General features: G+C 65.3%; 43 protein-coding genes, 1 other RNA gene and 2 pseudogenes. 27 read left to right on the forward strand and 19 right to left on the reverse strand.

Features of this window, described 5'->3' with window-relative positions; all coding sequences use genetic code 11:
• A pseudogene (locus tag F7R02_RS16205) lies at positions 1 to 118 on the forward strand (IS5-like element ISCARN85 family transposase); the annotation flags it as partial.
• Between the two features lie 143 nt (positions 119 to 261).
• Here the strand turns inward: F7R02_RS16205 and F7R02_RS16210 are convergent.
• The 6 genes from F7R02_RS16210 to F7R02_RS16235 all read right to left on the reverse strand — a co-directional run bounded on the left by F7R02_RS16210 (position 262) and on the right by F7R02_RS16235 (position 7,189).
• Positions 262 to 1,062, reverse strand: coding sequence for a dienelactone hydrolase family protein (locus F7R02_RS16210; protein ID WP_139371064.1), 801 nt, complete (start codon positions 1,060 to 1,062; stop codon positions 262 to 264).
• A gap of 200 nt (positions 1,063 to 1,262) precedes the next feature.
• Positions 1,263 to 1,336: non-coding RNA, sX9 sRNA (locus tag F7R02_RS16215), on the reverse strand.
• Positions 1,337 to 1,398: 62 nt separating this feature from the next.
• The gene (gene murD / locus F7R02_RS16220) at positions 1,399 to 2,805 is read right to left on the reverse strand and encodes a UDP-N-acetylmuramoyl-L-alanine--D-glutamate ligase (RefSeq protein WP_078590805.1); all 1,407 of its coding nucleotides are present in this window, start codon (positions 2,803 to 2,805) and stop codon (positions 1,399 to 1,401) included.
• The gene (murL, locus tag F7R02_RS16225; protein WP_005913270.1) at positions 2,786 to 4,141 is read right to left on the reverse strand and encodes a UDP-N-acetyl-alpha-D-muramoyl-L-alanyl-L-glutamate epimerase; all 1,356 of its coding nucleotides are present in this window, start codon (positions 4,139 to 4,141) and stop codon (positions 2,786 to 2,788) included. The genes murD and murL overlap by 20 nt, the downstream gene beginning before the upstream one ends.
• On the reverse strand, positions 4,138 to 4,596 hold the full coding sequence (locus F7R02_RS16230; protein WP_078590803.1) for a hypothetical protein: 459 nt from the start codon (positions 4,594 to 4,596) through the stop codon (positions 4,138 to 4,140). Before F7R02_RS16230 ends, murL begins: the two co-directional genes overlap by 4 nt.
• The gene (locus F7R02_RS16235; protein WP_078590801.1) at positions 4,580 to 7,189 is read right to left on the reverse strand and encodes a bifunctional aspartate kinase/diaminopimelate decarboxylase; all 2,610 of its coding nucleotides are present in this window, start codon (positions 7,187 to 7,189) and stop codon (positions 4,580 to 4,582) included. Before F7R02_RS16235 ends, F7R02_RS16230 begins: the two co-directional genes overlap by 17 nt.
• A 181-nt stretch (positions 7,190 to 7,370) precedes the next feature.
• On the opposite strand from F7R02_RS16235, the gene F7R02_RS16240 reads away from it, so the two are divergent.
• Both F7R02_RS16240 and F7R02_RS16245 read left to right on the forward strand, forming a co-directional pair.
• Positions 7,371 to 8,249 (forward strand): PhzF family phenazine biosynthesis protein, encoded by an 879-nt coding sequence (locus F7R02_RS16240; RefSeq protein WP_078590799.1) that lies wholly within the window; start codon positions 7,371 to 7,373, stop codon positions 8,247 to 8,249.
• Positions 8,250 to 8,280: 31 nt separating this feature from the next.
• Positions 8,281 to 9,162: a PhzF family phenazine biosynthesis protein gene (locus tag F7R02_RS16245; protein WP_078590798.1), complete on the forward strand. Its 882-nt coding sequence runs from the start codon at positions 8,281 to 8,283 to the stop codon at positions 9,160 to 9,162.
• 219 nt (positions 9,163 to 9,381) lie between these two features.
• Here F7R02_RS16245 and F7R02_RS26405 read toward each other — a convergent pair whose 3' ends face one another.
• From F7R02_RS26405 to F7R02_RS16270, 6 genes are all read right to left on the reverse strand, one after another.
• On the reverse strand, positions 9,382 to 9,531 hold the full coding sequence (locus F7R02_RS26405) for a hypothetical protein (RefSeq protein ID WP_167521046.1): 150 nt from the start codon (positions 9,529 to 9,531) through the stop codon (positions 9,382 to 9,384).
• 10 nt (positions 9,532 to 9,541) lie between these two features.
• Positions 9,542 to 10,141, reverse strand: coding sequence for a glycine zipper 2TM domain-containing protein (locus F7R02_RS16250; protein WP_015472432.1), 600 nt, complete (start codon positions 10,139 to 10,141; stop codon positions 9,542 to 9,544).
• A gap of 152 nt (positions 10,142 to 10,293) precedes the next feature.
• The gene (locus F7R02_RS16255) at positions 10,294 to 10,728 is read right to left on the reverse strand and encodes an OsmC family protein (protein WP_003489936.1); all 435 of its coding nucleotides are present in this window, start codon (positions 10,726 to 10,728) and stop codon (positions 10,294 to 10,296) included.
• A 304-nt stretch (positions 10,729 to 11,032) separates the two neighbouring features.
• Positions 11,033 to 11,980 (reverse strand): aspartate carbamoyltransferase catalytic subunit, encoded by a 948-nt coding sequence (locus F7R02_RS16260; protein WP_005913284.1) that lies wholly within the window; start codon positions 11,978 to 11,980, stop codon positions 11,033 to 11,035.
• Positions 11,981 to 11,993: 13 nt separating this feature from the next.
• On the reverse strand, positions 11,994 to 12,461 hold the full coding sequence (gene ruvX / locus F7R02_RS16265; RefSeq protein WP_003489932.1) for a Holliday junction resolvase RuvX: 468 nt from the start codon (positions 12,459 to 12,461) through the stop codon (positions 11,994 to 11,996).
• Entirely contained in the window at positions 12,454 to 13,020 is a 567-nt protein-coding gene (locus F7R02_RS16270; RefSeq protein ID WP_003489930.1) for a YqgE/AlgH family protein, read from the reverse strand. The genes ruvX and F7R02_RS16270 overlap by 8 nt, the downstream gene beginning before the upstream one ends.
• A gap of 288 nt (positions 13,021 to 13,308) precedes the next feature.
• On the opposite strand from F7R02_RS16270, the gene F7R02_RS16280 reads away from it, so the two are divergent.
• Complete coding sequence (locus tag F7R02_RS16280; RefSeq protein ID WP_039577750.1) at positions 13,309 to 13,881, forward strand: DNA-3-methyladenine glycosylase I; 573 nt, start codon at positions 13,309 to 13,311, stop codon at positions 13,879 to 13,881.
• Between the two features lie 7 nt (positions 13,882 to 13,888).
• Positions 13,889 to 14,815: a DUF72 domain-containing protein gene (locus tag F7R02_RS16285; RefSeq protein ID WP_172107359.1), complete on the forward strand. Its 927-nt coding sequence runs from the start codon at positions 13,889 to 13,891 to the stop codon at positions 14,813 to 14,815.
• A gap of 173 nt (positions 14,816 to 14,988) precedes the next feature.
• On the opposite strand, the gene F7R02_RS16290 is transcribed toward F7R02_RS16285, so the two are convergent.
• The 3 genes from F7R02_RS16290 to F7R02_RS16300 form a co-directional block, all read right to left on the reverse strand.
• Entirely contained in the window at positions 14,989 to 15,663 is a 675-nt protein-coding gene (locus F7R02_RS16290; RefSeq protein WP_016851096.1) for a YitT family protein, read from the reverse strand.
• A 493-nt stretch (positions 15,664 to 16,156) separates the two neighbouring features.
• Positions 16,157 to 17,287 (reverse strand): PilT/PilU family type 4a pilus ATPase, encoded by a 1,131-nt coding sequence (locus F7R02_RS16295; protein WP_003489921.1) that lies wholly within the window; start codon positions 17,285 to 17,287, stop codon positions 16,157 to 16,159.
• Between the two features lie 122 nt (positions 17,288 to 17,409).
• Positions 17,410 to 18,447 carry a type IV pilus twitching motility protein PilT gene (locus F7R02_RS16300; RefSeq protein ID WP_078590796.1) on the reverse strand — a complete coding sequence of 346 codons (1,038 nt, stop codon included), beginning with the start codon at positions 18,445 to 18,447 and terminating at the stop codon, positions 17,410 to 17,412.
• Between the two features lie 411 nt (positions 18,448 to 18,858).
• Between F7R02_RS16300 and F7R02_RS16305 the strand changes: the two genes are divergently transcribed.
• From F7R02_RS16305 to F7R02_RS16335, 7 genes are all read left to right on the forward strand, one after another.
• Positions 18,859 to 19,551 carry a YggS family pyridoxal phosphate-dependent enzyme gene (locus tag F7R02_RS16305; RefSeq protein WP_078590795.1) on the forward strand — a complete coding sequence of 231 codons (693 nt, stop codon included), beginning with the start codon at positions 18,859 to 18,861 and terminating at the stop codon, positions 19,549 to 19,551.
• 43 nt (positions 19,552 to 19,594) lie between these two features.
• Positions 19,595 to 20,449 carry a pyrroline-5-carboxylate reductase gene (gene proC / locus F7R02_RS16310; RefSeq protein WP_078590793.1) on the forward strand — a complete coding sequence of 285 codons (855 nt, stop codon included), beginning with the start codon at positions 19,595 to 19,597 and terminating at the stop codon, positions 20,447 to 20,449.
• Between the two features lie 558 nt (positions 20,450 to 21,007).
• Entirely contained in the window at positions 21,008 to 21,448 is a 441-nt protein-coding gene (locus F7R02_RS16315; protein ID WP_078590791.1) for an HU family DNA-binding protein, read from the forward strand.
• A 106-nt stretch (positions 21,449 to 21,554) separates the two neighbouring features.
• Complete coding sequence (locus F7R02_RS16320; RefSeq protein WP_033479080.1) at positions 21,555 to 22,196, forward strand: M23 family metallopeptidase; 642 nt, start codon at positions 21,555 to 21,557, stop codon at positions 22,194 to 22,196.
• A 57-nt stretch (positions 22,197 to 22,253) separates the two neighbouring features.
• Entirely contained in the window at positions 22,254 to 22,595 is a 342-nt protein-coding gene (locus F7R02_RS16325; protein WP_003489901.1) for a DUF3861 family protein, read from the forward strand.
• Positions 22,596 to 22,651: 56 nt separating this feature from the next.
• The gene (locus F7R02_RS27335) at positions 22,652 to 23,194 is read left to right on the forward strand and encodes a hypothetical protein (RefSeq protein ID WP_078590789.1); all 543 of its coding nucleotides are present in this window, start codon (positions 22,652 to 22,654) and stop codon (positions 23,192 to 23,194) included.
• 55 nt (positions 23,195 to 23,249) lie between these two features.
• Positions 23,250 to 23,846: a YceB family lipoprotein gene (locus F7R02_RS16335; protein WP_005919194.1), complete on the forward strand. Its 597-nt coding sequence runs from the start codon at positions 23,250 to 23,252 to the stop codon at positions 23,844 to 23,846.
• 112 nt (positions 23,847 to 23,958) lie between these two features.
• Here the strand turns inward: F7R02_RS16335 and F7R02_RS16340 are convergent, their stop codons facing one another.
• Entirely contained in the window at positions 23,959 to 24,501 is a 543-nt protein-coding gene (locus F7R02_RS16340) for a type 1 glutamine amidotransferase domain-containing protein (protein WP_078590788.1), read from the reverse strand.
• A gap of 102 nt (positions 24,502 to 24,603) precedes the next feature.
• Positions 24,604 to 25,071 carry an SET domain-containing protein gene (locus F7R02_RS16345; RefSeq protein WP_003487757.1) on the reverse strand — a complete coding sequence of 156 codons (468 nt, stop codon included), beginning with the start codon at positions 25,069 to 25,071 and terminating at the stop codon, positions 24,604 to 24,606.
• Positions 25,072 to 25,243: 172 nt separating this feature from the next.
• On the opposite strand from F7R02_RS16345, the gene F7R02_RS16350 reads away from it, so the two are divergent.
• The 15 genes from F7R02_RS16350 to F7R02_RS16420 all read left to right on the forward strand — a co-directional run bounded on the left by F7R02_RS16350 (position 25,244) and on the right by F7R02_RS16420 (position 40,717).
• Positions 25,244 to 25,702 carry an SUF system Fe-S cluster assembly regulator gene (locus tag F7R02_RS16350; protein ID WP_003487759.1) on the forward strand — a complete coding sequence of 153 codons (459 nt, stop codon included), beginning with the start codon at positions 25,244 to 25,246 and terminating at the stop codon, positions 25,700 to 25,702.
• 15 nt (positions 25,703 to 25,717) lie between these two features.
• Complete coding sequence (gene sufB, locus F7R02_RS16355; RefSeq protein WP_078587309.1) at positions 25,718 to 27,175, forward strand: Fe-S cluster assembly protein SufB; 1,458 nt, start codon at positions 25,718 to 25,720, stop codon at positions 27,173 to 27,175.
• A gap of 160 nt (positions 27,176 to 27,335) precedes the next feature.
• On the forward strand, positions 27,336 to 28,100 hold the full coding sequence (gene sufC / locus F7R02_RS16360; RefSeq protein ID WP_003487762.1) for a Fe-S cluster assembly ATPase SufC: 765 nt from the start codon (positions 27,336 to 27,338) through the stop codon (positions 28,098 to 28,100).
• The gene (sufD, locus tag F7R02_RS16365; RefSeq protein WP_033484265.1) at positions 28,100 to 29,362 is read left to right on the forward strand and encodes a Fe-S cluster assembly protein SufD; all 1,263 of its coding nucleotides are present in this window, start codon (positions 28,100 to 28,102) and stop codon (positions 29,360 to 29,362) included. Before sufC ends, sufD begins: the two co-directional genes overlap by 1 nt.
• A complete protein-coding gene (locus F7R02_RS16370; protein WP_003487766.1) occupies positions 29,359 to 30,603 on the forward strand; it encodes a cysteine desulfurase in 1,245 nt (414 codons plus the stop codon). The genes sufD and F7R02_RS16370 overlap by 4 nt, the downstream gene beginning before the upstream one ends.
• Before the next feature lie 141 nt (positions 30,604 to 30,744).
• Positions 30,745 to 31,284: a GNAT family N-acetyltransferase gene (locus tag F7R02_RS16375; RefSeq protein WP_005913319.1), complete on the forward strand. Its 540-nt coding sequence runs from the start codon at positions 30,745 to 30,747 to the stop codon at positions 31,282 to 31,284.
• A complete protein-coding gene (locus F7R02_RS16380; RefSeq protein ID WP_033484266.1) occupies positions 31,281 to 31,610 on the forward strand; it encodes a Rieske (2Fe-2S) protein in 330 nt (109 codons plus the stop codon). The genes F7R02_RS16375 and F7R02_RS16380 overlap by 4 nt, the downstream gene beginning before the upstream one ends.
• 343 nt (positions 31,611 to 31,953) lie before the next feature.
• A complete protein-coding gene (locus F7R02_RS16385; protein WP_078590786.1) occupies positions 31,954 to 34,272 on the forward strand; it encodes a TonB-dependent receptor in 2,319 nt (772 codons plus the stop codon).
• A gap of 47 nt (positions 34,273 to 34,319) precedes the next feature.
• Positions 34,320 to 35,006, forward strand: coding sequence for a Fe2+-dependent dioxygenase (locus F7R02_RS16390; protein ID WP_005913321.1), 687 nt, complete (start codon positions 34,320 to 34,322; stop codon positions 35,004 to 35,006).
• Positions 34,999 to 35,757: a tetratricopeptide repeat protein gene (locus F7R02_RS16395; RefSeq protein WP_003487777.1), complete on the forward strand. Its 759-nt coding sequence runs from the start codon at positions 34,999 to 35,001 to the stop codon at positions 35,755 to 35,757. The genes F7R02_RS16390 and F7R02_RS16395 overlap by 8 nt, the downstream gene beginning before the upstream one ends.
• Positions 35,758 to 35,764: 7 nt before the next feature.
• Positions 35,765 to 36,406, forward strand: coding sequence for a PepSY-associated TM helix domain-containing protein (locus F7R02_RS16400; protein ID WP_003487779.1), 642 nt, complete (start codon positions 35,765 to 35,767; stop codon positions 36,404 to 36,406).
• Between the two features lie 20 nt (positions 36,407 to 36,426).
• Positions 36,427 to 36,942 carry a DUF2271 domain-containing protein gene (locus F7R02_RS16405; protein WP_003487781.1) on the forward strand — a complete coding sequence of 172 codons (516 nt, stop codon included), beginning with the start codon at positions 36,427 to 36,429 and terminating at the stop codon, positions 36,940 to 36,942.
• Positions 36,943 to 37,132: 190 nt separating this feature from the next.
• Positions 37,133 to 37,936 carry a DUF4198 domain-containing protein gene (locus F7R02_RS16410; RefSeq protein ID WP_078590784.1) on the forward strand — a complete coding sequence of 268 codons (804 nt, stop codon included), beginning with the start codon at positions 37,133 to 37,135 and terminating at the stop codon, positions 37,934 to 37,936.
• Between the two features lie 67 nt (positions 37,937 to 38,003).
• Positions 38,004 to 38,978, forward strand: a complete 975-nt coding sequence (locus F7R02_RS16415; RefSeq protein ID WP_139371063.1) for an FAD:protein FMN transferase — start codon at positions 38,004 to 38,006, stop codon at positions 38,976 to 38,978.
• On the forward strand, positions 38,975 to 40,717 hold the full coding sequence (locus F7R02_RS16420) for a flavodoxin domain-containing protein (protein WP_078590782.1): 1,743 nt from the start codon (positions 38,975 to 38,977) through the stop codon (positions 40,715 to 40,717). Before F7R02_RS16415 ends, F7R02_RS16420 begins: the two co-directional genes overlap by 4 nt.
• A gap of 170 nt (positions 40,718 to 40,887) precedes the next feature.
• Here F7R02_RS16420 and xopAW read toward each other — a convergent pair whose 3' ends face one another.
• Together xopAW and F7R02_RS26930 are read right to left on the reverse strand one after the other, a co-directional pair.
• Positions 40,888 to 41,460, reverse strand: coding sequence for a XopAW family type III secretion system calcium-binding effector (gene xopAW / locus F7R02_RS16425; RefSeq protein ID WP_425478558.1), 573 nt, complete (start codon positions 41,458 to 41,460; stop codon positions 40,888 to 40,890).
• Positions 41,454 to 41,571, reverse strand: a pseudogene (locus tag F7R02_RS26930) (IS5-like element ISCARN85 family transposase); the annotation flags it as partial. The pseudogene F7R02_RS26930 and the gene xopAW, both read right to left, overlap by 7 nt.

The raw sequence follows: 41,571 nt of genomic DNA on the forward strand, positions 1-41,571 counted from the left end.
ACTGTTCCGTCGCTTGAAAGGCTACCGCCGGATTTTCTCGCGCTTCGAGAAGCTGGATGTCATGTTCCTTGGATTCCTCAGCTTCGTCCTAGTCGTTGATGGGCTTCGGATGTGTTAACAGGCCCTAGTTCGCGCGTTGACGAATCCCGCATCCGTTAGCCGAATGATTGGTCAGCGCCCTCCCCCGGAGCACAAACTCCGGGGGGTGATGCGTTGAAGCACGGGACCCGCGCTCTTGCGATCCCAAATCCCCAATCCCGGCTACTGACCAAACCGCTCTTCGAAGAAGTCGCCCAGCATGCGGTACGCACGCTTGGCCGCCCGCGGGTTGTACAGGCAGCCCGGCGGGCTGTTGGCGTCGGCCTCGGCAAAGCAATGCACCGCGCCGCTGAAATTGACGAATTGCCAATCCGCGCCGGCTGCATTCATTTCGGTTTCGAACGCGGCGATATCCGCCTTGCTCACGCTCTTGTCGTCGGCACCGTTGAGCACCAGCAGGGGCGTCTTGGCAGAGCCGGCCGCAGCCGGGCTGGGAGTCGCGATGCCGCCATGCAGGCTGACCACACCGGCCAGCTGCGCGCCTGAGCGCACCAGCTCCAGCACCGTCGTACCGCCGAAGCAGAAGCCCACCGCACCGATGCGCGCTGCGTCCAGCGGCGCCTTGCCGGCCTGCGCCTTGAGTACCTCTACCGCCTTGAGCGCGCGTGCGCGCAGCTCCGGCGGATCCTTCTTCAGGGCGCTGGCGAACTGTCCAGCCTCGCTGTCGTTGGCGGGGCGCTTGGCCTTGCCATACACGTCGGCCACCAGCACCACGTAATCGTCGCCGGCCAGTTGCTTGGCCTTGCTCACCGCCGAGTCGTTGACACCGCGCCAGTTGGGCACCATCACCAGGCCCGGGCGCTTGGCATCGCCGGCATCGTCATACACCAGCACGCCGCTGTAGGTGTCCTTGCCGATCTTCCATTCCAGCGGCTTGGCCTGCATCGCGGCCGCTGCGGGGAAGGCCAGCGAGGCCAGGACACCGATCAATCCAACGCCACGCCATGTCCATTGCTTGTGCATGTGCTTGCTCCCAGGATGGTGCGGCGAGTGTAGGCGCTGGCGCCGTGCAGGAGAGGTCATCGTCGCCGCTGCCGGCAACGGTGGCGGCAGGTCGTCGGTCCAACGCGCCTGCGCGTTTCGCATGCGCTGCGCGTGCGCGCTTTCGAGGCAATCGCGCCACCGCGGCGGCGCTGGCGTTAGCGCAGCGACCCAAGCGCGGCGACCAATAGGCAGCGAGCAGCCATCAGGTGGCCGGAGAACAGCGCGCAGGCACAGCGGTGTACGAGCGGCACATGCCAGTTCCGAGCACCTGCCATGCCCACCGGCTGATGAGCGCAGCCGGTGCGTTGGCCGCCTTCAGTGCACACCCAGTCCGTCAATCGCGCTGATTGCCGCCGGATCGAAGCCTGCCAGCTGTGCGAAGTGGCGGCCGCGCGCAACGTAATCGCTGTAGGCGCCGAAGCTGGGCGCCCCCGGCGAGAGCAGCACCACACCGCCCTGCTCGCCCAGCGCATTGCGCGCCAGTCCCATGGCGTGTTCGAGATCGTTGGCGGCATGCAGGCCGAAGTGTCCCGCTTCGGCCAGCGGCGCCAGCAATGCATGGATGCGTGGGCCATTGGCGCCCATGGTCACGATTTCCAGCGGCGCCTGCTGCGCCATCTGCTGGGCGAAATCGTGCCAATCCAGCCCGCGATCATGGCCACCGACCAGCAAGGCCACGCGTCGCCGCGCAAAGCACGCCAGTGCAGCCAGCGAGGCATGCGGCGTGGTGCTGATCGAATCGTTGACGTAGCTGATGCCGTCCACGCTGCCGAGCAACTGCAGGCGGTTGGGCAATGGACGAAAGCTCGCTGCCGCCGGCGCAAGTGCCGCCGCATCCAGGCCCAAGGCCTCTACCGCCGCCAGCACCGCGCACAGGTTGCGGCGGTTGTGCTCGCCCGGCAGCGGCACATCGGCGGTATCGAAAATGGCCTGTTCGCCGCGATAGACCACGTCGCCACGCAGATGCCAGCCGGCGGGCTGATTGAACCAACGCACCTGGCTATCGGGCAATTGCAAGCCGGCAAGCAGCGGGTCGGCAGCGTTGAGCAAGGCGATCCGCGGCCGGCCTTCGGTCACCAGCGACAGCTTGTCGCGCACATAGCGCGCCTCGTCGCCATGCCAGTCAAGATGCTCGGGAAACAGATTCAACACCAGTGCCAGCTGGGGACGCGCGCCGCTGCGCCCGACATCAGCGGTCTGATAGCTGGACAACTCGACCGCCCAATACGCCGGCGGCGGCTGCGGTGCCAGCACTTCCAGCAGGGGCTGGCCGATATTGCCGACCAAGGCGGTGCGATGCCCGGCTGCGCGCAGCACGTGCGCCAGCAGCGCAGTGGTGGTGCTCTTGCCCTTGGTGCCGGTGATGCAGACGACGCCAGGCACGCTGCCGTCCGCCTGCGCGTGTTCGGCAAACCACAGCGCGGTGCCGCCAATGAAATGCGTGCCCTGCGCAGCGGCAGCCAGTGCCTCGGCGCGATACGGGCTGATGCCGGGCGACTTCACGACGATCTCGAATCGTCCCAGCGCCTGCGCGCTGGCATCGGTTTCCACCTGCAAGGCCGCATCTGCCAGCGCAGCGATCTCACGCGCCTCTTCGGCGTTGCAGAACACCGTCAGCGCTTGAGTCGGCAGGCGCGCCCGCAGCGCACGATACGCCGCACGTCCTTCGCGCCCCCAGCCCCACAACGCAACAGTCTTGCCTTCAAGCTGCGAAATTCGCACGCACGCGCTCCCACAGCGCCGGCGGAATCCGGTGCTCGCCATCGATGGCCATGAGTGGCTCGACCTGCAGATCATTCGAGTCGAGCTGCGGCTGGATGTCGCGGATGAAGCGCTTCACCAACGCGTCCTCCTTCCACTCCGCGCGGCTGGCCAGCACGGCCATCGCCGCGCGCGATTCGCGGCCTTCGCCCACGCATTCGAACGGCTTGTGGTCCTGGAACTCCAGCAGCGCATCGTAGCCGCCGGCCTGGGTCGCATCGTCGAGCAGATTGCGCCCGAAGATGTTGACCAACCGCGTCTTGGGCATGAACGGCGCCAGCGCCAGGAACACGAAATGGCACTTCGGGCACACGCCGCACCAGCGATGCACCGGGCGCTCGCCCATGATGTGGAAGTTGCGGTTGCAGCTGGAAAAGTGCGCGTCGTAGTGATCTGTCTTGGCGAATTGCCGCGCCACCGCCAACTCGGAGAGCGGCCGCAGCAACGAGTAGTAGCGCAGATCGGCCGCCACCTGCCGCTGCACGTAATCGCCGAATGCCTGTTCGAACGCCCAGCCCTTGGACCACTGGTGATTGACCTCGCCGGTGCCGGGAATCTGGCTGCCGTAACTGGCCGAACGTTCGTTGGAGAACACCACCTGGTCGATCCCATTGAGCAGCGCCGCCAGCACCAGGATGGCCGAGTTCACCGCGGTCACCGGGATATGCCCGTTCCACGCGCCCTGGCGATTGAGTTCGAACAGTTCCGGGGCCAGCACGCGGCCGATGTTGAGTACCGGCAACCCGGTGCGTTCTGCACAGGCACGGATGAGTTGCGAACCGCCGATCCAGCTGACGGTCTGCGCCACGCCGGCCTGGCGCAGGGCCTCGATGCTGACCAGCGAATCCTTACCGCCACCGATCGCAACCAGCGCATGCTCGCGCAACCCCACTGCCGGCGCAGCATCAGACGCTTGCGCGGCGACCGGAAAATGAATCTTGCCGTGCAGGTTCAAGCCATTGCGATAGGCAAATTCGCCCAGGCCGTGCAGGTACACGCTTTCCACCAGCGCAGCGGTTTCGGCATCGATGCTGTAGCTGTCGATGGCGATGTTCGGCGGCACCGCAGCTTTGAAATAACTGACTCCTGCAATGAGATGCAGCAGCCGCAGCGCCTGTTGCACGGCAGTCGCCTGCGCGCCCTCAAGCACGAACGGTGCGCCCGGCACCGCAACGGTCTCGACCAGCTCCGGCCCTTGATCGAAGGCATACACCAACGTCGCCACGCCGGTCTGCACGTCGAGTGCGCAACGCACGAAACGGAAGGTGGACATCTGATGTTTGTCGAAAGCGCTCATGGACTACCTGCAGAAACACGTACACGACGCAGATAGCGTCGGCACAGGAGATATTCAATCATGGAAAACGGCACCGCCGCCCATAGCAGCGGCAGGCAACCGATCACGAACAACAGCAGCATCACTTCCGAGCGAATCACCTTTGCATCGCCGGTGATCGCCAACGCGACCAGCAGATACAGCAGCAATGCGGGCAAATAGCCAAGCGCGCTGAGCACCACGGTGCGCAGCGCCATGCCACCGGCACGCTGCGCCAGCGCTCGCTCGGCGCGCCGTGCTTGCCAGAACGCTGCGCTCCAGGCACCGACGCCGGCAGCAATCAACCCTGGCAGCACCCACCGCAGGCTGTCGGTCCACGGCACCCGTTGCCCGGCCATGTCGATGGCGGTGGAGAACACCATCGCCACGCCACCGGCCAGCGTGCTGAGTACGATGAACTCAGCCAGTGGGCGCATCGATCACCTCTTCGCGCGGCAATTCGCGCTGGTTGTAGGTGCTGGCCATCGAGTAGCCATAGGCGCCGGTGTCGGCGACCAGCACCACGTCGCCTGGTGCGGTGGCCGCAGGCAGGCGGCGGCGCTTGCCGAACACGTCCGACGATTCGCAGATCGGCCCGACGATATCGAACGTGCCATCGGCCGGCGCGTCGAGTTGGCTGAGGTTTTCGATGTCGTGCCAGGCGTCGTACAACGCCGGGCGAATCAGGGTATTCATCCCCGCATCCAGGCCCACGCGGTGCACGCCGTCCTTCTCGATCACTTGCGTGACGCCGGCGAGCAATACGCCGGCTTCGGCCACCAGATAGCGGCCCGGCTCGATCGCCAGGCGGTAGCCCGGATGCACGGCCTTGACCTCGGCCAGGCCCTTGGCCCACACCTCCAGATCGAATGGCTCGTCTTCGGCGCTGTACGGAATCGGCAGGCCGCCACCGATGTCGATGGTCTCCGCCGTGCCGATACGGCGCGCGAAGCCGGCCAACTCGTCGTACATCATCCGCCAGTGCTCGCCGGTCTCCACGCCACTGCCCAGGTGCGCATGCACGCCGGTGATGGTGACCTCGAGCGTGCGCGCCACCTCGACAAATTCATCCACCCGCGTGGACGACAGGCCGAACTTGGAAGCCTTGCCGCCAGTGTTGACCTTCTCGTGATGGCCGTCGCCGTGCCCCAGGTCGATGCGCAGCCACACATTGCGGCCACGGAACACCTCGGGCCAGTTGCGCAGCGCCTCGACGTTGTCCACGGTCACCGTCACGCCCAGCGCGAAGGCCGCTTCGTATTCGGCCTTGGGCGCAAAGCTCGGCGTGAACAGCACGCGCCGTGGCGACAGCTCCGGCAGCGCCTGGAATACGCGGCGCAATTCGCCGTGCGAGACGCATTCCAGCCCGAAGCCGGCCTGCTCCAGCGCCATCAGGATGGCCGGATGCGCATTGGCCTTGATCGCGTAATAGCGCTGATCCACCGCGGCTATCTGCGCCAGCGCATGCGCACGCTCACGCACCGTGGGCAGGTGGTATGCGTAACGCGGCGTCCCGGCCTTGGACAGCGACAGCAGATGCGCGCGCTCGGCATGCCACCACGGCGTGGGTCGCGGACGTACCGAGCCGATGATCTGCCGCCAGCGCGGCCCGAACACCTCGCCCTCGCTGACCGGCATCGCACCGCTGTCGATCAGTTCCGCGTGCAGGATCGGCAGCAAACCGTCGGCATCGGCTTCGTCGATGACGAAGGTCAGGTTCAAGTCGTTGGACGACTGCGAAATCATGTGCACGCGTTCCTGCCCGAACGTGGCCCACACGTCGGAGAGCTTGTGCAGCAGCGAACGCATGCCGCGTCCGACCAAGGTGATGGCCGCGCAAGGAACGATGATCTTGACCTTGCAGATCTGCGACAGATCGGCCGACAACGCCGCCAGCACATCGGTGTTGACCAGGTTTTCCGAAGGATCCAGCGACACGGTGACGTTGGTCTCGGCCGAACCGATCAAGTCCACCGACAGGCCGTGCTTCTTGAACAGCGTGAACACGTCGGCCAGGAAGCCGACCTGCTGCCACATGCCGATGCCTTCCATCGACACCAGCACGATGCCATTGCGGCGGCTGATCGCCTTGACGCCCAGCACCGGCTCGGCATTGCCGTCGATGCTGGTACCCGGCAGATCCGGGCGCTCGGTGTCCAGGATCGCCATCGGCACGCCGGAATCGCGGCACGGCTTGATCGAGCGCGGATGCAGCACCTTGGCGCCGGTGGTGGCGATTTCCTGCGCTTCGTAATAGTCCAGCCGGGTCAGCAGCCGCGCATCCGGCACTTCTTTCGGGTTGGCGCTGAACATGCCAGGCACGTCGGTCCAGATTTCCACCCGGCTGGCGCCGAGCAGCGCGCCGAAGTACGCCGCCGAGGTATCCGAACCGCCACGGCCCAGAATCGCGGTGCCACCATCGGCATGACGCGAAATGAAGCCTTGCGTGATCAGAAAGCGTGTCGGTTGCGCGGCGAAACGCGTGCGCCAACCGGCATCGGACTGCCATTGGCACGAGACCGACAGCCGCTTGGACCATTCGCTCTGATTGGGCTGCGGCGGCAGTGCGGACAGCCACTGGCGCGCATCCAGCCACCCCATGTCCAGGCCGCTGGCATGCAGATACGCCGCGCCGATGGTGGACGACAGCAACTCGCCCTGCCCCAGCACCTCGGCTTGCCAATCCAGCGTGCGCGTTGCAGCGCGCGCATCGCCCAGCAATGCGTGCAGTGCGGCCAGGCGCTCGCCCAGCACTGCATCGGCGTCCAGTTCGAGCTCGGCCAGAAACTCGCGATGGCGTTGGTCCAGTGCCGCCACGCGCTGCGCGCTATCGGCGGCGCCGTCGGCAATGGCAGTGAGCTCGTTGGTCACGCCCGACAATGCAGACACCACCACCAGCACGCGGCCGCCGGTTTCGTTCGCCCGTTTGCTCGCCAGTTTTCCAATCGTGTCCCAGCGATGACGACGCGACACCGAAGTGCCGCCGAACTTGAGGACGATCCAACGATCGGTAGAGTGGGGAGCTGACATTGAGATAGGCGTTTAGGATGGGGGGAAGATGCCCGGGATGCCGAGCGGAACCTCCGATTCTACTGCCAATGCCGCTCGCATGACCCCGCGTCCGATCACTGCGTGCCGTCGCACCTCCACTGCCGTGTCGGTTTGCCCTGCAACCATCGCCGCGCCCTCCTTCGATCGAGATTTCCCCACGATGAGCAAGCACCGCTATCTGCAACTGGATGTTTTCGCCGGCCGGGCCGGCAGCGGCAACCCACTGGGCGTGGTCTTCAATGCAGAGACGTTGTCGTCTGCGCAAATGCAGCAGATTGCCGCGTGGCTGAATCTGTCCGAGACGGTCTTCTTCCTGCCGGTCAGCGTGCCCGATGCCGATTACCACATCCGCATCTTCACCCCGCGTACCGAGCTACCGTTTGCCGGCCACCCCAGCGTCGGCGCAGCGTGGGCGGCGGTGACCCACGGCGTGACCGCCTATAAGCCCGACGGCCGGCTGCGCCAGCAATGCGCAGCCGGCGTGCTGCCGGTGGACGTGTTCGACCGATACGGCGCCTTGCTGGTGCGGCTGCGCGCGCCGCGCGCACGCGCCATCGACACGGGCGACACGTACGCCGACGCGCTGCGCGCCGCCTGCGCTGGCCTGGGCGCGAGCGCGCAGCCGGCCGCGCTCTGGAACAACGGCCCGAACTGGTGGCTGCTGGAATTGGCCGACGCGCAGGCGGTACGGCAGGCAGCCCCGGACCTTGCCGCCATTGCGCGCCTGACTCAGGCCAGTGCCGCTTGCGGACTGGCCATCTATGCGCCCATGCATGACCACGACGCAGGCCTGGTCGTCCGTGCCTTCTGCCCAGGCGATGGCATTCCGGAAGACCCGGTGACCGGCAGCGCCAATGCCTGTATTGCCGCACGCCTGCATGGCGAAGACCGCCTGCCCGGGGCGCAGTCGCGCTACGTCGCCAGTCAGGGCCGCGAAGTTGGCCGCGATGGCCGCGTCCATGTGGACGTGGACGCGGAAGGCGCAGTCTGGATTGGCGGAGCGACGCTGCAGGTGATCGACGGCCGCATCGATTGGTAAGCTGCCGCGCCCTCACTGCGGATCGACGCCCATGACCACTCGCCGTTTCCTGCAATTGGATGTGTTCTCCGCCCGCCCCGGCAGCGGCAATCCGCTGGCGGTGGTGCTGGATGCCCAAGGTCTGGACGATGCGGCGATGCAGGCCATCGCACGCTGGACCAAACTGCCGGAGACCACCTTCGTCGTCCCCGTCGAAAACGTGCACAGCAGCTACCGGCTGCGTATGTTTTCGCCGCAAAAAGAGGTGCCGTTTGCCGGCCACCCCAGCGTGGGCACTGCACATGCCGTGCTCGAGGCCGGCCTGGCCGCACCACAGGACGGCGTCCTGGTGCAGGACGGCATCGCTGGTCAGTTGCCGCTGCGCGTTGAGCAGCGCGGCGGCCACCGCAGCATCGCGATCCGCACGCCACGCGCACGCGTGGCCGAGCAGGTGAGCGCCGACGATCCGCGCCTGCGCGATGCCTTGCGGGGCTGGCCGCTGGGGACGCTACCGCCTGCGCTGATGGACGGCGGCCGCACGTGGTGGGTGGTGGAACTGGACAGCGAAGCCGCGCTGCGCGGCCTGCAGCCGGACTGGGACGCGATCGCCGGGTTGGCAGAATCTACCGGCAGCATGGGCGTGTTTGCGTATGCACGCGCCGGCGCACCGGGCGCCTACGATCTGGCAGTACGTGCCTTCGTCGGCAATGGCCGGCGCTTCGAAGATGCGGCGTCCGGCGCGGCCAATGCGGTCCTCGCCGCATGGCTGGACAGCCGTGACGCATTGCCCGGCACCGACCGTCGCTATGTGGTCAGCCAGGGCCGCGAAATCGGCTTCGATGCCTTGCTGGAACTGCACATCGATGCCGACGGCGACGTGTGGTCGGGTGGCCAGGTGCAGACGGTGATTCGCGGCACGCTGGACTGGGCTTAGTCGGCGCGCCACAGGGCGCTTCCCGGAGGGTTGGCCGTCAGCGGAGCGCGCGCCGCGCGGCTTGCCTTGGCGCCAGCCAAGCCGGCGCCACGCAACACCCGCTCCGCTGGCGGCCAACGCATCTCATCTCCACGTGCATCACACGTTCTAGGGCGGTAGCAACGCTGCTGCGCAGGATCCCACGCAGCGAGGTGGCCTGCAGCTGCAGCCAATTTCTGATCACGGCCCGTGCACCGCGCATCGGCGCTTGTGTGAAACAGCAAGGTGCATCGCATCGATCACCGCCCAAGCCTTGTTGACGCGCCATTGCAGCCGCAATCGCTCCGCAAAACGCAAGAACGCTGCCGCAACCAGCGGCACCGCATCCATCCGGCACTGATCAGTCAGGGCGCACGTCGACGCGCACGCGGATACGGTCGCCCGGGTTGTAATCGCTACGCGTGTGGTATGTACGGCCAGCGTATTCGTAGGTAACGTCGTAGCCATCCACGCGGTCGCGTTCGCGGCGGTAGGACACCGGCTCGCAGACCCTCACGTTGCCCTGGTACGTGCGGTGATTGGCCTCGTAGATCGAGCGGCCCGCCGCTACGCCTGCCATGGTGCCAACGGCGGTACCGACCAGACGACCATTGCCGCCGCCGACCTGGCTGCCGAGCACGGCGCCCGCGATGCCACCAATGACACTGGCCACGCCGCGATCGGACACACCGGCCTGGGCGTAGCCGCCATCGCGGTAGTACCCGTCATTACTGGTGTAGTAACCGTCGGCGGGACGATCGTAGCAACGTTCGCTGGTGCGTTCGTTGTACGAGTCGGCAACGATGATCGGATCCACGCGCACGACGCGCGCATATTCGTAACGGCCATCCTCATAGCCGCTGCGGCCGTAATCGCGGTAGCCGCTGTCATAGCGCTGCGCCGTGGCATTGCCCGCCACGACCAGACCCATCACCAGAGCACCAAGCACGAGAGTTTTCATTGCGGCAGCTTCATAGGGAGGACACGCTGCCGATGCTCGGCCTGCGCCAGTGAAACCGCACTGAACCAAACCAGCCGCAAAAAGCCCTATTCAGGTTGCCGCCAGCTGCGCGCGCCGGGCGTTTGCGCCGACGCGTCGCAGCGGTATTGGCATTAGCTGGAAAACTCGGTTTCCAGGCTGATCGGCACGGCGCTCAGTGCCTTGGACACCGGGCAATTCTTCTTGGCGGTGTCTGCCAGCTCGCGGAACTTGGCCTCATCGATGCCCGGCACCACAGCCTTGAGCTTGAGGCGAATCTGCGACAACTGCGGGCCGCCTTCCATCGACAGATCCACATCGGCGCGCGTGTCCAGCGAGGCCGGCGGAAAACCGGCTTCGGTCAACTGTGCAGACAACGCCATGGTGAAACAGCCGGCATGCGCGGCGGCGATGAGTTCTTCCGGATTGGTGCCCTTCTCGTCGCCGAAGCGGCTGCTGAAGGCATAACGGGTGTTGTCCATCAGGCCGCTCTGCGGCGTGCTGAGCTGGCCCTTGCCGGTCTTGAGGTCGCCTTCCCAGTGAGCGGTAGCGTGACGTGAAATACCCATTGCGATCTCCTGCGCTGAAAGGAGCGCTCACGATAGGTGAGTGGGTGTTAGCTGGTAGTGCTCGGAATCGGGAATCGGGAATCGCAAGCGCAGATCGCCGGGCACGTCAGGCAGCAAGCGACTGTTTGTCTGCTCTCATGCAGTTGCGCGTCGAACGCCACCGCGCGACGGACCACGGTGTACGTTCGGCAAAAGCGACCGCCTCTTCGCAATCGACAACCACACATCAGACACGACCGCGCGCGTTGGTTGCGCGGTCGCGTTGCCGCTCCTGGGCCGCTAACGAAACGAGGCGCAGCCACGCTCAGCCGAGCAGGGTTTCCAGCACGGCCATGCGCACGGCGACGCCGTTGGCGACCTGCCGTAACACGCAGGATTGCGCGCCGTCGGCCACTTCATCGGTGATTTCCACGCCGCGGTTGATCGGGCCCGGGTGCAGCACCGCGGCGTCACGACCGGCACGCGCCAGGCGCTCGCAGGTCAGACCATATTCGGTGTGGTACTGCTCCAGCGAGGGCACCAGGCCTTCTTCCATGCGCTCGCGCTGCAGGCGCAGCATCATCAGCGCGTCGGCGCCTTCGAGCATGGCATCGAAATCCTGACCGACCACGCAGCCCTCCAGCATGCCGTCGTCAGGCAGCAGGCTGGCCGGGCCGCAGACGCGGATTTCGCCAGCGCCCAACGTGCGCAAGGCATGCAGGTCCGAGCGCGCCACGCGCGAGTGCTTCACGTCGCCGACGATAACGACCTTGAGCTTGGAAAAATCGGTGCCCTTGGCCTGGCGCAGGGTGAGCATGTCGAGCAAGCCCTGGGTGGGATGCGCGCTACGTCCGTCGCCGGCATTGATCAACGCGGTGCCCTCGCCCGCGGCAGCCGCCAGCGCTTCCACCGCGCCGTCGTCGGGGTGACGCACCACGAAGCCGCGCACGCCCATCGCTTCGAGATTCTTCAGAGTATCGCGCGCGGTTTCGCCCTTGCGGGTGGATGAGGTGGATGCATCGAAATTGAGCACGTCCGCGCCGAGCCGCTGCGCCGCCAGATGGAAGGAGCTGCGCGTGCGCGTGGAGGGCTCGAAGAACAGCGTGCACACTGCAGTGCCCGCCAGCACGCTGCGCTTGCCCACGCGCCCGACCGCTGCATCGCGGATCTGGCCGGCGCGGTCGAGCAATTGCAGCAGCGTGGTGCGCGGAAGTCCTTCCAGGGTGAGCAGGTGGCGCAAGCGTCCGTCCGAATCGAGTTGCATGGTGGTCATCGCAGGTCGGGAGTCAAGGAAGAAGGGTGGCTTGGTCGGGTGCGGCCAACCAGCGTTCGACGATCACTGCGGCGGCCATCGCATCGAGCGCTTCGGCATCGCGGCGGCGCTTGCGCCCATCGGCACGCTCGCGCGCGAAACGCTGCGCAGCCTCAACCGAACTGGAGCGCTCATCGATCAGGACAACCGGCAGCGCATAGCGCTCGCGCAGCTGGCGGGCGAACGCGTGCGCGCGCTTGCGTGCGGGCTGGTCTTTGTCGTCCAGCGTGAGCGGATCGCCGATCACCAGGCCGTCCGGGCGCCATTGCTTGTACACGCGGTCCAACGCACCCCAATCCGGGCCGTTGGCATGCACATTGATAACGGCCACCGCGCGCGCGCCGGCGCCAAGCGCGCTTCCGACCGCCACACCGATCCGGCGCGACCCCACATCGAAGCCCAGCACCGTGCCATCGGGGCGGATCGCGCCCGCCTCAGGCATGCCCGGAATAATCCGTGAGCCGGAACAGATCCACGCCGATACGCCCGGCAGCGGTCTGCCAGCGATCTTCCAGCGCGGTCGCAAACAGCACATTGGCATCCGACGGCGCGGTGAGCCAGCTGTTTTCGCCCAGTTCGAATTCCAGCTGGCCGGCGCCCCAACCGGCGCAGCCCAACGCGACCAGCGCATTGCGCGGGCCGTTGCCGGCCGCCATCGCCTCGAGGATGTCGCGCGAGGTGGTCAGGAACACACCCTGTCCCACTTCCAGGCTGGAATCCCATTCGCGCGCATCGTCATGGATCACAAAACCGCGCTCAGGGTGCACCGGACCGCCGCTGAGCACCACCTGCTCGCGCAGCGGCTCATCGTCGGTGTCGATACCCATCTGCGACAACACTTCGCCCAGGGTGTATTCGGAGGGCCGGTTGACCAGCACGCCCATGGCGCCGTTCTCATCGTGCTGGCAGATCAGCGCGACGCTGCGCGAAAAGGTGGGGTCGGACAGCGCCGGAAGCGCAATCAGCAGTTGGTTGGCCAGAGGCGTGGGCAAAACAGACATGGCCGCATTCTAGCCGTTCGCTTCGCCGCGCGCAGAGCCGCTGCCATACTGGGCCTTGCCGGCGCCGGGACTGCGCGATGCCGCCGATGCGGCTGCCTTCGCGGTGGCCCATCTGCGGCGCCTGACCGACACGTTCAGCTTGATCGCAACGCGTGCGACTTGCAGCGCCGCCGAAGCGGTGCAGCCGCGAAAACGGCATCCCGGCCTCTGCGCCAACTGCTGCTCGCCCGCCGTGGCAGCGACTGGCGCGCGACTGGCAAGCCTCGCCCCACAACCACAGGCATCCACATGAGCGGTTATTGCAGCATCGCCCCAGGCCATCCGGTCCATGGCCACTACCACGATCACGAGTACGGCTTTCCGCAGCGCCACGAACGCGAGTTGTTCGAGCGGCTGGTCCTGGAGATCAACCAGGCCGGACTGAGCTGGGAAACCATCCTGCGCAAGCGCGTCAATTTCCAGCAGGCTTACGACGGCTTCGACGTGGACACCGTTGCTGCGTATGGCGAACAGGACATCAGCAGGTTGATGGGCGATGCCGGCATCATCCGCAATCGCCTCAAGGTGCTGGCGGCAATCCACAACGCGCACGTCATCCGGACGCTGCGCGCCACGCATGGCGGCTTCGCGCAATGGCTGGACGCCCACCACCCGCTCGACAAACCGGCCTGGGTCAAGCTGTTCAAGAAAACCTTTCGTTTCACCGGCGGCGAAATCACCGGCGAGTTCCTGATGAGCCTGGGCTATCTGCCCGGCGCGCACCATGCCCAGTGCCCGGTGTTTGCGCAGATCCGGGCACTGGCGCCGCCCTGGTTGCAGGCGCAGAAGCCGGCAAAGGCGCGCACGGTCCAGCGCGGCTAGACACCTTTTGCACGCCGCACGCGAAATGCTCGGGGTTATGGCTATTTGCATCGGCATTTCCGGCTGGCGTTACGCACGCTGGCGCGGCACGTTTTACCCGGCCGGCCTGGCCCAACGGCGCGAGCTCGAATACGCCGCGGGCTGCTTTCCCAGCGTGGAAATCAATGGCTCCTTCTATTCGCTGCAGCGCCCGGAAAGCTTCCAGCGCTGGCATGACGAAACGCCTGAGGATTTCGTCTTTTCGGTCAAGGGTCCTCGCTTCATCACCCATATGAAGCGCTTGCGCGATTGCGAGCAGGCGCTGGCCAACTTCTTCGCTTCCGGGGTGTTGCGGCTGGGCGCCAAACTGGGTCCGATCCTGTGGCAGCTACCGCCGACCCTACAGTTCGATGCCGAGCTGCTGGACGCATTTCTCGGCAGCCTGCCGCGCGATAGCGAGGCCGCGTTGGCGAGGGCGCGCAAACGCGACACCGCGCTGATGCAGGGCCGCAGCGCGCTGGCGATCGATCGCCGGCGACCGATCCGTCACGCATTGGAAGTGCGTCACGACAGCTTCTGCGATCCGGCCTGCATGCGGCTGCTGCGGCGTCACAATGTCGCGGTGGTGGTCGCCGACACCGCAGGGAAATTCCCGTATCTGGAGGACGTCAGCGCAGATTTCGTCTATGTGCGTCTGCATGGCGATGCGCAGTTGTACGCCAGCGGCTACAGCGACACCGCACTGGATCGCTGGGCAGCACGCATCGCCGCGTGGGCCGGCGGAGCCGAACCGGACGATGCAGCCCGCGTCGGCGCACGCGCCCGCAAACGCGCAATGCGCGATGTGTACTGTTATTTCGACAACGACATGAAGGTGCATGCGCCGTTCGATGCGCGCGGGTTGATGCAACGGCTGCAGTTGCCTACCAACTGCCCGGCACGCGAAAACACCTAGAACTGCTGACAAAACGACGGTGCTAACGCCAGGCGGGCCTTGCCGGCGCACGGAAAGCGGCATGCATCGCTGGCACGCTGCGGTCCTGGGCGCGCAGCCGCGCCCGCTGACAGCTACACGCGACGATGGTTGGCCGCTGCCGGACGCGCCATGCGGGCGATCTTCGGCACGCATCACACGCCCATATACCGGTGCGGGCGGTGATTGAACATCAGCACCAGACTCAGCATCAAGGCGCCGATGGCCGAATACAGCACCTTGTCCGGGGTCAGCACGAAGAAGGCGACCAGCATGAGCATCGCGTCGAAGCTCATTTGCACCTTGCCCGCGCTCCAGCCACGCTCGCGCTGCAGGTACACCGCCAGGATGCCGATGCCGCCCAGGCTGCCGCGGTGGCGAATGAAGAACAAGATACCCAGGCCAGACAGCGCCCCGCCGACGATTGCCGAAAAGGCCGTGCTCATGTGCGCGTAGTCGGCCCAGCGCGGCAGCAGGTTGGTCAGCACGCCGCACGCGCCGACTGCCGCGAAGGTCTTCAGGGTGAACTCCCACCCCATCCGGCGCACGCTCAGCCAGTAGAACGGCAGATTGACCAGTACGAACACCAGGCCGAAGTTCCAGTGCAGCGCGTAGTGCAACAGGAAGGCCACGCCGGCCATGCCGCCGATCATCAGCCCGCCCTTGGCGAAGATGGCCAGGCCGAGCGATGCGACCAGAGTCGCCAGCACCATGCCTTGCGCATCCTCAGCCACCGAATGATGGAAGGCGTGGTCGTCGGCGGCAGTCCCGGCCGAATCCGGCGGAGGAGTGAGCGGGCCGGCGGTGACCACGGCACCATCGTCGGGCAAGGGTTCTTGCTCCGGTCGCAGATCGGAATCGGGAAGGCTCACGGGCTTGCGCACTGCAGTGGGGTGCGGTATTAGACACTATCGACCCACCCGGTTACATCTAAAACCGGGCTGGCCTCGCCAGGTCGGTGTGTGACCGGGGCGCCTCGATCGGCCGTCGACCGCCGCCCTCCTCCGCAGCAGCCGGGCATGCCGGAGCGGCGCGGCAAGGGATGGCCGAGCTCCTCGATGATGCGCGGACGATTCGAGCCGGACCGTCGTTTTCCTTGGCGCGCTCAGGCGCTCCCTCCACGCGGCGGCCAGGACCGCGTCGGCGGTGCGATCCTGGCGCAGCACCGGCCGCCACGCCGGGCACGAAATGGCGGCAACGCGCAGACAGGCGGCGTCACCGTGGCGGCAGCAGCTCAGCTCCGTGCATGGCTGGTCCGATCCCCGCGCTTGTTACCCGTCGGCACTGGCACCCCGTGCACGCGGGCACCGAGGCGCGCAGCACTCAGCGCACTTCGGAAATTTCCACGCCGTCCAGGCCCTGCGACAAGGTCTTGGCATCGCCGCCCTGCGAGAGCTTGATGCGCAGGCGCACCTCGTTCTGCGAGTCGGCGTAGCGCAACGCGTCTTCGTAACTGATTTCGCCGGCCTGGTAGAGCTCGAACAGGCTCTGGTCGAAGGTGCGCATGCCCAGGTTGGTGGACTCCTTCATGATCTCCTTGAGCTTGTGGATCTCGCCGTCGCGTATGTAGTCCTGCACCAGCGGCGTGCCCAACATGATTTCCATCGCCACGCGACGGCTGCGGCCGTCCGGGGTCGGAATCAGCTGCTGCGCGACCACGCCCTTGAGGTTGAGCGACAGGTCCATCAACAGCTGGTTGCGGCGATCTTCGGGGAAGAAGTTGATGATGCGGTCCATCGCCTGGTTGGCGTTGTTGGCGTGCAGCGTGCACAGCACCAGATGGCCGGTTTCGGCGAATGCGATCGCATGGTCCATGCCTTCGCGGGTGCGCACCTCGCCGATCATGATCACGTCCGGCGCCTGGCGCAGGGTGTTCTTCAGCGCGTTCTCCCAGCTGTCGGTGTCGATGCCGACCTCGCGCTGGGTGATGATGCAACCCTCGTGCTTGTGCACGAATTCGATCGGATCTTCGATGGTGATGATGTGCCCGGTCGAGTTCTGGTTGCGGTAGCCGATCATCGCCGCCAGCGAGGTCGACTTACCGGTCCCGGTGGCGCCGACGAAGATGATGATGCCGCGCTTGGTCATCGACAGCGTCTTGATCACCGGCGGCAGGCTCAGCTCGTCCACGGTGGGGATGCGCGTTTCGATCCGGCGCAGCACCATGCCCACCTGATTACGCTGGTAGAAGCAGCTGACACGAAAACGCCCGACCCCGGACACGCCGATGGCGAAATTGCACTCGTGGGTCTTTTCGAATTCCTCGCGCTGCGACGGCGTCATCACGTTCAACACCAGATCGCGACTCTGCTGCGCGGTCAGCGGGGTCTGGGTAATCGGGCTGATCTTGCCGTGCACCTTGATCGCCGGCGGCATCCCCGAGGTGATGAACAGGTCCGACGCCTTCTGATGCGCCATCAGCTTGAGGAAGGAGGTGAAGTCGATGGTGCTCATGGGGTGCTCCCTCGGAGCCGGGAATGGTGAATCGAGAAACGGGAATTGGAGAAGCCGGGCAACGGACTCGGTGACGGGAACGCGCTTTTGCGATTCCCCATTCCCGATTCGCTATTCCCGTATCACTCGAATATCCGCTTGTCCTTGGCGTACTCGCGAGCCTGGTTGCGCGTGATCAGGCTGCGCTTGACCAGGTCCTGCAGATGCTGGTCCAGCGTCTGCATGCCGTATTGCTGGCCGGTCTGGATCGAGGAATACATCTGCGCCACCTTGTCCTCGCGGATCAGGTTGCGGATGGCCGGGGTGCCGACCATGATTTCCCATGCTGCGGTACGGCCGCCGCCGACCTTCTTCAACAGCGCCTGCGAAATCACAGCGCGCAGCGATTCGGACAGCATCGAGCGCACCATCGGCTTTTCGCCGGCCGGGAACACGTCGATGATGCGGTCGATGGTCTTGGCGGCCGAGCTGGTGTGCAGGGTGCCGAACACCAAGTGACCGGTTTCCGCAGCGGTGAGCGCCAGGCGAATGGTTTCCAGGTCGCGCAATTCGCCGACCAGGATGATGTCAGGGTCTTCGCGCAGTGCCGAGCGCAGCGCTTCGTTGAAGCCGTGCGTATCGCGGTGCACCTCGCGCTGGTTGATCAGGCACTTCTGCGAGGTGTGGACGAATTCGATCGGGTCCTCGACGGTGAGGATGTGCCCGTACTCATTCTTGTTGATGTAGTCGATCATGCCGGCCAGCGTGGTCGACTTGCCCGAGCCGGTCGGGCCGGTCACCAGGATCAGGCCCTGCGGCTGATCGATCAGCTGACGGAAGATCGGCGGGCAGCCAAGGTCTTCCAGCGTCAGCACTTCGGACGGAATGGTACGGAACACCGCAGCGGCGCCGCGGTTCTGGTTGAACGCATTGACGCGGAAACGCGCCAGCGACGGAATTTCGAACGAAAAGTCGACTTCGAGGAATTCCTCGTAATCGCGCCGCTGCTTGTCCGACATGATGTCGTACACCAGCGCGTGCACCTGCTTGTGGTCCAACGCCGGAATATTGATGCGGCGGACATCGCCATCGACACGGATCATCGGCGGCAGCCCTGCAGACAGGTGCAGGTCCGATGCCTTGTTCTTGACAGAAAACGCCAATAGTTCAGCGATATCCATGCGCTGCTTTTCCCCTAGGCTGCGATTGGAAGGTACTCCCCGGCCGGCAGTATAGCGTTCTGGCTGCCGGCGGGAAGCGGCCTGTCGCCGGTTCAGGTCGGGTGCGACGCGCCTGGCTGAAACCGTTGCCTGCGCCCGGCTGCGGAACGGCCCAAGGCCGAACGGCTGGTGCGCGGTGGCATCAAGGACTTGCTGGCGAGCGCAGCGCTTGCCCGAGCGTAGCGGGCCGCACTGCCAGTCCGTCGCCCCGGGCCTTAGTCGGACTTGGGGACGGTCGCCCACCTTGCGTCCAGACACTCCTCTTAAATGTGCGCAGCACCGGCGCATCGATGCAGGCGTCCGGCAGCCCCCAACTGGATGGAAGCGTCTGCGGGCGGCACTATAGCGCTCCCGCCTTCTCCGGAATGCCACGTGCCGGCTTCGTCGCTGCAGCAGATTCTCGATGCCATCCACGCCGCAGCGGTCGCACACGCGCGTGCCGACGTGCGGCTGCTGGCGGTCTCCAAGACCAAGCCAGCCGACGCCGTTGCCGCCCTGGCCGCGCAGGGCCAGCGCGCCTTTGGCGAAAACTACGTGCAGGAAGCCGACGCCAAGATCGCCCAGTTGCGTACGTTGGACCTGGAATGGCATTTGATCGGCCACCTGCAATCCAACAAGGCCGAACTGGCGAGCCAGTGCTTCGATTGGGTGCAGACGGTGGACCGCGCCAAATTGATTGCGCTGCTGGCGCGTCACCGCCCGGACGACCGCGCACCGTTGAATGTATTGATCCAGGTCAACATCGACGACGAGGACAGCAAGCATGGATGCGCGCCCGACGCGATCGACAGCCTGGCCGAAGCGATCGCCCTGCAACCGCGTTTGCAGCTACGCGGACTCATGGCGATCCCTGCCCCGTTCCCGGATCAGGCACGACGCCAGGCTGCGTTTTCGCGCATGCAGGCACTGTTCCAGCAGCTGCAAGCCCGTCATCGGCAGGTGGACACCTTGTCGATGGGCATGAGCTCGGATTTCGCCGAAGCGATCGCGGCCGGCGCCACCATGGTGCGGGTGGGCACGGCGTTGTTCGGCGCGCGCGGTCAAGCGCCGGACGCCGCTGCCTGATCGCATCGCCTCCCACATCGACTCGTCTTATCAAGGTGCTGCAATGAACACACCGGCTTCGTCCTCGCCCTCGTCTTCCGCTACGACGTCCATCGCCTTCGTCGGCGGCGGCAACATGGCGCGTAGCTTGATCGCCGGGCTGATCCGGCAGGGTACGCCGGCTGCCAGCATCCGCGTGGCCGAGCCGGTGGCCGATCTGCGCGCAGCCTTGGCGCGCGACTTCGGCGTGCAGGTGGTCGAGGATGCGCGCGCCGCTGTCGACGCGACGACGACCTGGGTCTTGGCGGTCAAGCCTCAGGTCCTGCCAATAGTGTGCGCGCAACTGGCCGATCTCGCGCAGGCCCAACAACCGCTGCTGGTTTCCATCGCAGCCGGCATCACCGCCACGCAGCTGCAGCGCTGGTCTGGCGGAGATATCGCCGTGGTTCGTGCCATGCCCAACACCCCCGCCCTGCTCGGCGCCGGTGTCACCGGGCTGTACGCCAACGCGCGCGTGTCCGCAGCGCAACGCCAACAGGCGACCCAACTACTGGACAGCGCCGGCGTCACCGTCTGGATCGACGACGAAGCGCAGATGGATGCGGTGACCGCCGTCTCCGGCAGCGGACCGGCCTATGTCTTTCTCTTGGCCGAAGCGATGGAAGCTGCTGCGCAAGCGCAGGGCCTGCCCGCCGCAACCGCGCGTACGTTGGTGCTGCAAACGCTGCTCGGCGCCGCACGCATGCTCACCGAATCGGGCGAAGCACCGGAGGTCCTGCGTCGCCGCGTGACCTCGCCCAACGGCACGACCCATGCCGCCATCGAGACGCTCCAGGCCGGCGGCTTTGAGGCCCTCACCGCCCAGGCCATTGCCGCAGCGACCGAACGCGGCCGCAGTTTGTCGGCCGCCAACGACTGATTGAAACGCGGCGGGTCTGCATGTCGCGCATCGCGCAGCCCCTTCGCGCGGTGCGGATGGCAAGACGAAAACGATTCGAACATCTGCGCAAACCGCCGCGCCAGCGCCTTGATCACCGCACGGTGGATGCAGGGCAGTACAAAGCCAAAGGCTGCATACCGTCCCGAAACCGCTCCATTCCCGTACATGGAGCGTGCGCCCACGTTTGCAATCGATGGCAGCCATCTCGACGGCGCGTGGTTCTGTTCCATGCATCCCCGAAAAGGTTGGCCTTATCGGCTCGTTGCGTCGCCCCACGGATGCGCGGTGCGGTCGCTGCCCGCGCAAACGATCTGCTGCTATGCGTCAGACCTGCAGCGAACGTGCGCATGGCGCGGGCAAGCCGATGCGTTTTGTACGTTTTTTCTGCCGCTGGTGAACGAATCCCCGTCGAAAGATGCTTTTTTCGTGCTGTTTCATCGTTTACCTATTGGCGACGCGCAGCAGTTGCCCTACATTTCGCGTTGCCGACTGGGTCGGCAGACCCAACACCACCAACGAATACGGAACACATCACTCATGGCAAAAACCGCCGCTAAGAAGGCTGCCCCCAAGAAGGCAGTGAAAAAGGTCGCCGCGACCAAGACCGCAAAGCCGGCCAAGGCCGCTGCTGCCAAGGCCGCTGCTGCCAAGTCCGCTGCGCCCAAGCCGATCAAGGAAGCACTGAGCAAGACCGGCCTGGTCGCGCACATTGCCGAAAGCACCCAGTTGGCTCCGAAGGACGTCCGCGCCGTGCTGGCGTCGCTGGAAGCCACCGCACACGCCTCGCTGAGCAAGAAGGGCGTCGGCACCTTCACCATCCCGGGCATGCTCAAGCTGACCACCGTGCACGTGCCGGCCAAGCCGAAGCGCAAGGGCATCAACCCGTTCACCAAGGAAGAGCAGATCTTCGCCGCCAAGCCGGCGACCACCAAGCTCAAGTCCCGCATGATGAAGAGGTTGAAGGACGCGGCGCTCTAATCCAGCACGTCTCCGGTGTCACGAAGACGGCCCTCGGGCCGTCTTTTTTTTGCCATCGCGCCGCGATGTGCAGCACATACCGCTCATCGGCACTGCCCTACCCTGCATGCTGATTCGCCATCTGCAGGTGCCTGTGACCGGTCCGTCGAACACCCCGCCATCGCCACCACACCGAGTCTCCACACCTAGCCGCGCGCGTCGGCTGCGCAGCACTGTTGTCTCCATTGCACTGTTGTGCGTGCTGGCGGTGGCCGCGCGCTGGGCCTGGCAGCTGCCGATCGCCCATCAGCTCCGTACCAGCTGGGAGCTGTCGCAAATGCCGCCGCCTGCGCAGTTGCATGTGCCGGTGGAAGGCGTGCGTGCGCGACAGATTGCCGACACCTTTGGCGCACCCCGTGGCCGCGACCGCACGCACGCGGGCGTGGATATCTTCGCGCCACGCGGTACATCGGTGGTGGCGGCAACGCGCGGCGTGGTCAGCGCCATCCGCGACCAGGGCCTGGGCGGAAAACAGGTCTGGCTCCTGGGTCCGGCGATGGAACGGCATTACTACGCGCATCTTGACGACTGGGCTGCCGGCCTAGCAGTAGGCGATGTGGTCGAGCCCGGCACCCTGCTTGGCAAGGTCGGCACCACCGGCAATGCGCGCGGCACGCCGCCACACCTGCACTATGGTGTCTATGGACGCAACGGTGCGTACGATCCGCTGCCGCTTCTGCGCAAACCCGCCGCACAGCCAGCAAACTAAGTACGTTGGAACACTGCGTCATGGGCCACCCTATCGAGACGGTTGCGTCCTGCGCCTATGGTGAGCACAGCCCAGAACGACGCGACCCATATGTCCCGCAAACGCTATCGCATCACGGTCACGCCTATCGAAAACGACGGCCGCCCTTGTGACGACCGTTGCACCATCGAATTCGAACAACGTTCGCGCGCCGACTGGATGCGGCTGCTCGAAGAACTACACCTGCGCCGCGATCTGAGCAGCGACGAATGCGCGGCACTGACCGTAGGCTCGCAATTGCTGGAAGACCTGGCGGCCCGCCCACGCGCCCAGCCCAGCGATGCACTGGACGCATTGCGTCCCAAACTGCAGCTGCTGCTGGAACGCCTGCAGCGCGTGCACCCCGCCACCGGCGCCTGAAGACGCATCGCCGCACGTACCCGCTACACTGCGCACCTCGGGGATGGGGACGCGCCATGCGCTGGATGGGAATGCTCGTTGTCGCAGCCGCACTTTCTGGTTGCAGCTGTCATCGCACTGGCGATCCGCAGGCAAACGACGCGCCGGCGACGCATGCTGCGAGCGCATCGCGCCCGCTCGATAAGGGCACTGCCGGCACCACGACCGCAGCACCGGCCCCTGCATCCGATCCCACCGATGCTCTTGCGCTGGCCAGCTACGCCCAAGCAAGCGCCACCGTTCAACGTTACCTCGGCGCGTTGCCGGGAGCGGCGCGCGCGCAGGCCGATGCCTTATGGACCGGCGGCCGCCCTGCCCCGGTGCCGGACGACGCTGCCTTGCGTGCCATCGCCAACATCCAATCGATGCGCATCAACAACGACCCGCCCATTGCGCTGGATCAGGCGCAGCCGCCACAGCGTATCGAAGTGCCGGTGCAATTGACGGTACGCACCACCGCCGGCACGCAACGCCTGGTGGGCGCATACCGGCTGCAACCCCGCGCCGGTAGCGATGGCTGGGAAATCTATTCGGCCACGCTGCGACCGGTGTTGCGCTAACCCGTGGTTCACCGGCGCCGACTAAGGTGATGTCACCTGTCGCCGGAGTCACCCGATGAAACTGCGTTCGCTTGCCGGATCCATGCTCGCCCTCGCCTTGGCAATGCCCATCACCAGCGCCTGGGCCGCACCGCAGATCCAGGGAAAACAGATCAGCGTGCAGGCCAGCGACCTGCAGCAGTATCTGGGTGGCCGCTTCCCGCAGACACACGACACGCTGGGCGGGCTGATCGCAATGACGGTCAGCAACCCGGCGCTATCGTTGCCGCCAGGCGATCGGCTCAAGATGGCGTTCGATCTTGCCGTGGCGACCGCGGGCGGCGCTCCTGCACCGGTCGGCAATGTGACCTTGACGAGCGCACTGCGCTACGACGTGGCCAAGCAGGGCTTCTATCTCGACCAACCCAGCATCGACGACTTCCGCCCCGCCCACGCGGGCGCAAAGCTCGACCACAGCACGCGGCAGCTGCTCAATACCTGGCTGGCCGACTACGCGCGCAAGGAACCGATCTACCGGATCGATCCGGCGATTGCGTCCGTGATGGGTGCGGTGCAGGTGGAATCGGTCGGCATCCAGAACGGGCGGGTGGCGGTCAACTTCAACCAGAACATCGAGCAGATGGTGCCCGCGGCAGCGCTGTCCGGGAAGTAGGCCCGCCTGGGTTGGCGTCGATGGCGTAACCCACGCACCACTCCAGATGGAAAGGCCCGACGCACCTGCGCCGGGCCTTCTTGTTTCGAGCTGACACTGGCCAGTGAAGAGCCTATGCAGCCAAGGCCTTGGCCACTGCCGCGGCGAATGCAGGAATGTCGTCCGGTTTGCGGCTGGTAATCAGCTGGCCATCGACCACCACTTCGGCATCCTGCCAGCGCGCGCCGGCATTGATCAGGTCCGTCTTGACCGACGGCCATGAGGTGACCTCGCGGTCGCGGACCAAGTCGCTTTCGAGCAACAGCCACGGCCCATGGCAAATCGCCGCCACCGGTTTTTGTGCGGTCGAAAACGCGCGAATGAACGCGATTGCCTGCTTATCGGTGCGCAGCGTATCGGGATTGAGCACCCCGCCAGGCAATACCAGTGCGTCGTAGGATTCGGCTGTTGCCTGTTCCAGCTGCCGATCGACCGCTACCGAATCGCCCCAATCTGTGTGATTCCAGGCGCGAATCTGTGCGCTGTCGCCTGGCGCGATCACCTCGACCTTGACACCCCAACTTTCCAGCAGGCGCTTGGGCTCGGTCAGTTCGGATTGCTCGAAGCCATCGGTGGCCAGCACGGCAACCGTCTTGCCTGTAAGCGAATAAGACATGCGGGGCTCCTCTTAAAAAGAAGCCCAAACCTAGAAAGCGCGCCGTTGCGCACCCGTGAACCGATGTGTGCGTGGCGTCAGCGCCTGACGCCACCTTCATGCTCAGCGCTTGGGCTGCAGCATCGTTCCGGTGCAATTCTTCGAGCCGCAGCGGCATTCCCAAATTTTCTTCAGGCGTGGCGTGTGACGCTCGGCAAGGGTGATGCCGTAGTTATAGGTGAGCTCTTCGCCGGGTTTGATATCGCGCTTGGCCTCGATGAAGATCTTGTCCTTGCGGCGGTCGTCGCCCTCGGCTTCTTCGATCACCGCTTCGCAATTGGGATCGCAACTATGGTTGATCCAGCGTGCGACATTGCCTTCGTAGTTGGCATCCAGCACGTAGTCGTCGCTGAGCGTAAACAAAAAGGTATGCCCGCTCTCCACGTCGCCAGTGTCGTCGGCATCCACTTCGGCATGCGTGCGCAGCCGCCCCTTGTACTGAATGATGCGCTCGCCCTTGCGTAGCGGGGCGAGGGCGAACATGCCATTGCCGTGGATACGAGACTTGCGGGCGGCAACTTTGCGCGACATGTAGGGGTCCAGTGATGGGGCCGCTCATTGTGACCGCAGCGCGCCAATGCGCCAAGCACAAGCGCAGCATGCACCGCAACGGGCCACGCTTGCCGGCGGCTGAACCGCGCCGTTGGCCCTGCCTTACTGGAAAGAGTACAATTTCGGTCCGCTTTCGGATTTCGTCTTCCCCATGTTGCGCGTCACCAAACTCACCGATTACGCCACCGTCGTGCTGACCGTCCTGGCGGCGCGCTGCGATCAGGTGCTCAGCGCAAGCGAGCTGGCCGAACAGGCCGGTCTGGAAGCGCCGACTGTCAGCAAGATTCTCAAGCCGTTGTCGCAGGCAGGCCTGGTTGAAGGCTTGCGCGGCGTGCACGGCGGCTACCGACTTGCGCGCGCCGCCAGCGACATCACCCTGGTGGAGATCGTCGAAGCGATGGAAGGTCCGTTGGCGATCACCGAATGCAGCCAGGACCACAGCCAGTGCGGTATCGCGCAGCGCTGTGGCGTGCGTTCGAACTGGCGCCTGATCAACGACGTGGTCGGCGATGCCTTGCGTCGCGTCACGCTCGCGCAGATGTTGCAGCCCCTTTCTCTCCCTGGCGACACCCGTCGGCGTTCCATCGCCGCACGCGTCGCGACCACCTGACCTGTAGGCAGCCCAATGGCCACCGAACTTGCTCCTCCACAGAACGCGCAGATCCTCGAACGGTTGGGTCGACGTTACGACGCCGGCTTCATCACCGAAATCGAATCGGACTCGCTCCCGCCCGGCCTGGACGAAGACGTCATCCGCGCGTTGTCGGCCAAGAAAGACGAGCCGCAATGGATGACCGACTGGCGCCTTGAGGCCTATCGCCATTGGCTGAAGATGCCGATGCCGGAGTGGGCGAAACTGCAGATCTCGCCGATCAACTTCCAGGCGCTGAGCTATTACTCCGCGCCCAAGGGCCCGAAATACGCCTCGCTGGACGAAGTGCCCAAGGAATTGCTGGACACCTACGACAAGCTGGGCGTGCCGTTGCACGAGCGCGCCAAGCTGGCCGGCGTCGCCGTCGATGCAGTGTTCGATTCGGTCTCGGTCGGCACCACCTTCCGCAAGGAACTGGCCGAAAAAGGCGTGATCTTCTGTTCGATGTCCGAGGCCATCAAGGAACACCCGGAAATCGTCAGGCAGTACCTAGGCAGCGTGGTGCCGGTGGGCGACAACTATTTCGCTGCGCTCAACTCGGCCGTGTTCTCCGACGGCAGTTTCGTGTTCATCCCCAAGGGCGTGCGTTGCCCGATGGAATTGAGCACTTATTTCCGCATCAATGCCGGCCATACAGGCCAGTTCGAGCGCACCTTGATCGTGTGCGAAGACAAGGCCTACGTCTCGTATCTGGAAGGCTGCACGGCGCCCATGCGCGACGAGAACCAGCTGCATGCGGCGGTCGTCGAGCTGGTGACGCTGGAAGATGCAGAAATCAAGTACTCGACCGTGCAGAACTGGTACCCGGGCGATGAGGAAGGCCGCGGCGGCATCTACAACTTCGTCACCAAGCGTGCCGAATGCCGTGGCGCGCGTAGCAAGGTGACCTGGACCCAGGTCGAAACCGGCTCTGCGATCACCTGGAAGTACCCGTCGTGCGTGCTGATTGGCGACGATTCGGTGGGCGAATTCCATTCGGTCGCGCTGACCCACCATCGTCAGCAGGCCGACACCGGCACCAAGATGATCCACATCGGCAAGCGCACCAAGAGCAAGATCGTCAGCAAGGGCATCAGCGCCGGGCGTGGCCAAAATACCTATCGCGGCCAGGTAAAGGTGGACCGCAATGCCGATGGTGCACGCAACTACACGCAATGCGATTCGCTGTTGATCGGCAAGCAGTGCGGCGCTCACACCTTTCCCTATATCGAGGTGAAGAACCCGGGCGCCACCGTCGAACACGAGGCCACCACCTCCAAGATCAGCGACGACCAGCTCTTCTATTGCCGCGCGCGTGGCATCAGCCAGGAAGATGCGGTGTCGTTGATCGTCGACGGCTTCTGCAAGCAGGTGTTCCGCGAACTGCCGATGGAGTTCGCAGTGGAAGCCAAGAAGCTGCTGGAAGTCTCGCTGGAAGGCTCGGTCGGCTGACGCGCCGACCCTTCTCCCTCCGGGAGAAGGGGGGCGCAGCGCCGGATGAGGGTACGAGCGAAGCCTCGCGTACCCAAGTCCATGAGAGGCTTCGCGCCGACCCTCACCCCAACCCCTCTCCCGGTAGGAGAGGGGCTAAAAGAATCTGATGGAAAATCCCATGCTCACAATCAACAACCTCCACGCCAGCATCGCCGGCAAAGACATCCTCAAGGGCCTGTCGCTGGACATCCAGCCCGGCCAGGTACACGCCATCATGGGTCCCAATGGCGCGGGTAAGTCCACGCTGGGCAATGTACTGGCCGGTCGAGACGGCTATGAGGTCAGCGCAGGCAGCGTGCAGTTCGACGGCAAGGATCTTCTCGACCTGCCGCCGGAAGAACGCGCCGCCGCTGGCTTGTTCCTGGCCTTTCAGTACCCGGTGGAAATTCCCGGCGTCAACAACACCTATTTCCTGCGCGCCGCGCTGAACGCGCAGCGCAAGGCGCGTGGCGAAGACGAGCTGGATTCGATGCAGTTCCTCAAGCTGGTGCGGCAGAAGCTGGCCGTGCTGCATCTGAAGGACGAGCTGCTGCATCGCGGCGTCAACGAAGGGTTCTCTGGCGGGGAAAAGAAGCGCAACGAGATCTTCCAGCTGGCCGTGCTCGAGCCCAAGCTCGCCATTCTGGACGAGACCGATTCCGGCCTGGATATCGATGCGCTCAAGAGCGTGGCCGACGGCGTCAACGCGCTGCGTTCGCCCGAGCGGTCGTTCCTGGTCATCACCCACTATCAGCGCTTGCTCGACTACATCAAGCCGGACGTGGTGCATGTGCTGGCCGAGGGCCGCATCGTACAGAGCGGCGGCCCGGAACTGGCGCTGGAATTGGAAAAGCACGGTTATCACTTCCTGAAAGACCGCGTCGTGCCCGAGGTTGCCGCCTGATGAGTGCCCTGCTTGACTCCCTGGCGCGCGGGTTCAGCGGCAGTGATGCACGCCGCGCCGAGCTCGATGCCGCCCTGCAGACCGGCCTGCCCGGCCCACGTGCCGAGGCCTGGAAATACACCTCGTTGCGGCAGCTGGAACGGCGCAGCTTTCAGCCCGCCCCGTTGGTCCCGACGCTGGTGGATGCGGCCGCGCTGGACGATATCCCATCGCCGCGCCTGGTCTTGGTCAATGGCCGCCCGTCCGAAGCGCTCAGCGATCTGTCCATGTTGCCGGAAGGCGTGCAGTTGGACACGCTGTCTGCATCGTTGGCCGCAAGCGACCAGGCGCAGCAGTTACTGGGCCGCCGCTTCGACGGCAGCGACGAGGTCTTTGCGCGCCTGAATGCCGCGCTTGCCGACGAAGGCGTGCTGGTGCGCGTGCATGCCGGCGCGCAGATCGAGCTGCCACTGCATTTGGTGTTCGTCGGCGTGGCCGGCGAGCAGGATCTGTCGTGGCATCACCGCCATCTGATCGAATTGCGTGCCGGCGCTGCGCTGCAGGTAATCGAGCATCACCTGCATGTCGGCGACGCCGCCCATCTGGAGAACAGCGTGATGCACGTGCATCTGGCACAGGGCGCATCGCTGTCGCACGCGCGCGTGCAGGCCGGCAGCGCACATGCGACGTCGCTGCTGCGCACCGACGCGGTGCTGGCGCGCGACGCGCGCTACCAGCGCGTGGACCTGGAGCTGGGTGCCGGCCTGTCGCGGCACGAGCTCAACGTGCGCCTGGAAGGCAACAACGCCCAGCTCACCGCCAATGGCGTGCTGCTCGGCAACGGCCGCCGGCATGTGGACACGCGGCTGGGCATCGAGCACATCGCGCGCGACACCGCCTGCGAACTGGTATGGCGCGGTGTGGGCGCGGACCGCAGCCGCGTGGTCTTCCATGGTGGCATCCGCATCCGCGCAGGCGCCGACGGCACCGATGCACGGCTGTCCAACAAGAATCTGCTGCTGTCGTCCAATGCCGAAATCGACACCCAGCCGGTGCTGGTGATCGATGCCGACGAGGTACAAGCCGCGCATGGCGCCACGGTGGGCCAGCTCGACGACAACGCCTTGTTCTACCTGCGCTCGCGCGGCTTGCCGCAGGAACAGGCGCAACGCCTGCTGAGTGCCGCGTTCTGTCACGAACCCTTGCGCGTGCTGCCGCCCGCCTTGAGCGCCGTGCTGGCGCTGCAACTGGACCGTGCGTTGAATTCGGCGGGCGTGGCATGAACGTGTCCGCCGTTCCGCCCAGCGCAACGCCCGACTGGGACCGCGTGCGCCTGGATTTCCCGCTGCTGATGCGGCAGGTGCATGGCAAGCCGCTGATCTATTTCGACAACGCGAACACCGGCCAGAAGCCGCTGCAGGTGATTGCCGCCACCGACGAGTTCTACCGCCGCCAGAACGCCAACGTAAGCCGTGCCGTGCATGCGCTCGGCAGCGAGGCGACCGACGCGTTCGAGGGAGCGCGCAACAAACTGGCGCGTTTTCTCAACGTCCGCGCCGATGAGCTGGTGCTATGCAGCGGCACCACCTTCGCGATCAATCTGGTGGCGTATTCGTGGGCATTGCCGCGGCTGGGCGCCGGCGATGTGATCCTGATTTCGCGCATGGAGCACCATGCCAACATCGTGCCGTGGCAGTTGGTGGCCCAGCGTACCGGCGCCACCATCCGCGTGGCCGAAATCACGCCCGATGGCGCGTTGGATCTGGATGGCTTGCGCAAGGCGATGACACCTGACGTCAAACTGCTGGCGATCACCCACGTGTCCAACGTGCTGGGCACGGTCAACCCGGTACGCGAGATCTGCCGCGAAGCGCGTAAGCGCGGCATCGTCACCATGGTGGACGGCTCGCAGGCGGCACCGCATCGGCGCATCGACGTGGCCAGCATCGGCTGCGATTTCTACGCCATCACCGGGCACAAGATGTGCGGCCCTACCGGCACCGGCGCACTGTGGGCACGTCGCGAGCATCTGCAGGCGATGCCGCCGTTTCTGGGCGGCGGCGAGATGATCAAGGAAGTCAGCTTCGAGAACACCGTCTTCAATGATGCGCCGCATAAGTTCGAAGCCGGCACGCCCAACATCGCCGGTTTCGTCGGCCTGGGTGCGGCAGTGGATTACCTGGAATCGATCGGCCTGGCGCACGTGGAAGCACGCGAAGCCGAACTGCTCGCCCACTTCACCGAAGAACTGCAACGCATCGATGGCCTGCGCATCTTCGGCACCACGCCCGACAAGGCCGCGGTGGTGTCGTTCCTGATCGACGGTGCGCACGCGCACGACCTGGCCACCCTGCTCGACCTGGAAGGCGTCGCGGTGCGCTCGGGCCAACACTGCGCGCATCCGCTGCTGCAGTACTACGGTGTCGCCGCCACCTGCCGCGCGTCACTGGCGTTCTACAACACGCACGACGAAATCGAGCGCTTCGTCGCCGCGTTGGTGAAGGTGCGTCGACTGTTGGGCTGATGGGAATCGGGAATGGAGAATCGAAAGAGCGGTTCTCCCGAACGCCGGTGACATGCGATGTATGGAACACGGCTCATCGAGCAGCGCAGCGCTTCCCCCATTCCGCATTCCCCATTCCCCATTCCCGATTAAACTGTCTCCATGCAGACCACCACTTTCCGCACCGCTACCGTCGCTGACATCGACGCTCTCGTCCTGCTGGTGACTTCGGCCTATCGCGGCGACAGCAGCCGCATGGGCTGGACCACCGAGGCCGATATTCTCGAGGGTGCGCGTATCGATCCGGCCGTGCTGCGCGACGATATCCTGCGCGAACGCAGCCTGGTGCTGGTGGTCGAACAGGATGAGCGTCTGGTGGCCTGTGCGCATATTGCCGATGACCGCGGCGCAGGGTACTTCGGGATGTTTGCGGTGGATCCTTCGTTGCAGGGCAGCGGGCTCGGCAAGACGCTGTTGGCCGAAGCCGAGCGCCTTGTACATCGCCAATGGCAGCTGCCGGTGCTACGCATGACCGTCATCGATGTGCGCGATGAACTCATCGCCTTCTACGAACGGCGCGGGTATCGTCGCACCGGCATCGTCAAACCCTTCCCGTATGGCGACGAGCGCTTCGGCATTCCGCTGCGCCAGGATCTGCGTTTTGAAGTGCTGGAAAAGCAGTTGAACGGGCCAACCCCGTGAGCGACACCTGGACCTTTGTCTGTGCCAGCGATGCGCTGCTGCCCGGTGAAATGCAGACCGTCTGGGACGAGGTCACCGATACGCAGATCGTGGTGTTCAACCTCGATGGCGCCTTGTACGCACTGGAAGACCGCTGCAGCCACGAAGACTACGAGCTGTCGCCTGGCAGCTTCGATCCGGTAGCCGGCACCATCGAATGTCAGTTGCATAGCGCGCGCTTCGATATCCGCGACGGCCGCCCTTTGTGCGCGCCTGCCTATACGGCCGTGCCCAAGTTCCCGGTCAAGCGCGAACACGACGGCATCTGGACCCGCGACGATCGTTGAAGCGGGTGCGTTGCAGCGACGGTGCCGCTGCACGGCGCCACACATCGCAGCGTCCGCCACCGACTGGCAGATATTGCAAAGAAGAATGATTTGCATTTAAGATCGTATCCTTAAGGCCTTCTTAACAACTGGCCTGCCTGCGATCCCATGCACCCAGCCCTGCTCGACGCCTGCCCCGCTCGTTCGCCTCGCCTGCGCGCCCTTGCGCAGCGCCTCGGCTTGCCTGGCTCGGACGACTGTCGGCGCAGCGCTTCGGGTTAGCCGGCGCAGCACCCACGCATTCCATCCCGCATCCGCCAAGCCATCGCCAGGTGGGAGCCTCGCATCCTCCTTGAGACTTTCCATGACGCCTAGCATTTCCCCGCTCGCTTCGGCCGTGTTGCTGACGCTGTCCGCTCCCGCTTTCGCCCAGCCCGACGATGTGTCGGCGCCCCCAGGGGCGGTGGATCTGGATGCGATCCGGGTGCAGCAGGAACGTGCGCAGAAGCCGTCTTCGCCCAAGTACACAGAAGCCCTGCGCGACACGCCGCAGACCATCACCGTGGTCACCAAGCAGACCATGGACCAGCAGAATCTGCTGTCGCTGCGCGATGTGCTCAGCACCCTACCCGGCATCACCTTCGGCGCGGGCGAAGGCGGTGGCGGCTACGGCGACAGCATCAACCTGCGCGGCTTCACCGCTAGCAGCGACATCACCACCGACGGCGTGCGCGACAGCGCGCAGTACAGCCGCAGCGACACCTTCAACCTCGAATCCGTCGAGCTCATCAACGGTGCCAACTCGGCGATGTCCGGCGCAGGCTCGGTCGGCGGCAACATCAACCTGGTCACCAAGAGCGCCGGCCAGGGCAACTTCACCAACGTCATGATCGGCGGCGGCAGCGACCGTTACGGCCGCCTCACGGCCGATAGCAATTACGACTTCGAAAACGGCACCGCCGTGCGCTTGAATGCGATGGGCCACACCCAAGACGTGCCGGGCCGCGACGAAGAATTCCGTCACCGTTGGGGCGTTGCGCCGTCGGTGGCCTTCGGCCTGGGTTCGGACACGCGCTTTACGCTGAGCTACTTGCACCAGCACGACAACAACCTGCCGCAATACGGCGTGCCGTTCGCGCTCAGCCCGTTCAACGATGGCCCGTTGCCGGGCGTGGACCGCGAAACCTATTACGGCTATCGCAATGTGTCGCGTCAGGAGATCGACGTGGACATGCTCACCGGCGTGCTGGAAATGGACTTCGACGACAACGTCAAACTGCGCAGCCTGGCGCGCTTGCAGCGCGTGGATCAGAGCACCACCGCCACCGCACCTGAGGGCACCTGGTGCCTGCCCAACAACACCAACGCCTACACCGGCCGCGCGTGCGTGGGCCAGCCGCCGTCGACCTGGAACCCCAACAGCGGGCCACGCGGACTGGTGCGCGACACCGAAAACTTCATCGCACATAGCCAAACCGATCTGACCGCCACGCTGCACACCGGTGCAATCGAACATCGCGTGGTCGCCGGCGTCGCCTTCAGCAAGGAAGACTTCGAACTCGATAGCGGTTCGCTCTTCCGCAACGCCGACGGCTCCACTACCGGCATCACCTATCCGCTGCAGTCGTTCGATAACCCGTACAACATCTGGACCGGTCCGCAGCACTATTTCCGCACCGGCCGCAGCAAGGGCAGCCTGACCAACCAGGCGGTGTACCTGTTCGACACGCTGCAGTTCAACGAGCACTGGATGCTCAACCTGGGCGGCCGCTACGAGCACAACGAAGGCGACACCACCACCTATACCGTCAACGCCACCGGCGGCATCACCGGCGTGGCCGCAGGCTTCCCGGCCGGCAGCAAGGACGATCTGTTTTCCTATCGCGCCGGACTGGTGTTCAAGCCGGTCGACAACGCCAGCCTGTATCTGTCCTATGCAAATGCGAAGACGCCATCGAAGGCCTCGGTCAACGGCTCGTGCACGCCGATTGCCACCTCCACCGTGGGTGCCAACTGCAATGTCGAACCGGAAACCGCGGTCAATCTCGAACTGGGCGGCAAGTGGGATGTGTTGGACGAGCGCCTGGCGTTGACCGCCGCGGTGTTCCGCAACGAACGCGAGAACTACAAGGTCAACAGCGGCGACCCGCTGGTCCCCGAGCAGGTACTGGACGGCAAGGCACGTGTGGACGGCATTGCGCTGGGCGCGGCCGGCTACCTGACCGAGCGCTGGTCCATCTTCGCCAACTACACCTTCCTGGACAGCGAAGTGCTGCAGAGCGTGTCCAATCGCACCGCCAGCCTGACAGGCGACCCCATCGCCGGGCGCGAACTGGTGCAGACACCGCGTAACGCAGGCAATCTCTGGACCACCTACCAGCTCAACCAATGGACCTTCGGCTACGGCGTCAACTATCAGGGCAGCTTCTATCCGAACAACACCTCGACCGCGGTCTACCGCAAGACCGACGCCTATTGGGTGCATCGCGCCATGGTCGGCCTGCGCGTCAATGCGTGGCTCAGCCTGCAGTTGAACGTCAACAACCTGTTCGACAAGGAGTACTACACCAGCATCCGCAACAACCTCACCGTCAACGCCGCAGGAACCGTCACGGCGGGCAGCGGTTGGGCGTTGCCGGGTGACGGCCGCTCGGCAGTGTTGAACGCCACCTTCAGCTTCTAACCCTCAGGCACGCCGTGCGCGCTGCGCGGCGACGTGGAGACCACTGCATGTTGTTGCCCATCCCCGATGTGCTCAGCCCCGCGCAACTCAGCCAGCTGCGCGCGCAGCTGGACGTGGCCGACTGGGCAGACGGTCGCATCACCGCCGGTCACCAGTCGGCACAGGCCAAGGACAACGCGCAGTTGCCCGAAGACAGCGCCGTTGCACGCGAGGCCGGTGCGCTGGTGCTGGAGGCACTCGCACGCAGTAGCACGTTCTTTTCGGCGGTGTTGCCGCGCAGGATCTATCCGCCACTGTTCAATCGCTACAGCGGCGGGCAGTCGTTCGGCTATCACGTGGACAACGCGGTGCGGTACGACCGCAGTCGTGGCGGCGCCGAAGCGGTGCGCACCGATGTCTCCGCCACGCTGTTTCTCAGCGACCCGGACAGCTACGACGGTGGCGAGCTGGTCATCGAAGACACCTACGGCACGCAGTCGGTCAAGCTGCCGGCCGGGCATCTGGTGATCTATCCGGGCACGAGTCTGCACAGGGTCATGCCGGTCACACGTGGCGCGCGAGTGGCGTGCTTTTTCTGGGCACAAAGCATGCTGCGCGACGCTGCGCAGCGCCGCCTGTTGTTCGAGCTGGATGTCTCGATCCGCCGCCTCACCCAGGACACGCCCGGGCATCCCTCATTGATCCAGCTCACCGGCGTGTATCACAACCTGCTGCGGCAATGGGCCGATGTCTGAGCCGGCGCTGGACATCGCGCAGCTGAGCGCGTTGCTGCGCACGCAGCCGGAACAGGCACGTGCGCGCTTGCACAAAGCCGCTGCGAACCATGACGTAGGCGCACAATTGCTGCTCGCGCAGATGTACGCCGAAGGACGCGGCATTGCCGCAGATCCGGCTGCAGCGATGCTGTGGTACGAAGTGGCCGCCAACGCAGGGTGTGCGGAGGCGATGAACCAGCTGGGCCGCTGCCATGAGCTCGGGTTCGGAACCGCCATCAACGCGGTGCTGGCCGTGCTGTGGTATCGCCGCGCCGCCGAACATGGCCTGGCATGGGGCATGTACAACCTGGCGCACATGTACGCCTCCGGGCGCGGCGTGGCGCAGGACCACGCGCAGGCATTGGCGCTGTACCACCGCGCGGCCGAAGCCGGACATGCCAAGTCGATGAACTTCCTGGCGCGCTATCTCGACCAGGGCCTGGCCTGCGCTGCAGACCCTCTGGCCGCATGCGTGTGGTACCGCCGCTCTGCCGAAGCGGGCGATTTCCGCGGCCAGGCCGGCTACGCCACCCTGCTTGCCGACAGCGACGAGCTGGATCAGGCCGAGACATGGATGCGCCGCGCCATCGCAGGTGGCCACGCCGGCTTTTTGCAACAGCTCGCACCACTGCTGGCCGGCGCGCGCCATCCGCGCCTGCGCGCCTTGCTGCACGAGGTGGCTGCACGGCAGCGGCAACTGCAGCCTTGCGTCCCCGCAGACGTGGCCTGAGCGCAGCATGTCGACCACAGACCACGCTCACCTCGCCAGCGCGCAGCAACGCCGCGGCTTCTGGCTGCGCATGCTGCATCAGTGGCACTGGATCAGCTCGGCGCTGTGCCTGATCGGCATGCTGTTGTTCACCGTCACCGGGCTGACCTTGAATCACGCCGCGCGCATCGAAGCCAGCCCATCGACCGAACAACGCACGCTGACGCTGCCGCCCGCGCTGCTGCAGACGCTGGGCCGGCGTCAGGACGGTAATGCACCGCTGCCGCCGCGCGTGGCGCAATGGCTGGGGCGCGAGCTCGATATCAGCATCGGCACGCGCAACGGCGAATGGTCGGCGGACGAGGTGTATGTCGCGCTGCCACGCCCCGGCGGCGATGCCTGGCTGAGCCTGGACCGCCGCACCGGCGCGATCGAATACGAACGCACTGCGCGCGGCTGGGTCGCCTATCTCAACGATCTGCATAAGGGCCGCAACGCCGGGCCGGCCTGGGGCTGGTTTATCGATGTCTTTGCGATCGCCTGCCTGGTGTTCTGCATCACCGGCCTGTTCCTTCTCCACCTGCATGCACGGCAGCGGCGCATGACCTGGCCGCTGGTCGGTCTTGGCCTGCTGATTCCGCTGTTGCTCGCCCTGCTGTTGATCCACTGACTTTTCTACCGGAGACGATCATGCGCGCCACCCTGACCATCGCCCTGAGCGGCCTGCTCGCCATGCCGGCGTATGCCGCCACACTCGACATCAACGTCGAAATCCCCAAGCTCAACGTCGCCGAGTACCACCGCCCGTATGTTGCGGTCTGGCTGGAAGGCGCAGATCAGAAGGTCGCCGCCAATCTGGCGGTCTGGTATCAATCCAGGGACACCGCCGAAGGCCACGGCACCAAATGGCTGCCGGATCTGCGCCAGTGGTGGCGCAAGAGCGGCCGCACCCTGAGCGTGCCGGTCGATGGCGTCACCGGCCCCACCCGGCCGGCCGGCGCGCATGCGCTGTCGTTCTCCGATAGCAAGGGCGCATTGAAGTCGCTGCCGTCGGGGCAATACACGCTGGTGGTGGAAGCCGCACGCGAAGTTGGCGGCCGCGAACTGGTCAAGCTGCCTTTCACCTGGCCGGCGACGTCCGCGCAGACAGCCAAAGCCAGCGGCAGCAGCGAGCTCGGTGCGATCAGCCTGGTTGCAAAGCCCTGACTGCTGCGTTGGCGTTGGCGTTCGCAGCGCCGTGCACCGCGCCTTGCGTCGTCGTGCAAGGTGCGCCCTGGGCATTGAACCAAGGTCTGTCGCTCAAGACCCATCGTTTTCCACGCATCCAAACAGCGTCGCAGTCTCGCGCTGATCAGACACGTGACCCATCGTTGCCATCGTCTTTCAAGGAGTTGTCATGAAACGTTCGCTCGTCCTGGTTGCCCTGCTTGCCACCCTGCCGCTCAGCGCACTCGCCCACAAGGCCTGGTTGCTGCCGTCGCAGACCGTCATCGCTGGCGACGCGCCGTGGATCACGGTGGATGCTGCCGTCTCCAACGATCTGTTCTACTTCAATCACGTGCCGCTGCGACTGGACAACCTGAGCATCACCGCACCCGATGGCAGCGCGCTCAAGCCGGAGAACCCGGCCACCGGCAAGTACCGCAGCGTGTTCGACCTGCAGCTCACCCAGCCCGGCACCTACAAGCTCGCCATCGTCAACGCAGGCCTGTTCGCCAGCTGGAAAGAAGACGGCAAACCCAAGCGCTGGCGTGGCAACGAAACCAGCTTCGCCACCGAAGTGCCGAAAAACGCCAAGGAACTGCAGGTCTCGCAATCGCTCAACCGTGTGGAAACCTTCGTCACCCGCGGCGCACCCACGGACACCGTGTTCAAGCCCAGCGGCAAGGGCATCGAGTTGATTCCGGTGACGCACCCCAACGATCTGGTCGCCGGCGAAGCCGCGCACTTCACCCTGCAACTGGATGGCAAACCGGCCGCCGGGCTGGAGATCGACGTCGTGCGCGACGGCACCCGTTACCGGAATGCGCAGAACGAGATCAAGCTCAAGACCGATGCGAAGGGCGGCTTCAGCGTCACCTGGCCGGAAGCGGGCATGTACTGGCTGGAAACCACCATCGAAGACACCAAGACCTCGCTGCCGCAGGCCAAGCAGCGCCGCCTGGGCTATGTCGCCACCCTGGAAGTATTGCCGCAGTAATCTGCCGGCACGCGGCAGGAGCGCACACAGAGTGCGTCCTGCCGCCCCATCCTCATAAGACCCGTCCATGCCCGCATCGTCTTCCGCCGACCACGCCGTTGCCACGCTCGGCGGCCGCAGCATGGGCACCACCTGGAGCGTGAAGCTGGTGGCGCCGCGCGGACGCGATCTGCACCCCTTGCATGCGTGCATCCAGGCCGCGCTGGACCGCGTGGTCGCGCAGATGAGTACCTGGAAGGCCGATTCGGATATCAGCCGTTACAACCGCGCACCGGCAGGCAGCTGGCACCACCTGCCGGACGAATTCCACGCAGTGCTGAGCGCAGCATTGGAGTTCGCACAGGCCAGCGAGGGTGCCTTCGATCCCACCGTCGGCCCGATGGTCGAGCTATGGGGCTTTGGCGCTTCCGGCACGCGCCAGCGCGTGCCGGAAGCGCAGGCGATCGCATTGGCGAGCCTGCGTTGCGGCTGGCAACGCCTGCAGCTGGATGGCAGGCGGGTGCTGCAGCCGGGCGCAGCGGCGCTGGATCTGTCCGGCATCGCCAAGGGCTTCGGTGTGGACTGCGTGCATCGCGCATTGCTGCAGTCGGGTATCGACAGTGCATTGATCGAGGTCGGCGGCGAATTGTTCGGTTACGGACGCAAGCCCGATGCCAGCGTGTGGCGCGTGTTGGTCGAATCCGCCCCCGACGAAGACGCCGGCAGCGCGCTGCCACCACGCGTGCTGGCGCTGGACGGCCTGGCGGTCGCCACCTCCGGCGATCGCTGGCACCGCTTCGATGCCGACGGCACACGCTATACGCACACCCTCGACCCACGCACCGGCGCGCCCGTTCCGCATGCCCCTGCGGCGGTCACCGTACTCGCGCCCGATGCGATGCAGGCCGATGCCTGGGCCACCGCGATGACCGTGCTTGGCGCCGATGCCGGTCTTGCCCATGCGCGCAAGGCGGAACTGGCCGTGCGATTCCTGGCACGCAAGGACGGCATCCTGCTCGAATCGATGAGCCCGGCATTCGAACGCCACCTGTCCGCGTCATGAGCAACACCACCTCACGCGTGTGGCTGGGCAACGGGCTGGCTCTGCTGGCGCTTGCGGTCATCGTCGGCTGGCTGGCCGGCCTGCATGAGGGCGCATGGTGGAGCCCACCCACGCCGCATCGCTGGCAACTGGCAGCGCTCGGCCTGGCAATGTATCTGGGCCTGTGCGCGGTCGTACTGCTGCGTGCCCGCAAGCGTGTCGGCGCACAACGCGCAGACGCCAGCGGCGTGTTGATCATCTGGGCAAGCCAGACCGGATTTGCGCGTGAGCTGGCGCAACGCAGCGTTGCCGCGCTGCAATCGGCCGGCGTCGGCGCGCATGCGCTGCCGATCGAAGCCGTCGATAGCGGTCAACTCGCACGCGTGCCGCGGCTGCTGTGCATCGTCAGCACCACCGGCGAAGGCGATGCGCCCGACCATGCGCAGGCCGCCGAGCGCGCCTGGCGTGCCGACCACGCGCAGGATCTGACGGCGGTGCAGTACGCAGTGCTGGCGCTTGGCGACCGTGGTTACGCGCACTACTGCGCGTTCGGCCGACGCCTCGACGATCGCCTGCAGGAGCGCGGCGCCACTCGCCTGTTCGAGCGCATCGAGGTCGATAACGCTGACCCCAACGCCCTGCAGCACTGGCAACGCCGTCTGGCGGAACTGGCGCCCGCACTCGCGACGCAACCCGACTGGAGCCTGCCCACCTACACCACCTGGCAGCTACGCGAACGTGTCCACGTCAATCCCGGCAGTGCGGGTGCGCCGATTTACCGACTGCGCCTGACGCCATGCGATGGCGCGTTGCCGCAGTGGAGCGCAGGCGATATCGCGGAGATCGCACCGCGTCATGCCCCGGATGCGGTCGAGTCCTGGCTGCGGCGTAACCACTACGATGGCGCGCAGCAGATCGACGGCCGCCCCCTGCGCGACTGGCTCGGCGGCGCGCAACTTCCCGTCGATACCGGTGCCGCTCTCGGTATCGATGTGGGTGCCGGTGCCAGCCCCGATGCAGAAGCGGAAGCAGAAGCCGGAGTCAAAAGCGACCGAGGTGTGGGTACGAATACAGATGCGACTACAGGCGGAGCTAGAACTGCAGGCGACAGTTCCACAATGGACGCAGAAGCAATGGTGCGCCGCCTGGCCCCCCTGCCCCATCGCGACTATTCGCTCGCATCCATTCCCGAGGAAGGCCATGCAGAACTGCTGGTACGCGAGCATCGGCACGCCGACGGCAGCCTGGGGCTGGGTAGCGGCTGGCTCTGCGTCCATGCACCGATCGGCGCAGCCATCGCGCTGCGCTTGCGCAGCAACCCCGGCTTCCACCCACCCGCACCCGACCAGCCGATGCTGCTGATCGGCAATGGCACCGGCATCGCCGGTCTGCGCGCGCATCTGCGTGCACGCATCGCAGCCGGGGCGCGGCGCAACTGGCTGCTGTTCGGCGAACGCAATGCCGCGCACGACGCGCTGTATGCCGACGAGCTGCAGCAGTGGCATCAGGACGGCTGGATCGAACGCCTGGAGCTTGTCTACTCGCGCGATCAACCACAGCGACCGCATTACGTCCAACACGCGCTGGCGGCCGCCGCCGACCGCCTGCGTCATTGGATCGACCAAGATGCCTGCATCTACGTCTGCGGCAGTCTGCGCGGCATGGCACCCGAACTCGACCGCACGCTGGATTGCATCCTCGGAGCCGATGTCAGACAGGAACTGCTGGGCAGCGGGCGCTATCGCCGCGACGTGTATTGAACCATCGCACGCGGCACCGCCAAAAGCGCTCAATAAAGCGATTACGCAGGTACCCGCAGCGCGTCTGCTGCTGAAATCCGCAACATCCCTGCTTGCGGTGGCTGCGCGCTAGACGCACCGGCTGATCCAGGACCGCACTCCGGCTTCCCCATTCTCTCTCGATCACCGCATTACGCTGCCAGATCGACCAGATTGCTCGTTGTCACGCTGCCGCCAATGCTGCGGTACTGCCCCACGGCCATCTGCACCAACGCTGCATACGCCTGCTGCGTGCCGTCGCTGCTGGATGCATCGGCCGATGACGGCGGTCGCGGCGGCGGATCGCGTGGCTGCATCGCTTCCTGCAGTTCCTGCAGACTCAATGCCCCGCTCTTGTCGCTGTCGAGCAGGTCCAGCAGCTGCGTGCTCGACGCACTGTCACCATTGACCAGTGTGCTCAATTCACCGCTGCTGACACTGTCGTCACCATCGCTGTCCAGGCCGGCAAACAAGGACTGCACATCCTGTCCTTGCTCACCCGGCAGTGGCGGTGGCGGCGGCAAGGCCTGCGCCAGTTCGCTCTCGCTGACGGTGCCGCCACCATCCTGATCGAGCATGCTCAGCAACCCGTCGATGTCGATCTTGCTGTCGTCATCGCTATTGGACCACAGCGCGGTCGATAGCTCGGACGCGGTCAGGCTGCCATCGCTGTCGCTATCGATGGATTTGAACAACTGCGTCAGCGGATTAGGGCCTGTTAACACATCCGAAGCCCATCAACGACTAGGACGAAGCTGAGGAATCCAAGGAACATGACATCCAGCTTCTCGAAGCGCGAGAAAATCCGGCGGTAGCCTTTCAAGCGACGGAACAGT

It is taken from the genome of Xanthomonas cissicola (genome assembly GCF_008801575.1).
GTDB classification, from domain to species: Bacteria; Pseudomonadota; Gammaproteobacteria; order Xanthomonadales; family Xanthomonadaceae; genus Xanthomonas; species Xanthomonas cissicola.

What these genes read in the sequence shown, in the direction of transcription:
- F7R02_RS16210 (WP_139371064.1), bottom strand. Translation starts at nt 1,062, where the DNA reads ATGCACAAGCAATGGACATGGCGTGGCGTTGGATTGATCGGTGTCCTG.
- murL (WP_005913270.1), bottom strand. Translation starts at nt 4,141, where the DNA reads ATGAGCGCTTTCGACAAACATCAGATGTCCACCTTCCGTTTCGTGCGT.
- F7R02_RS16230 (WP_078590803.1), bottom strand. Translation starts at nt 4,596, where the DNA reads ATGCGCCCACTGGCTGAGTTCATCGTACTCAGCACGCTGGCCGGTGGC.
- F7R02_RS16235 (WP_078590801.1), bottom strand. Translation starts at nt 7,189, where the DNA reads ATGTCAGCTCCCCACTCTACCGATCGTTGGATCGTCCTCAAGTTCGGC.
- F7R02_RS16240 (WP_078590799.1), top strand. Translation starts at nt 7,371, where the DNA reads ATGAGCAAGCACCGCTATCTGCAACTGGATGTTTTCGCCGGCCGGGCC.
- F7R02_RS16245 (WP_078590798.1), top strand. Translation starts at nt 8,281, where the DNA reads ATGACCACTCGCCGTTTCCTGCAATTGGATGTGTTCTCCGCCCGCCCC.
- F7R02_RS26405 (WP_167521046.1), bottom strand. Translation starts at nt 9,531, where the DNA reads ATGGATGCGGTGCCGCTGGTTGCGGCAGCGTTCTTGCGTTTTGCGGAG.
- F7R02_RS16250 (WP_015472432.1), bottom strand. Translation starts at nt 10,141, where the DNA reads ATGAAAACTCTCGTGCTTGGTGCTCTGGTGATGGGTCTGGTCGTGGCG.
- F7R02_RS16255 (WP_003489936.1), bottom strand. Translation starts at nt 10,728, where the DNA reads ATGGGTATTTCACGTCACGCTACCGCTCACTGGGAAGGCGACCTCAAG.
- F7R02_RS16260 (WP_005913284.1), bottom strand. Translation starts at nt 11,980, where the DNA reads ATGACCACCATGCAACTCGATTCGGACGGACGCTTGCGCCACCTGCTC.
- ruvX (WP_003489932.1), bottom strand. Translation starts at nt 12,461, where the DNA reads ATGCCTGAGGCGGGCGCGATCCGCCCCGATGGCACGGTGCTGGGCTTC.
- F7R02_RS16270 (WP_003489930.1), bottom strand. Translation starts at nt 13,020, where the DNA reads ATGTCTGTTTTGCCCACGCCTCTGGCCAACCAACTGCTGATTGCGCTT.
- F7R02_RS16280 (WP_039577750.1), top strand. Translation starts at nt 13,309, where the DNA reads ATGAGCGGTTATTGCAGCATCGCCCCAGGCCATCCGGTCCATGGCCAC.
- F7R02_RS16295 (WP_003489921.1), bottom strand. Translation starts at nt 17,287, where the DNA reads ATGAGCACCATCGACTTCACCTCCTTCCTCAAGCTGATGGCGCATCAG.
- F7R02_RS16300 (WP_078590796.1), bottom strand. Translation starts at nt 18,447, where the DNA reads ATGGATATCGCTGAACTATTGGCGTTTTCTGTCAAGAACAAGGCATCG.
- proC (WP_078590793.1), top strand. Translation starts at nt 19,595, where the DNA reads ATGAACACACCGGCTTCGTCCTCGCCCTCGTCTTCCGCTACGACGTCC.
- F7R02_RS16315 (WP_078590791.1), top strand. Translation starts at nt 21,008, where the DNA reads ATGGCAAAAACCGCCGCTAAGAAGGCTGCCCCCAAGAAGGCAGTGAAA.
- F7R02_RS16320 (WP_033479080.1), top strand. Translation starts at nt 21,555, where the DNA reads ATGCTGATTCGCCATCTGCAGGTGCCTGTGACCGGTCCGTCGAACACC.
- F7R02_RS16325 (WP_003489901.1), top strand. Translation starts at nt 22,254, where the DNA reads ATGGTGAGCACAGCCCAGAACGACGCGACCCATATGTCCCGCAAACGC.
- F7R02_RS27335 (WP_078590789.1), top strand. Translation starts at nt 22,652, where the DNA reads ATGCGCTGGATGGGAATGCTCGTTGTCGCAGCCGCACTTTCTGGTTGC.
- F7R02_RS16335 (WP_005919194.1), top strand. Translation starts at nt 23,250, where the DNA reads ATGAAACTGCGTTCGCTTGCCGGATCCATGCTCGCCCTCGCCTTGGCA.
- F7R02_RS16340 (WP_078590788.1), bottom strand. Translation starts at nt 24,501, where the DNA reads ATGTCTTATTCGCTTACAGGCAAGACGGTTGCCGTGCTGGCCACCGAT.
- F7R02_RS16345 (WP_003487757.1), bottom strand. Translation starts at nt 25,071, where the DNA reads ATGTCGCGCAAAGTTGCCGCCCGCAAGTCTCGTATCCACGGCAATGGC.
- F7R02_RS16350 (WP_003487759.1), top strand. Translation starts at nt 25,244, where the DNA reads ATGTTGCGCGTCACCAAACTCACCGATTACGCCACCGTCGTGCTGACC.
- sufB (WP_078587309.1), top strand. Translation starts at nt 25,718, where the DNA reads ATGGCCACCGAACTTGCTCCTCCACAGAACGCGCAGATCCTCGAACGG.
- sufC (WP_003487762.1), top strand. Translation starts at nt 27,336, where the DNA reads ATGCTCACAATCAACAACCTCCACGCCAGCATCGCCGGCAAAGACATC.
- sufD (WP_033484265.1), top strand. Translation starts at nt 28,100, where the DNA reads ATGAGTGCCCTGCTTGACTCCCTGGCGCGCGGGTTCAGCGGCAGTGAT.
- F7R02_RS16370 (WP_003487766.1), top strand. Translation starts at nt 29,359, where the DNA reads ATGAACGTGTCCGCCGTTCCGCCCAGCGCAACGCCCGACTGGGACCGC.
- F7R02_RS16375 (WP_005913319.1), top strand. Translation starts at nt 30,745, where the DNA reads ATGCAGACCACCACTTTCCGCACCGCTACCGTCGCTGACATCGACGCT.
- F7R02_RS16385 (WP_078590786.1), top strand. Translation starts at nt 31,954, where the DNA reads ATGACGCCTAGCATTTCCCCGCTCGCTTCGGCCGTGTTGCTGACGCTG.
- F7R02_RS16390 (WP_005913321.1), top strand. Translation starts at nt 34,320, where the DNA reads ATGTTGTTGCCCATCCCCGATGTGCTCAGCCCCGCGCAACTCAGCCAG.
- F7R02_RS16395 (WP_003487777.1), top strand. Translation starts at nt 34,999, where the DNA reads ATGTCTGAGCCGGCGCTGGACATCGCGCAGCTGAGCGCGTTGCTGCGC.
- F7R02_RS16400 (WP_003487779.1), top strand. Translation starts at nt 35,765, where the DNA reads ATGTCGACCACAGACCACGCTCACCTCGCCAGCGCGCAGCAACGCCGC.
- F7R02_RS16405 (WP_003487781.1), top strand. Translation starts at nt 36,427, where the DNA reads ATGCGCGCCACCCTGACCATCGCCCTGAGCGGCCTGCTCGCCATGCCG.
- F7R02_RS16410 (WP_078590784.1), top strand. Translation starts at nt 37,133, where the DNA reads ATGAAACGTTCGCTCGTCCTGGTTGCCCTGCTTGCCACCCTGCCGCTC.
- F7R02_RS16415 (WP_139371063.1), top strand. Translation starts at nt 38,004, where the DNA reads ATGCCCGCATCGTCTTCCGCCGACCACGCCGTTGCCACGCTCGGCGGC.
- F7R02_RS16420 (WP_078590782.1), top strand. Translation starts at nt 38,975, where the DNA reads ATGAGCAACACCACCTCACGCGTGTGGCTGGGCAACGGGCTGGCTCTG.